This window comes from Pontibacter amylolyticus, assembly GCF_014638845.1.
Lineage (GTDB): Bacteria > Bacteroidota > Bacteroidia > Cytophagales > Hymenobacteraceae > Pontibacter > Pontibacter amylolyticus.
The window spans coordinates 391008-447406 of sequence record NZ_BMFP01000001.1 but is presented as its reverse complement, the minus strand read 5'-3'; the positions used below and the strand labels follow the sequence as shown (position 1 = coordinate 447406).

Genomic DNA, 56399 nt, shown 5'->3' with positions numbered 1-56399 from the left:
CGGAAGCGGATATTGTGAGCCTGCATATACCTTATATACCTGAAAACCGGGCCTTTGCGGATGACGCCTTTTTTCAAGGCTTTCGCAAGCAGATCTGGTTTATGAACACCTCCCGCGGTGAAGTGGTGGACCAGTCGGCACTTATTCAGCACCTGCAGACCGGCAAGCTGAAAGGGGCTGCCCTGGATGTGCTCGGAAACGAGAAACTCAGCAGCCTGACCGAAGAGCAAAGCCGTCACTTCGACTACCTCAAATCTGCAGGAAATGTCGTACTCACGCCCCATATTGCGGGGTGGACCCACGAGTCCTATGTCAAGATAAACGAGGTGCTGGTAGAGAAAATACAGGCCTTGCAGGAGGCAGGCCGGCTATCGTCAGAATAGCTGCCCCGGCCCTGGCCTACATCGGTGCGTTTACGTATATAAGTGATACAGGCGCCTGAAACACGTGTTTTTAGTGCCGATAAATAAGTATCGCCGAAAAATTTTGTATTAAAATAAATTTGTATATTTGCTCAGATCAGTGCCACCGGGGGAAGCCCGTGCGCATGTGGCTTACCCAGAACCACCGCTTGTTTTGATGCAGGCTGGCTGAAAAAGAGAAAATAAATCAATTACATATTAGGCAAAAAGAACGGTTATGTTTGACATAGCCGTTCTTTTTGTTTTTGTGTTTTAAAACATGAAGACAGTATTATGAGCAACATTTCTTATTACACCGCTGAAGGTTTACAAAAGCTAAAGGAAGAGTTACACGAGCTGAAGACAAAGGGTCGCTCGGAAGTAGCGCGTCAGCTGGCAGAAGCACGCGATAAGGGCGACCTGAGCGAGAACGCTGAGTACGACGCCGCCAAGGACGCACAGGGTCACCTGGAGCTGAAAATTGCTAAGCTGGAAGAAGTAGTTGGCAACGCCCGTCTGATAGACGAGTCGAACCTGGACATGAGCAAGGCGCTGATCCTCTCGAAGGTGAAGATCAAGAACCTGAAAAACAATATGGTCATGGACTATACCCTGGTGGCGGAGGAGGAAGCTGACCTGGCCTCCGGCAAAATCTCCGTAAAGTCCCCGATCGGGAAGGGCCTGTTGGGCAAGTCAGTTGGTGAAAAGGCTGAGATAACCGTACCAGCCGGAAAGATCGAGTTCGAAATTCTGGAAATCAGTCGCTAAGCATATGGAGCCATCTATCTTCACTAAAATTGTAAAAGGCGAGATCCCCGCTTACAAAATAGCCGAGGATGATCGCTACCTGGCTTTTCTGGACGTGTTCCCGACCACCAAAGGCCATACCTTGGTTATACCCAAGCAGCAGATCGACTACCTGTTCGACCTGGACGATGCGCTATACCTGGGCCTAATGGCCTTTGCCAAAAAAGTGGCGGCAGCTGTAGAAAAGGCTGTCCCCTGCAAGCGCATTGGGGTAGCGGTGGTAGGCCTGGAAGTGCCCCATGCGCACGTACACCTGATCCCGCTCAACAAAATGGCCGATATGAACTTTGCCAATAAGCAGAAGTTCAGCAAAGAGGAATTTGAGGAAGTGGCGGAGAAGATCCGCAAGGCACATGAAGCTTCATAAGGTATAGCTATACCTGAGGCTCAATTAAAAGGGGCGCATCTCAATGATGCGCCCCTTTCTGTTTTTAGTTCTTTTGTAAGATCGAAGGCTTAAATTCCAGTTGCGTGGTGTCTTTTGGCTGCACTTGCTGCGGTGGCTGATTCTGTTGTTGCTTCAGCTCCCTGGCCTTTTCCCGGGCCTCTCTTTTGAAAAACCCTCTCAGCAGGAAGTTATTTTGCAAAGCCTCCATGTTCTGGTCCAGCTTTTTAGTGCCGGTCTCCAGGTTCTGCATGGTGCTCTGCAACTGACGGGCAAATTTCTGGTCATTGAGGAGCACACCCACCGCACTGTTGCTGTTGTTGAGCTGGCTGGTGGCCGTACGCAGGTTCTCTGTTATTTCAGAAGTCGAAGCCGTGGCCTCTTCCAGTTGTGTCATCGAGTTTTTCAGCTGCTGGAATACTTCTTTGTCAGTTACCAGTTGGTTTGCCAGGCCGTCCGGTGAGTTGAGTTTTTTAGTGAAGGCGGACAGGGAGCGCGAGGCGTTAACGGTGCTTTCGGACGTGCGCTGCAGGTTGGCTACCACACCACGGAAGTTCTGGGCCATGGTCGTGTCGGTCAGCAGGGCGCCTACGGTTCCCTCGCCTTTCACCAGGCGGGAGGTCAGCTGCTTAAAATCGCCGGTGATTGCGACCAGGTTCTCGTTGTTCTGCTGCAGTTTCTCCATCAGGTCATCGGTGTTGAGCGGGCTTATGGCTGTTATCCGGTCGCCGTCCTCAATAGGAGCGGCTGCCTGGGTGCCGCCGTCAATTACGATGTTTTTGTTGCCGATGAAGCTCTCGGAACTGATGCGGGCCGAAGCGTTTTTGCGGATGAACTGCTGTACCTTCTCCTCAATGTTCATGACCACCTCTACCTGTGAGTCGCCATACAGGTTGATGGACTTGATCGTGCCGATCTTCACGCCCGAAAACCAAACATTGTTACCGGTTCGCAATCCGGCTACGTCATCAAAAATGGCGGTAAGCGTCACCGTGTTGATCAGGCGCTTTTGCTGACCGGCCAGCATAAAAATACCAGCCACCAGTATCACGATCGCCAGGAAAGTGAAGATACCAACTATAACAGTGCGTTTATTATCTGCAGAACTCATCTAGTCTATAAAGTTGTAGTTATAAAAAGATTGTACGCGCTCGTCATTACTTTCGAACACTTCATCAAAGGTGCCTTCGCGCTGGAACTGTCCGTCGAGCAGCATCACTATTCTGTCTCCTACGGCGCGGGCGCAGGTTAGGTCGTGGGTAATGATGATTGAGGAGGTGTTGAATTTCTCCTGTACTTCGTTGATCAGGCTGTTGATCTCGATACACGTAATGGGGTCGAGACCGGCGGTGGGCTCGTCATAGAGCATGATATCCGGTTTCAGGATCAGGGTGCGGGCAATGCCGATTCGTTTGCGCTGGCCACCAGACAGTTCGGAAGGCATCTGGTTGATGGCCTGCAAAAGCCCCACGGCCTCCAGCACATACTGGATCGTGTCTTCCCGTTCAGCTACGGTCATGTGCTTTGCGTGCCGCTCCAGCGGAAACTCGAGGTTCTCGCGCACGGTCATACTGTCGTACAAGGCGCTGTTCTGAAACGAGAAACCGATCTTAAGCCGAAGCGCATCCATTTCCCGTGGCTTGAGACCGCTTACTTCCTTGCCCAGTACGTTGACCGTCCCTTCGTCTGCCTGCAGCAAACCGGATATGATTTTGATCAACACGGACTTGCCCGTACCGGAGCGGCCGAGCACCACCAGGTTTTCTCCTTTATAGAGATCAAGGTCCACACCTCTGAGCACCTCAAAATCGTCGAATGCTTTTTTGAGGCCCCGGATAGTAATCACTTTCTCGCTCCTATCGATGTTAGGGTTTATTCGTTTTGCCTCCATTAAAAAGCTCTGATTGTGTTGATAACCTGCATGATGAGCAGCTCTTCAATAAAGATAAGGAACATAGCCGTTACCACCGACGAGTTGGCCGCCTTGCCCACACCCTCTGTGCCTTTAGAAGAATTATAGCCTTTGTAGCACCCCACCATGCCAATCGTGAAGCCAAAGATCACAGACTTGACCGACGAGGCGATGATGTCCAGGAACGTGATGGCATCAAAAACCTGGTAGAAGAAGACGCTCAGGGAGGTGAGTTCGTTCTGGTGCACGTTCAGGTAGCCTCCCAGCAGCGACACAAGCGTAGTAAACATCGTCAAGGCCGGGATCATCAGGGTAGAGGCCAGCACCCGGGTGACCACCAGAAATTTAAACGGGTTGGTGGCCGACACCTCCATGGCGTCGATCTGCTCCGTCACGCGCATGGAGCCCAGCTCGGCACCGATGGCAGAGCCAACCCGGCCTGCTGCAATAAGCGCCGTCACCAACGGACCAATGGCCCGGATGATGGCCACGGAAATAAGGGCGGGCAGGAGCGAGGTGGCACCAAAATCGGCCAGGGAGGGGCGCGACTGGTTGGTAAACACGATGCCGATGATGAAGCCCGTGAGCGAGATCAGCGGCAGAGAGCGCACACCGATTTCATAGCACTGCTTGATGATCTCCCTGAACTCGTAAGGCGGAAACCACACCTCCTTGAAAAACCGCGCATTGAAACGGTACACTTTCGCTAACTCAACAAAAATTCTGTCGAGCCGGCGTGTCGTCACATACCTGCGCCGGGCTGGAGCAGCTTCCGGTTTATTTTTGTTTAAATCCATTTATGCTGTTTAGGATTCACCTATACAATGCCTTTGACAAAGCAGCGGCAAAAATAACTCAAATTTAAGAATAAGCCTGACGCTAAATTTAACCGCACCAGCAAAAACATGTTTAAACTTTGTCTTTTGGCAAAACCTATACCTTGCTACAGGCTGATTCTAGTCGGGTTTCGGAAGGAAATCAGGCAAACTTATAAGCCTTACGAAAGATAGATGCGATTTTTTACAAAACTGCGAAATATTTTCAAAAGCTTATACTTATAGGAGGTTGTTGAATTGTTAATTGCTTGTTGTTGATTGTTAGGTGCACGATTGATCGGGCCTTTACTTTGGTGAGGGTTAAATTGTTAAATTGTTGAATTGTTAAATGGTTGGGTGCACGATTGATCGGGCCTTGCCCTCAGAGGGGATTTTCCTGCTCGATTTGGTCAGACGTGTTGGTGCGGGGCTTGGACAGGTATACCGGTGACGAACCGGACAGGTATAGAGGTACACAATTAGGGTAGGTATACGGGTGCATGATGGTCGGTACACGATCCGGACAGGTCGCGACCTGCCCCTACTAGCTCATTCAACAATTTAACAATGCAGCCATTTAACAATTCAACTATTCAACCCCTAAAGCTTTCTCTCGGGATTATCGGTCAGGAAGGCTTTCCAGGAGTTGGCGCCTTTCTTGGCGTTGTTGCCTTTCTGGTAGTGGTGGCAGAGGGCCACAGACAGGGCGTCGGTGGCGTCGAACATTTTGGGGTCGGGCTGTATTTTGAGGATCTGCACCAGCATGCTGGCCACCTGCTCTTTGGAGGCGTTGCCGTTTCCGGTTACGGACTGCTTTACTTTTTTAGGGGCGTACTCCACGTAAGGGATGTCGCGGGAAAGGGCGGCGGCGATGGCAACTCCCTGTGCGCGACCCAGTTTGAGCATGCTCTGCACGTTCACGCCAAAGAAAGGCGACTCGATGGCCAGCTCGTCGGGCAGGTATTCGTCGATGAGCTGTATCATGCGGTCAAAAATTTTCTTTAACTTGATGGCGTGGTTGCTGTAGCTTTTGAGGTGAATAACGCCATACTGCACTACCTTTACCTTCGATCCGGTTACTTCAATCAGGCCATAGCCCATGACTTGCGTGCCGGGGTCGATGCCAAGAATTAATTTGTTGGGTGGGAGCGCAGGAGAGTAAACCATAAGAGCCGCAATTTAAGACAATATCTTGGACATTACCCGCAACAGAAGGTTCCTTTTAGTTTCCGGCAAAGTTGTCGTGGTACTGCTCACCTTCTATTTTCTGTACCTGGCCATTTTTACGGCCCCTGACACGCTGCTCTCCTGGCAAGCTATCCTGCAATCGGCCCGCCAAAGCAATTATACTTTTCTACTGCTCCTGAGTGCGCTGCTTATACCTGTTAACTGGGGACTGGAAGCCTGGAAATGGAAAATCCTGGGGCAGAAGCTGGAGCCCCTCTCATACCTGCGGGCATTCCGTGCCGTTATGGTCGGGCTCACGCTCGGCTTCATCACTCCCAATCGTTTGGGCGACTACGCTGGCCGGGTGCTCGAGCTCAAAAGCAAAGAACGCCTGGAAGGTATAGGAGCGGTCTTCATCGGCAGGTTTTGTCAGCTGGTGGCCACGGTGCTGGTCGGTACGCTGGGGCTGGTCTACTTTGCGCTTTTGCTTTACTGGCGGGAGTATCCGGGAGTCTGCCTGAGCATTTTCTTTCTGCTGCTCGTGCTCAATGCGGCCATGTTGCTGCTGCTTTTCAATGCCCGCGCCATGGTGGCCCTGGTGGCGGCAGTGGGACCGCTGCGGAAGCTGGCAAAATACCTGGCCGTGATGGGACGCTATACCTACGGGGAGATGAACCGGGTACTGTTGCTCTCGCTCTTGCGCTACTTTGTGTTTCTGCTGCAGTTCGTGCTGCTGCTCGTTTTGTTTGAGGTCCGGCTTAGTCCGGTAGAATACATCAGCGGCGTGTCGACTGCGTTCTTTCTGAAATCGGTGGTGCCCTCGGTGTCACTGCTGTCTGATCTGGGCATGCGGGAGCTGTCGGCCATGTACGTGTTTGGGTTGCTCGGGCAGGAGCGACTCCAGGTGCTGAGTGCCAGCCTGAGTCTGTGGCTGCTCAACATCGTGGTGCCAAGCGCGGTCGGTTTGTTCTTCGTGCTGCGCCTGAAGCTGGGCAGGAAAGGAGGGAGCGCCTGATGTTCACGGTGCTGCTTCTGCTGTCGCTGCTGGCTTATGGCTGGGTCATCCTGCGCTGTCTGTCCGCCTGGAAGCGTCTCCCTATACCTGCTATACCTGCCGGGTTTATACCGACCATCAACATAACCGTCATCATTCCAGTCCGGAACGAGGCAGGGCATATTCTTACTTTGCTGCAGGATCTGGAAAGACAAAACTATCCGGCTGAGCTCTTTGAGGTGCTGGTAGTAGACGACCACTCTGACGACGGCACCGATCAGCTCATACTGGATTTTATACCTGATACCAAACTCCACCTACAACTGATCCGGTTAGCTGATCACACTACAGCAACTGGCAAGAAAACAGCCATCAAACAAGGTATAGTCCTGGCCGGTGGCGAGCTGCTGGTCTTTACCGACGGCGACTGCCGGGTGCAACCGGACTGGCTCCTTTACTTCGCCTATACCTACCAGTCGCAGCAGGCTGTCTTTATTTCGGGTCCTGTCTGTTTCCACCATACCCATACCTTGCTGGAGCGCATGCAGCTGGTTGAGTTTGCTTCGCTGATCGGAGTTGGGGGGGCCTCCATCGGGTTGCAGCAACCCAATATGTGCAATGGTGCCAACCTAGCCTATACCCGTGCCGTGTTTGAGGAGGTGGGCGGCTTTGCCGGAAACGAAGGCATCGCAAGTGGCGACGACGAATTTCTGCTGCACAAGGTAAATAAGGTATACCCGGAGCGGATCGCTTTTCTGAAACATCCGGGCGCCATGGTGTACACGGAGGCACGCAAAACTGTCAGCAGTTTTATCGCGCAGCGGGTGCGTTGGGCCAGCAAGTGGCGGAGTTACCAAAGCCTGTCGGTCAAGCTGGTAGCCCTGAGCGTGTTTGCCGTCAACCTGCTGCTTTTTCTGGCTTTACCTGCCATGCTGCTGCACTGGGTTTCGCCTGGGGTTTTTCTGGCGGCTTACGCGGCTAAGTTCCTGATCGATTTCCTGTTCTTAAACCCCGTGCTGACCTTCATGCGGAGGCGAAATTATCTGATTTATATGTTGCCTTTGCAGCTAGTTTACATTCCTTACGTACTATATACCGCTATCATTGGCTTCTCGGGTCGCTATACCTGGAAAGGCCGAACTATCCGAACTCATGACTGAGAATGAATTTGCCATCATGGACGAACTTTATTTTGTGACGTCCTACACTGACCTCAAAAGCACCAGCGCCCTGACTGACGAGGAACTTTGTACCGCCCTGCGTGACCTGATCGCCAAAGGCTATATCCGGATCTTATACCCGGACCCGGATACGGAACACGAGTTCGATGAGGCTGTCTTTGGGAACCAATGCCAGCACTACTTTTTCCTGGCCACCAAAGCCGGCCTCGTGGTGCATAATTCCATCTGATACACGTATTTCCCGAAACAAGTCTGAACAAATGCCCGGGCTACGTAGTTGCAGGTTAACGCATGGGACGAATACGGATTATTTGAAAGGATTTGGAGGGTTTGGCAGAGAATGCGGTTGATTTTTTGTAAATTTACGCGGTCTATACCTGCGTGTCAGGTATAACTGGTGGGAAGGTCCCCATGAGCGGATTTTTCGCTAACCTAACCTATGAAACTGAATGCCTGATATAGTTGCTCCGAACATACAGCAAGAGTTAAACCTCAAAAAGCTGGAATTATCGGCCCTGTTGGAAATCACGCAGGCGATTAACGACAACCTGCCGGAAGAGGCGCTCTACAAAATATACCGCTTCACGCTGCTCGCCCAGTTGCAGATCAACCGGCTTGCCCTGTTTGTGCACGACGAGAAGTGGGACTGCAAAGTAAGCTACGGCACTGACCTGGAAGCTGCCAAGCAGCACCTCCCCGAAGCCATTCTCGAACTCAAGGAAATTACCCGCATGTCGAAGCTGAGCGTGGACAAGAAGTGGCGTAATTTCGAGATCGTGATCCCGATCCTGCACAATGGCAAAGTGCTCGCATTCGTGATGATCGGCAAAAATCTGCCTTACTACAGCAATCTGGAGGCGCTCAACTTTGTGCAGACGGTGAGTAATATCATGCTCGTAGCCATCGAAAACCATCGCATGGCCCGTCAGCGTTTGGCGCAGGAGTCGATCCGCAAAGAGATCGAAATTGCCCGCGAAGTGCAATCCATGCTGTTCCCGAAAAGCCTGCCCAATGACAAGGACGTGGCCATCCACGCCAGCTACATCCCGCACTCGTCCATCGGCGGCGACTATTACGATTTTATCGAGATCGACAAAGATCAGTTCCTTTTCTGCGTGGCCGACGTGTCGGGCAAGGGGGTGCCGGCTTCGCTGCTGATGTCAAATTTCCAGGCCGGCCTGCGCACCATCCTGCGCCAGACGGCCGACTTAAACACGGTGGTGTCGGAACTCAACCACCTGATCTACCGCAACGCGATCGCCGAAAAATTCATCACCACTTTTGTCGCGATTTTCAACCGCAGCACGCGGGAGCTCAGTTACGTGAACGCCGGCCACAACGCCCCGATCCTGCTCTACGAAAACGATACCCACGACCTGCTCAACGATGGCTGCACTATGCTGGGCGTATTCGATGTACTGCCATTTATGAACGTAGGCAAGATTCATGTGCCACACGATGCCATCATACTCTGCTATACCGACGGCCTGACCGAGGTATTTGACGAAGACGAATCGGAGTTCGGCATAGAAGGCACGATCAAATTTCTGCAGAAGAACCGTTTCCTGAGCTCGAAGATGCTGCACCTGCAACTGCTCAACGCCATCAACCTCTACAACGAAGAGTCCACCTTCAACGACGATATTACGCTGCTCTCGTGCAGGTTTAAGTAGGATTGATGGTTAAATTGCTATATTGTTAAATTGTTTTTTCGGATGGAGGAGGGCGCTTTTAGAATAAGATCAGTGTGGCCTGAACGCCAGATTAATCTTAGGATGAATGGTTTTTTAAAATGCCGGTTAACCATTTAACGATTCAACCATCAACAATTTAAAAATTTAACAATTAAAATTGCTCCGCCTCTACAAGACGCCCGCCTTGCTTCGCAGACTTTTGCCTGGCTATACCTGGCTGAGGGAGGAGCAGGGCAAGGTGCTATACCTGACCTTCGATGACGGACCCATACCGGAGGTGACGCCCTGGGTGCTGGAGCAACTGGCTAAGTATCAAGCTAAAGCAACTTTCTTTGCAGTGGGCGATAACCTGGTGAAGCATCCAGGTATAGCTAAGCAGATTTTAGGGGAGGGGCACCGGCTGGCGAACCATACGCACAACCACCTGCGGGGCTGGGAAACCCCTCTGGAGTATTACCTTGAAAACGTGCAGCAGTGTCAGCGGGAGCTCGAGCGGCTTAACCCTGATGCAACACAGCCGAAGCTTTTCCGGCCTCCCTACGGCCGTATTACCATGAAACAGGCGGCGGCCCTGCGCCCAGACTATGAACTGGTGATGTGGGATGTGCTCACCAACGATTACGACCGTTCGCTCAGTCCCGAAAAGTGCCTGCGGGAAGCCGTCCGTTGTACCCAAAGCGGCAGCATCATCGTATTCCACGACAGCCTGAAGGCCCAGCGAAACATGCAATATGCCCTGCCCCGTTTTTTAGACCATTTTACCGCACAGGGCTATACCTTCCAGACCCTATGATGGTATCTGTCGCCTACTTCATCCTGTATTTTATAGTATTTGCAACGCTTCTGTTGCTGCTGCTCTTCAACTGCCGACGCTATACGGCAAAAGTTACCAACCTACCTAATGTCAGCATTCTGATCGCGGCCCGTAATGAGGAGCATAACATATTGGCCTGTCTGCAGGCCATTGCCGCGCTCGATTACCCCACCGAGAAGATAGAGGTGCTGATTGGAGACGATGATTCCACCGACCGCACCCGCGCCCTGGTTGAGGCATTCATCCAGGACAAGCCCGGCTATACCTGTCTGTCCATTACCGGTACGCTGGGCCAGGCGAAGGGCAAGGCCAATGTGCTGGCACAGCTGGCCCGCAAAGCAACTTCCGGCATTTTCCTCTTCACCGATGCCGACATAACAGTGCCGCCTACCTGGATCAAGGCTATGCTGGCTGGTTTGGATGAAAAGGTGGGCGTTGTGACGGGGCTGACGACGGTAACGGGCCATCGCCTCTTCGACAAGATGCAGCGCATGGACTGGCTGTTTTCGATCGGCCTGATGCAGGTGTTCAGCGACCTGAACATGCCGGTGACAACGATGGGCAATAACATGCTGCTCACCCGCAAGGCCTACGAAGAGGTGGGAGGTTTCGAGAGCATTCCGTTTTCGATCACAGAAGACATTGCCATCTTCAACCAGATACTGAAGCGGGGCTATGGCTTCCGCAACCTGTACGGCCCCAAGGTGCTCGCCTGGTCCGCGCCAGCCCCTGGCTATGGCGCACTGCTGGAACAACGCAAGCGCTGGATGCGGGGCTCGGTCTTCATGCCAAAGTATATGTTCGCGCTGTTTGTGCTGCACTCGGCCTACTATCCGGTGCTGATCCCCTTCTTTTTCAAGGCCTCACTAGGTATAGCGCTTAGCATTGCGGTCGTCAAGTTGCTGCTCCAAAGCGTGTTCATGCACATCTGCCTGAAACGCCTCCACCGCAGCGCCCCTTGGTGGCATTATATCTTCTTCGAGCTATACCTGCTGGTAACCACTTTCGTCCTGATCCTCTACTTTTTCCTGCCGACCAAAGTGAGATGGAAGGGGAGGAGGTTTTAGAGTAACGTATCACGACACACGTATCACGACTCCTTCAGTGAGTTTTTGGACAAAGGACTGTTTGACAAAGGACAAAAGATTTTTGGGAAAGAGGTTATACCTGTGCTGAAAGTCTTTAATCAAAATGTCTTTTGTCAATCCCCGCAAAGTCGTGCTACGTGATACGTGTGTCGTGATACGTAGAAAAGACTCTTGCAGCCTTTGCAATAAGTTCGGACCTTTGCACCGAGATTTTTTGATCCAATTCAACGCACATGACTTTAATTGATTCGCACGCACATATCTATTCAGAGAAGTTTCAGCAGGACCGTGATGAAGCGGTGGCAAGAGCGCTCGAAGCGGGCGTAGAGAAGATCTACATGCCCAACATCGACCATACCTCCATCGATGTGATGCTGGAAACGGAAGAGAAGCATCCTGGACAGTGCATCGCGATGATGGGCCTGCACCCGACTTCAGTGAACAAGGATTTTGAGCAGGAGCTATACCTGGTGGAGGAATGGCTGGGCAAGCGACAGTTTGCAGCGGTGGGCGAGTGCGGCATCGACCTGTACTGGGACAAGACCTTTCTGACACAGCAGCAGGAGGCCCTGAAAGTGCAGGTAGAACTGGCCAAAAAGCACCAGCTTCCCATCGTGCTCCATACCCGCGATTCTTTTGATGAAACGTATGAGATCATTGCGGCGGCGCAGGATGGCAGTCTGAAAGGTATATTCCATTGCTTTTCGGGCACGGTGGAGCAGGCTGTCAAGGTGAAGGAACTTGGTTTTCTGATGGGAATAGGCGGCGTGGCCACTTTCAAGAACGGCGGTCTGGACATGGTGCTGCCGCATGTTAGTCTGGATGATCTGGCACTGGAAACAGACTGTCCCTACCTGGCACCCGTGCCGCACCGGGGCAAACGCAACGAGCCCGCATACCTCCCCTTGGTGGCGCGCCGCGTGGCCGAACTGATGCAAAAACCGGTGGAAGAAGTAGCCGCCGCCACAACCCGAAATGCCCTTAACCTCTTCAAACGCTAAGCGATGAACGTAGTCAAAACCAACATCGACACTGCCGCACCTGCGCACTCCGACGCCTCCATTCTGATTATTTACACCGGGGGTACGGTGGGTATGGTATATGATGAAAAGCATAGCCTGGTGCCTTTCAACTTCAGCCAGATACTGGAGAAAGTGCCCGAACTGAGCAACTTTAAGTATTTGCTGACCGTGCTGAGCATTGAGCCGGCCATCGATTCCTCTAACGTGTCGCCCGGCGACTGGCTGATGCTGGCTAACCTGATCCGTGAAAACTACGCCGACTACGATGGCTTTGTCGTGCTGCACGGCACCGATACCATGGCCTACAGCGCTTCTGCTCTCAGCTACCTGCTCGAGAACCTGGATAAGCCCGTGATATTTACCGGTGCCCAGGTGCCGATCGGCCGTACCCGCACCGATGCCCGCGCCAACCTGATCTCGGCTTTGCAAATTGCAGCTACCAAGATCAATGGGAAGAGTGTGGTGCCAGAAGTTTGTGTTTACTTTCACAACCTCCTGATCAGGGGCAACCGGGCCAAGAAGGTAGAGAGCCGCCATTTCAACGCCTTTAAGTCAGAGAACTATCCGCTGCTGGCCAAAGCGGGCATCAGCATAGATTTTTATGAAAACGCGATCTTGCCGCATCCGGAAAAACCACTGCACGTGCACCAGCAGTTGGATGACAATGTGGCCATCCTGAAGCTCTTTCCGGGTATAGCGCCGCAGGTGATGCGCAGCGTGCTGGAAACGCCGGGACTACGCGGGATTGTGCTTGAAACTTTCGGCGCAGGCAATGCCCCCACAGCAGGTTGGTTGCTCGAGATGCTGCAGGATGCCCTGTCGAGAGGGATTTATATTCTGAACGTGTCGCAGTGCGACGAGGGAAGAGTGGACCAGGGGCGTTACGAAACCAGCAAGTTTCTGCTCAACATGGGGATCATCGGAGGCGACGACATCACGACAGAGGCGGCCATTACGAAACTGATGTTTGTGCTGGGGCTAGGCCTGCCGGTGACGCAAACCCGTGAGCTGCTTGCCAGTAACCTGCGCGGAGAGATCACCATCTAGCCGGCGCAATATATTTATAAGGTATAGCGGTGTAAAAATTTGCGATAGTGTAAGTTATTGGCGTATATTTGCACCCATAATAGAGAGCTGTCCGAGTGGTCGAAGGAGCACGCCTGGAAAGTGTGTATACCCCAAAAGGGTATCAAGGGTTCGAATCCCTTGCTCTCTGCTGCATAACCCGAAAGAGCCTGTAAGTGAATAACTTGCAGGCTCTTTTGTTTTGGTGCGTTTCAGGTTTTTTCTTTCTTGCTAGGTATAGCGGGTAGTTAAGTAGCAGCTCCTACTCCTGCGACAGACAGCTGTACCTGATCCTTCATCACACTTGTAATTGTCATTTCGTTTTATCTCTTATAGAAAAAAGGTATATTAGTATTGCGCTATGGAAGTGGCGGGGTCGAATGTGATCATATATTAAAAGACAACTTCTGAGCTCACATATAGTGCAGATAGTGGGAGTGGGTACTCCTACTAGCAGGTAGTTGGGCAAAACTTGAATGAATAAAGAAGAAATCATATCCCCAGAAATCCTTAGCCAAATCGACTGGAATAAATCAATTGCTCAGATAATTGCAGAGCAATGTGAAACTACCCCCAACTCTGATTATTTTCTTGCATCAGCGATATACCTTCGTCTGATTCCCAGTTTTGGCTATGTAAAAATTTCTTATGACTTTAATGAATTGGAAAACATACCAGACTTTTCTCACAAACTTTTGGTAGAACAAGTAAATTTCGAAAAAATTGAAAGTTCGTTGAAGCTTAGAATAGACAATTTCAGGATTGAGAGAATTGAGTTATTGGGTAATCGATTGAAATATTCAACTGAAGAATCTGATTCATTCGAGGTAATCCAAAATCTAAATGAAATGTTTTTATCAGGTTCTAATTTTAGCTTATTGATTGTTCCTGAATTCAGCACTGCACAAGTAAGATTTACTTTCGCTAAGGATGGAATTAATAAATATCTTGAAGAAAGTTGGAAAGAAAGCATTTCGGATAGAGCAGTTGCTTTGGAAAGAATAAGAAAAGCTCAGCCCAACAAAAGCTAAAAATCATTAAAACGTTTTTTAGCCCAACCGTTAGGTGCAAGCTATAAAATATGAAAATAGAAGATTACGGTGAGCTCAATGCTTTGCACAGGCTTCTCGGGAAGATTAAGTTTCAGGAAGATTTAGATTTCTACGAATTTCGTGAGTTTGTAGGAAGTCCCTTTATTGCTGAAATCTATAAAAAAGTCCACAAAGAATTCTGGGAGGAATCAATTAATAAAGGTTATATCAAAGCAGGACAGGAGCCTGAATTTAAATTTAAAAGCGCGGCAGGTTTGTCTTTAAGGAAAAGAATAGACGATTTATCAGAGAAAGAAATTGAAACTCTGGTAAAAAATCAGGATGTCGACCAATATTTAGAAATCCTAATCGCGCCATTAAAATCATCTGAAGACGAATTTAAGATGCTTAAAGATTACTTCAACGAAAAAGTAAAGAAAGCCAGCACCTAACAAAGAGTAAAAGCCAGCCTCGGCCGACGGCCTCGCCGCAGTTTACATAAATACGTTGTAAGTAATCCAAAACTAAATGAAAAACCTATGCATCACCTTTTTACTTCTTACTGGGCTATTTATAGGTGTCTCCTACAAAATTAAGGATGACTACTTTATCTTACCTTACCCAAATGCCATTGAGTATGTGTTGGTTTTACTGATACTGCTATTCACAGCAGTAGTAGTAATTTGGAAAAAGCATCGACTAAAGAAATTGTTTCTGGGCCTGGCATCAGCAGCCACTTTGTTAATTGTAGTCAATAGCATGAACTACTTCCTGGAGTGGCATCCCCTCAATCTTTCAATGCCCTTTACAACTTCACAATCTTTTGAAGTCAGCCACGAGCCTTACAAATGGCAAACTGCCACTCCAGCAAGTGCAGGATACAATCAGGAAGACTTAGAGCAATATCTTAGAGAAATTGAAGGCTGGGATAGGCTAAGGGGGCTTGTAGTAATCAAAGATGGCAAGTTAGTGGTAGAGAAATATCAGAAAGGTGCTACCAGGTATAGCGCATTCAACGTGCATTCTGTTACTAAAAGCATCATGTCAGCCCTGACTGGCTTATCAATTCAGAGGGGTTATCTCCAATCCGAAAACGATTATGTAATGCCGTTCTTTCCTGAGTACCAGAAGAGTGAACAGAATCTGCATAAGGAAAAATTAACAGTAGCCCATTTATTGTCCATGCGGGGTGGATTTACAGGTTGGGATGGGCCACATAGTGTTGAGCAAGTGATACTAAAGGAGGAGGTTTCTGAGAATAAACTGGGGCAGGAGTTTAAATACTTCACAGGGTCTCAGATGGTTCTTTCCGCTATGATCACGAAGGCGTCTAAAACAACTACAAAAGAGTTTGCCCAGGAGAATCTGTTCAAACCACTCGGTATCCAATGCGGCTTTTGGCGGAAAGTGGATGGCTACTATGCTGGCGGAGACGAGACTTATTTCACGGCAAGAGACCTCGCTAGGTTCGGAGAGTTATACCTTAATAAAGGGAAAGTTAATGGGGTGCAGCTTTTGGATTCTTCCTGGGTGGATAAGAGCTTCACCAACTATACCAATGAGAGTAAATCATTTAGAACCTTAGACTGCTATGAGGAAGTGGGGTATGGTTACTCGTGGTGGCTTCTAGACTATAACGGTAACCTTAAATACACAGCCAGAGGTAAAGGGGGGCAACACATCTTGATTCTGCCAGAAGAAAATGTTGTAGCTGTTATTTTGCAGGAATGGAATATGCAGAAAGACGTAGTAAAGGAAAATGCATATTTATGTAAGTTGCTCTCTCTTTTGACTAAAGAAAATAAAACGACTGCTTACAACACGGCACATGAGTAAAGCCGCGCCAACGCCTTGTTCTCCTCGCGCACAAAACTATAACCAATCTTAATCATGGTGATACTTCTCGCCCCTCAGGATCGTAAATCCACGGTATAGCTGCTCCACGAAAAACAGGCGAACCATCTGGTGCGAGAACGTCATTTTGGAAAGCGAGATTTTATCGTTTGCCCGCTCGTAGATGGCGGGTGAGAAGCCGTAAGCTCCCCCGATAATGAAGACCAGGTTGGTGGTAACGGAGTTGAGTTTCTTTTGCAGGTAGTGGGCATACTCCGTAGAGGTAAAGGTTTTGCCCTGCTCGTCGAGCAGCACCACGTGGTCGCCATCCTGTATCTTTTGAAGCAGCAGTTTGCCTTCTGCCTCTTTCAGGTTTTCAGCCGTGAATTTGCCGCCCTGCTTCACGTCAGGTATGATCGTAAACTCGAAGGGATGGTAGTGCTTCAGCCGTTTCATATACTTTTGTATACCTTCCTCCAGAAATGCCTCGTCTGTTTTGCCGATCGCAATGAGTTTGATTTTCATGTAGCGCTTTTTCCGCGAATTTCGGTCTTATTACGCTGCGATGCAACCAGTCCTGCCTTGACTCAGGTATAGTAATGCTTTGAGCAGAAAAGGTTTGATCCCCATTTTATCCTACTGCACGCAACTCCCGCTCCAAGGTACATCTGAAAATTTAGCAGGGTGGCATTGTTTAGCCTTATTCTAAATTACTGAATAACAGGGGTTGTATGCAACCTGCAGCGGGTAAAGGCAGGTAAAAAGGAAGAGTAATAACAATGTGAGACTTAAATTATATAGATATGGAAGCGATATGCAACAACTGCAACCACTGGGAACAAGACCAAAACAAAGTGCAACTGCAAAGCAATGAATTTGGTTTGTGTGACGAGCTAACCGGCCAGCACGCCTTGGAGCCGGCTTATGTACTGCCGTTGGTCCACGAAGGACCGGAAGACAAAAAGCCTAGGAGATTTGAGATGATCACAGGCGCACAGTTTGGTTGTAACCACTTCAGTGAGCGCAAAGGTTGGGTATAAGCCCATCGGATAGGTTGAAAAACAAATGCCCTGCAGGAGACTGCAGGGCAAATGCCTAATCTAAACACAAACAACCAACACTAGTATTATCAATTCAATATTATTCTATTCTAAACTAAACTATTCTAAACTATTCTATCTATTCTATTCCCAAGGTGTAGCGTCCTTGGTGGCTGATATTAGTAGCGTAGGTAGGGCACGTTACTCATTCCGGAGGAGAGCGAGTCAAGTATACCTACAAAATACTCGCCTATAAACAGACCGGTTCCTTTCTTCACCGCATCCGTCCCTAAAGTCGAATTGATCACCTCCCCATCAATCGTTGAGTACTCAAGCGAGTCTTCGCCTTGGGTAACGGGCTTTACTGATTTTAAGTAGTTGCGGCTGCCAACGTGCTGTGTTGGATTGGCCGCTGTGTTTTCGTAGGTTTTCATATGTCAGGCTGTGGTTTGGTTTAGATTGATACAATGTTACAGCTAAGCCATCTCCTAACACAGGAAAGATATTTGCAGGAAGTAACTTGTATTATATAGTGCCTGTATATGAAATAATTATATTGTTCAGGCGATTGGTTGACTTTGATCGCTTATAAAGCTCCTTGGGTGGTGGGTTTTTGACGAAAGATGCTAAAAGGTAACAAGGAGCAATCACTTTTTATTTTGAAGAGTGCGCAGTACATAGTAGCTGAATGTTTGTAAGGCCAGCACGGTCAGCGAGAGTACGGCACCAGGTATAGCGACGAGCCACCAAGCGGCTGTATTGGTGCGAATACCTGCTATCATCCTTCCCCAGCTAACCAGGTCGGTGCTCACGCCAATGTTCAGGAAAGAAAGCGTGGACTCCAGCATCAGCAAACCGGCCAGGCCAAAAGAAAAAGCAACCAGCACCGGTCTCAGCAGGTGCGGTAGTGCATGGCGAACCAAGAGGCGCTTTTGTGTATACCCCAGGCTGGTCGCAGCCTCGAAAAAGGGTAGCTCCCTGATGCGCAGCATCTCCGCCCTGGCCAGGCGCGCCGTTCCCGTCCAGAAGGTAAGCACCAGCAAAACAGACAAAGCCAGCAACGTAGGTGGTACGATGGCCGCCAACACCAATATCAGCACAAGCCTCGGAATACTGGTCTGCACTTCAATCAGCCTTAGCAGCAGTTCGTCAGTCGGGAAAGGAGACTTTTTCTTAAGGTATGGAAGTCGTTTGAAAAGCGGTGTCAGGGCGAGTACCAGTAGCAAACTGAATAAGACAGCAGCTATACCTGTCAGGAGGAAATCAGCGTAGTCAGCGCCCTGACTGAAGAGTAAAGTCGGAAGGTAGATACCGTAATAAGCGAAAGTTAACAATCCGATGAGCAAAGCCGCCAGCAGTGCCCGGCTCAGGTATAGGCGGCGGTTGCCATAAAGCCCTGCCATGGCGCCGAGCGTCAGGCCGATCAGGCTGGCGAGTGCCATAACAGGCAAACTGATGGTAAAGGCTGTACGGGCGCCATACAGTATATTGGACAGCACATCGCGTCCCAAACCATCCGTTCCAAGCCAGTGCCGGGACTTGTCCGTCTCAGTTTCCCACCCAAAAGGCGCCTGGTAGATCTGTTCCAGGTCCAGTTCGTTTGGGCCATAGGCAAGCGGCAGCCAGGGCAGCGCCAGCGCAACTGCAGCCAGCAACACAAGGTATAGCAAGGCCAGTCGAAAAGCCGGAGCCGTTTGCCACAATGCATGCGCTATGTGCCAAAGGTTCTTCATGCTGCGTGCGAGCGTATGCGTGGATCGGCTAGGGCGTACAGCAAGTCAGCGATCAGGTGCGACAGCAATCTGAATACGGCCACTATCACCACGATGCCCATTATGACGGGGTAGTCACGCGCCAGCACCGCGTCAATGAGCAAGCGGCCCACGCCAGGTATAGCAAAAATAGTTTCGATGATGACGGCCCCTGCTACCATGGCAGGCAGAAAATCTGACAACAGGGTGATAACGGGAAGCAGGGCGTTGCGCAGCATGTGCCGGCGAATGACGCGATGCTCTGAAAGGCCTTTTGCACGGGCCGTACGGATGTAGTCCTGACCCGCCACCGCCGCCAGTGCCTGGTAGAACTGATTGGTGAGGTAAGGTAAATTGGCCAGCACCAGGCAGATCATCGGGAGCGCCATAAACTGCAGCCATTGACTGAGCTGCGCTACCCAACTCTGATCGAAGGAGCTGTAATAACCCATGCCGTATACCGGGAAGAGCTGCAAAAAAGCCGGATTTGCCAACAACACTAGCAATAGCATAGCCAGTACAAACAGCGGAACACTGTCGAGCAGGAATAGCGCGGGAAGAAACGTGCTGCGCCAGATACGGCCTGAGCGGCGCACCATCAGGATGGCCAGTTCCATGGCCAGCAAAGTGGCAAACAGCATACTCACCAGCAGCAGCCACCAGGTGTTTCCGATCGCTTCTCCCAGCACTGTGGCCACCGGGCGCCCATCCCGTAACGAAGTGCCCAGACTACCCTGGAGCAAGCCGGATAGCCAATGGTGGTATTGATTTTGAGCGCCATGCCACTGCACCGATGGCAAAAGATAGGTATAGCCCCGAGAACCTGCCAATAGACGTTCACTGCTTTCTAGCATCTGGCGCTGCGAGTGCCTGGACGAGGGCAGTTGCGAAGCTATAGCTGTCGTAGCCTGCTGAAGTCCGGCAGCGTCCTCATGACTATAGATCCTAAAGAGATGCTCCTGCACCTGTTGGCGCTCCGACTCAGAGAGGCTTGCTTCTAACGTCTTCAGGCTTCGGAAAAACAGGGCAGCTGCTTCCGGATCGCCATACTGCCAGGAAAGTTTTTGGAGGAAGGCACGGTCACGCTCCGGGAAGACCCGGTGCAGGGTGTCGGGAAAGGCGGCGGATGTAATACTGAAATAAAAGAGCGGCAGGTCCTGCCCGGTGGTCTTTAAAAACTGCCGGTAGCTGTGGTCGCGCGAGGCGGCATCGCTGCGACTGTAGTAGCCGGCTTCCTGCTGTGCCAGGTGGGCGCTCCCAAATGCGCCGGGCATTAGCTTGCTCAGCAAAAAAATGGCAGATGCAATAAACCAAAGTGTAGGGATAGCCAGGAGTAGCCGCCTGAATACAAAATTGGCCATGGCACGGTTAAGGCTTTAGCATAAACGAACTCAGGTCGTAGTAAGGGCGCACGCCCGACACCTTGGTATTTGTGAACCTGCTGTGTATGGCAATTCGCTCTTTTCTGAAATAGAGCGGCAGAAAGGCGGCTTCCTCCTGTATGATCTCCTGTAACCGGTGCAGAAGCCGGGCCTTGTTCGCTTCGCTTTCGGCTTCGTTGATCTGGTTCAGGAGTTGGTCGCTTTCAGGGGTACCAAAGCCGGTGGTGTTAAGCCCGCCCGGTCCGGCAAAGCTTGTGTGAAACAACGGCTTGAAATTGAAAACAAACGGATTGCCCGATATGCCTCTGAAGTGCATGTCGTAGTCCCGTTGGTCTATCCTTTGGCTATAAACGTTTCCCTCTAGCGGCAGCAAGGTAACAGGTATACCGGCTTTGCCAGCGTGTTGCTGGAAGATCAGGGCCATTTGCTCATACGCCGTATTGCCTGCCCTGTAGAGCAATTCAATACGCAGGTCCTCGCGCTGGCCATTGATGTTCCGGTACCAGCCGTTCCGCTCCTGTATCCAGCCGGCGGCTTTCAGCAGGGTAGTGGCCTGTACGGGGTCGTAAGGGCGGGGCTGCAGTTGCGGGTGGTACAGGTCTTTCCGGTCAGGAGGTATGGGGCCTACTGTCGGTGTTGCGAACGATTGCTGGCTCACCCGGATCATACCCGGCACGTCGAGCAGGTGGGAGATGGCCTGGCGGGTGCGCTTGTCGCGGAAAGCCGGTTTGCGCGAATTGATGGCAGCGTAAATCAGATCATAGCCCTGTGGCGTATGGAGGTCGTAGTTTTTCAGGAAGTTTTCATCCCGCTGGAGCTGATCGAATTCATTAACCGGAATGTTGTCCAGCACATCAAGCTGTGCGTTTTTAAGGGCCAGGAGTGCAGTGGTATTGTCAGGTATAATCTGAAAATTGATCTGCTCTGGGTTGGCAGTGAGGTAACTGTCAGCGCTTCCCGCGTTTTTTCCCCACCAGTTCTCCTTTTGTTTCAGCACGATGTACTGCCCTGTAGCCCACTCGGCTAGTTGGTAGCCGGCGCTTCCCTGCGAGATATCCTTGCTTTCAGGGGAACCCAGCCTGTTGCAGCGTTCCGCCACAGCTCTTATACGTTCTGTGTTATATTGAGTGCTGTCAGCCGAGGATAAGGCGGACAAAGGGATAGCATTGAATGCCTGTTGCGGATCCAGGAGGTAGGAGGGCAGGATAAAGAAGTCGCCGGTTAGCAGTTGCATTTCAGGCGTATAGCCCTGGCAAACCAGTGTAAATCTGCCGGGGTCAGATGGATCGAGTTGTATATCCTGTATAAACTCCAACTGTGAGCGGAGGTTCTCATTTCGGATGAAAGGAGACTTGAGCACCTTCAGGGTGAAGGCCACGTCTTGTGCAGTAACGGGGCTCCCATTGGGCCACTCGGCTTGAGGGCGAAGCTGGTAATGGAAAAAAGTAAGCGAGTCCTTGCGCTCCACTTCCGGAAAAGCGGAGGCAAGGCCTGGCTTCAATGTGTTATCTTCAAGATCTACAGTCAGCAGGCTTTGGTAAAGCAGATTAATTACCTGCAAAGCTTCCAGCGAGGTATAGCCAATGGGACTAAGGCTCCCTGGGTCTATAGCCATACGCAGGCGTACCTCATCAGGCTGCCGAACCGGCTGACCGCAAAAATTTAGTAGTAGTGCAAGTAAGAAAAATAGAAATGCTTGAGTTCTCCGCATTATGTATCGTGCCCTTTGACCAAAATAAGGCAATGGCAATATAGAGAAAATGAGGCAGATCTCAAGAACAACCCAAAGGTCTATTTCTCAATATTAACCCATGTGCCTGAACCACCCATGGAGTTCATGGTCTCAGGGGTAGTGGTAGTGGTAGTCGTTGTTGTTGTAGTAGTAGTGCTCTTATCCTGCTCTTTAATAGTTTCAGTAGGAGTGCCAAGCAGAACATTCAGAACGATAGTGATGATGATAGTTGCCATGATTTCTAGGGTTAAATCGGTTTATAGTGTAACAAAGATTCACACAGAAAAAGTGGAAAGAAAAGAAAGTATTTATATAAAGGTAACTATCAATATGGCAATATATAATATAAATAAATCAATAAATAATATAAATCAATGGCTTTTAAGATTAATATTCATATATTACTATCTAATAAATTTCCAAAAGGTAACATTAGTATGTTACTTTAGGACTGAAATTGTGAGAAAATGGCAGTATTTAGTGCTTCTTTAACGTGTTTCAGGGGTAATAGATTTCTAATATATAGAATTTTAGTTGATCTTTTGCATGAAGGAAATTAAAAAATTGATAGAGATTGTTCTTTCCTGTAGTCAGGCAGAAACTGGGCTGCTTGATGTGCCCAAGCAAAGTATAAAGGAAAAGAAGTTTATACAGGGAATAGAGCTTGGGCACTACACATCTGATGAGCAGGCGGCAAAAGATCTTTATAACACTAACCCCAACGATGTAAGGTATAAGATGCTAAAGCATCGGGTTAAAAAGAAGCTTTTTAACGAGCTAAATTACGTAAACCCGCAAAAAGTCACAGCCAACCACGTACGCCAAAAGGAGATTCAGTGTAATAGTCTCATCTACCAGGCAAATATTGTGCGTGCACGCTATGAGTTTGACCTGGTGATCAATCTGGCAACTAAAGCATTGATGATAGCGCAAGAGTTTGACTTTACTGATTTGAAAGTTTCTGCCTTGGAGTTACTGAGCCTGAGTTACTCTGAGCAGGGTTTTATAAAGAAGTTTACTGCAGCCCAGGAAGAACTTAAAGCCGCGATGAGGCATTTTGTTATGGAGCGGGAAGCAGTGTCTATGTTTCAGCATGCAACTGTTCAGCTGCGTAAGTCAACTAAGACCAGAAAGGAGTTTCTACCTCAACTACCTGGAATTATTGAGAAACTGGAAAAACTATGGAAGGGTTCCGGCACGTTTAGCTCCTATTACGCCTACTACAGAACCTATATCTGGTACCATGAACTTGAGGGCAATTTCAAAGAAATCATTGCAATAACGGTAGATGCTCTTAGGCTGGTTGATCATAACAAAATCAATGTGCAACGTTTCGATCTGACCTATAACAATTTCATCATGGTGTACGCTCACTTAAGGGCGAAGGACTATACAGACGGATTGGCATATGCAGAAAAGAATTTACTTCTCTATAATCCGACTTCAGTAAACTGGTTCTCCTATATGGAGAACTACTTTCTGCTGGCTGTACACGCACAGCATTATGAGCTTGGAGATATATTGCAGCGGAAGATATTCGATAATTCATCGTTCCACATCATCCCCACAATTGCCAAAGAACGCTGGATACTGTACCGTTCGTATTTCAGGCTGGTATACTCGCAGGCAACTGTCCCGGAAGGGGAAGCCAACAACCCATACCTGCTTTCGCTGCCTGAGTACAGCAAGGACAAACTGGGTTTCAACGTAGCCATTCTCACGCTGCAGTTTATTTATTTGCTTGAGAAGGGCGAAACCGAGGCGCTGCTATACCGCATCGAAAGCATTAAGAAATATGTCTCTACGCACTTGAAAGATGCCTTTAGTTTGCGAAGTAAGCTCTTTTTAAAACTGCTGGTGCTCACCGTAACGGAAGACTACGATGCGGAGGCTTGCCGGACGAAAGGCGAATCACTTTATAAGAAGTTATTGGACACGCCCGCTCCCGGAGATGCCTATGCTGAAATCGAGATCGTGCCGTACGAGCATTTGTGGGATCTGATTCTGCAGATTCTGGCAAAAGAAGAAGCAAGTACGAAGGCACGCACACGCTGAGTAAATATTTTGCTATATTTCAGCTATGCAAAAAAATAACCCTACCATTACCAGAGCCTGGTGCGTGTATGATTGGGCCAACTCGGTGTACTCGCTCGTCATTATCTCCACGATCTTTCCAATCTATTACAGCGCGGTTTCCAAGCACCCCGTAACAGGCACTACCCTGGTCGACTTCTTCGGGTTGGAGCTTCAAAGCTCTGTGCTTTTCTCTTATGCGGTATCGGGCTCTTTTTTGCTGATCGTGCTCATGAACCCCTTTTTGACGGCCATAGCCGACTACAGCGGGCGCAAGAAGCTCTTTATGCAGCTGTTCTGTTACGTGGGTTCTATCTCTTGTGCCAGTCTGTTCTTCTTTACAAGGGAGACGTTTTCGATCTCGGTTGTTTTGTTCATGCTGGCGTCCATTGGCTTTACCGGTAGCATTGTGTTCTACAACTCATACCTGCCCGAAATCGCCACCGAAGATCAGTATGACCGCCTGAGTGCCCGCGGATTTGCGATGGGCTATGTAGGCAGCGTGCTGTTGCTTCTCTTCAATCTGGCCATGATCCTGAAGCCCGAATGGTTTGGCATTGCCGCAGACAACACCAGCTTGGCACCCCGCGTCGCTTTCCTGACTACCGGACTTTGGTGGTTTGGCTTTGCGCAGTATACCTTCTACCACTTGCCAGCCAATGTCTATCAGAAAAATCCGCAGGGCAGTTGGGTACTGAATGGGGTGAAGGAGCTCAAAAAAGTGCTGAACCAGGTGAAAGAACTGCGCCTGCTGAAGCGCTACCTGTTGGCTTATTTCTTCTTTAACATGGGGGTGCAGACCGTGATGTATGTGGCCACTATTTTCGGGATAGAGGAACTGAAGCTGCCAAGCGACAACCTGATCATCACTATCCTGATCATTCAGTTGGTAGCCATTGCGGGTGCCTACGGCTTTGCTGCTCTTTCAGCTAGGTATGGCAACATCAGGGCTTTGATCATCGCCGTGATCATCTGGATCTGCATCTGCATCGCGGCTTATTTCATAACCACTGCCTATGAGTTTTATGTACTGGCAGCTGTGGTGGGTTCGGTCATGGGAGGTATACAGTCACTTTCCCGCTCTACTTACTCCAAATTGATTCCGGCCACTACCAAAGACCATGCATCCTATTTCAGTTTTTACGACATCACGGAAAAGGTCTCTATCATGCTCGGTACGCTGGCCTATGGCGCCATTGCTCAGGTAACCGGTTCTATGCGCTACAGCATACTCGCGCTGATCGTTTTCTTCGCCCTCGGCCTGATCTTCCTGTCGCTGATCAAAGGCAAGAAATCGCTGGAACCGCAGAGTGAAGCCGAGGCAGTAGCAAGCTAGGTATAGCGAAGGTATACAAAACAGAAACGGCAGCCCAATATGGCTGCCGTTTCTGTTTGTCTGAATCAGGATTTACAGGATTTTAAGATTTTCAGGATTTCCGCATAGAGAATTTAAATCGAATCCTTTTATTATAAATTCCGAATCCTGTTAATCCTTTAATCCTGTAAATCCTGATTCAGACTATTGATTCAGACTATTCTGTTGCATGATTAGGACAGGTCGCGACCTGTCCCTACGAGAGGTCAGTATTTATACCTGTTCCTGAAGCCGTTTGCCACCTTAGCACGAAGTTAAAATATAACGTCGTCACATTTCACTTTTTAACTCCCAAACTCCTCAACTCAATTTACTTCTTATATACCTGCACGCCATTCACATAAGTGCGGAGTACCTGCAGGCCGCGCATCTGGTCGTTCGGTACTTTCATCAGGTCGCGGTCTACGAGGATGAAATCGGCGAACTTGCCGGGCTCAAGGCTGCCTTTCTCGTTTTCTTCAAAAGCGGCTTTCGCTGCCCAGATCGTCATGCCGCGCAGGGCTTCTTCACGGCTCAGGGCATTCTCCATCTGGAAGCCACCTTCCGGCCAGTTCTCACCATCCTGACGGGCCACTGCTGCATGGAAGCCAAAGACCGGGTTAATGTCCTCTACTGGGAAATCACTGCCAAGCGGGATGTAGCCGTTCTGGTCGAGCAGTTGCTTGAAAGGGTAGGCGTGCGCGATACGTTCTTTGCCCAGGCGATCACCCGCCCAATACATATCAGACGTAGCATGCGTGGGCTGCACGGATGGCAGCACGCTATACCTGCCAAATTTGTCCATATCAGCAGGGTTGATGATCTGGGCGTGCTCTATACGCCAGCGCTTGTCGTTTTTTTCTTTCAGCACCTCACCGTAGATGTCGAGCAGCAGCCGGTTGGCAGAGTCGCCGATGGCGTGCGTGTTCATCTGGAAACCATGCTGATTCATTAGCGCGGCCAAGTCACGGAACTCCTGCTCAGAGGCCAGCAGGAAACCAAAATGACCATGCTTATCACTATAAGGCTTCAGGAGGCTAGCACCACGGGAGCCCAATGCACCATCAGAGTATACCTTAAAGGAGCGCACATTCAGACGATCGGTCTTATAAGGCCCGTTCGCAAAATAGTGGTCCTGGTTAACTTTGCCCGGGCTCATCATGGCGTACACACGCATCCGCAGCTCACCACTTTTGTGCATGGCATCCATTAAATCCACCGTGGACTTGTCCAGACCGGCGTCGGCTACGGATGTAAGGCCCACGGCAAAGCAGTTTTTCTCAGCGTTGATCAGTGCCTGGCGCTGTTCCTGCTCATCGGGCTCCGGTATTTTGGAGCTCACCAGTTCAATAGCATTGTCGACCAGGATGCCCGTCATTTTGCCGCCTTCCACTTCCACCAGACCGCCCACCATTTTGGTTTGCGGCGTAATGCCGGCCAGGTCCAGAGCTTTCTGGTTCACGAGCGCAGCATGACCGTCTATGCGGGTGAGGATGATGGGCGTGTTCGGGAAGAGCTGGTCCAGGGTGTCTTTGGTCGGGAATTCCTTCACCCCCCAGTCGTTCTGGTCCCAGCCGCGGCCTGTGATCCAGTCCGCCTCCGGGTAGGCCTTTTGCTGCTCCACTACTTTCTGCACTACTTCCTTAAATGAGGTGGTACCCACCAGATCAGCCGACTGCAGCGCCAGCCCATAGCGGTAAAAGTGGGCGTGTCCGTCATTCAGACCAGGATAGATGGTCTTCCCTTCGGCGTCAAGTTCTTCGGTGGCGCTATACCTGGCCCGGATGTCGGCTGTCGTACCTACGGCCACGATCTTGCCGTCTTTCACAGCAAAGGCCTCGGCCTGGTCGAAGTTCTCGTTCACGGTGTACACGTTGCCGTTGTACACGATCAGGTCAACCGACTCGCTGCCGGTAGTACTGGTGTTGCAGCTGCTCAGGAGAGTGAGGCCCAGCAGGGTGCCGGCTGCAAAGGAGCGTAGTGTTTTTTTCATGTATCTGTTTATTCAAAACGCATGTGTTTCACCGATTCGCCAGAGTTGATCAGTTCGATCAGGGAGTCGATGCCGATGCTCAGGTGCTTTTCTACATAATTGGTCGTCACGAGCTTGTCGCTTTCCGAGGTCTTCACACCTTCCGGAATCATCGGGTTGTCCGACACGAGCAGCAGCGCGCCGTGGGGAATTTCGTTGATAAAGCCGACAGTAAAGATCGTAGCCGTTTCCATGTCAATGCCCATGGCGCGGATCTGCCGCAGGTACTCTTTGAAGTCTTCGTCGTGCTCCCAAACGCGGCGGTTAGTAGTGTATACCGTGCCGGTCCAGTAGTCCATCTCGTGCTTTTTGATCATGGACGAAACGGCACGCTGTAGACGGAACGAAGGCAAAGCCGGGATTTCTGGTGGCAGATAGTCATCGGATGTACCCTCGCCGCGGATGGCCGCGATAGGCAGGATCAGGTCACCGATGGCTGTTTTTCTTTTCAACCCGCCGCACTTGCCCAGGAACAGGGCCGCTTTTGGCTTGATGGAGGATAGGAGGTCCATCACCGTAGCTGCCATGGCGCTTCCCATGCCAAAGTTGATGATGGTGATGTTATTGGCCGTAGCCGTCTGCATGGGTTTGTCCAGGCCCTTTATCTCCACGCCGAACCGGTCGGCGAACATACGCACGTAGTTGATGAAGTTGGTGAGCAGAATATACTCGCCAAATTCATTTAAAGGCACACCGGTATACCTTGGCAACCAGTCGCTTACGATCTCTTCTTTACTCTTCATGTTTTAAATATAAGTAATATAGGTATAAAAAAGCTGCCTTGGCAAGGGAGTTTGCTGGGGCGGAGGCTTTAAAATTGGTAAATTGCCTTATGGAAATGCTCAACTTACCGACGTTTGACTACAAAATTAAGCATTCTGGCGCTAATATCATGATTTTTGACGCTTTACGGCGCAAATATGTATTGCTGACACCGGAGGAGTGGGTGCGACAGCATTTTGTGCATTTCCTGATTGGCACGCACCGTTATCCGAAAAGCCTCATCAGTATAGAACGCGGCACTACCTACAACAAGTTACAGAAGCGCACCGATATGTGCGTTTACGACCAGTCGGGCAAGCCCTACCTGCTGGTGGAGTGCAAAGCCGCGCACGTCCCCATCACGCAGGAGGTGGTGAAGCAAGTGTCGGTCTACAACCAGGTGCTGCAGGCCAGGTATGTGGTCATCACCAACGGCATGGACCACTACTGCTGGGAAGTCGATTTCGAGACCCGCCAGTTTACGCCCTTGCAGGGTATACCAACTTTCGGAGCGGAGGTATAGCGTTTACTTTTTGCGGGCTATACCTGCTGTTGAGTCTAATTCCTTGCGCGACCAGAAATAAAGGTCGTTAGCGAGCATCTTGTTTTTGAAGTACTGGACATAAGCTTTCAACTGCTGCCCCTGCGTAGCATCCTCTACTGGGGCAGGGGCCAGTTCCGGGAAGGTATGGAAGCGTACTTCATCAGTTGCCGTCAGTTCAGCCACGCCATCCTGCTGCACCATAAAATACGAAACACCGTTGTAAAGCAGCGCATGCCCGGTAGCAGCACTATCCAGCACCGACTGGCCAAAGAGCATCAGTTTATCGGTAGGCAGTTGCAGGTAATCCACCATCGTAGGCAGAATATCGGCATGCTGCGTGACCTTATGTACATCCACCTGCAGCTTTTTGGCCGGATGAAAGAGCAGGAGCGGTACCCGGTGATAGCCCAGTTCGTTCTGATATTCCGGCCGGATGCTTTTCTGGGTGTGGTCGGCCACCAGTATGAACAGCGTGTTTTCGTACCAGGGTTGCTTAGAGGCTGCCTTAAAAAACTCCCGCAGGGCGTAATCGGCATAGCCCACCGACTCGTGTATCTCCAGCTCGCCCTTGGGGAATCTGCCTTTGTACTGGGCAGGCACGGTATAGGGCTGGTGGGAGCTGAGCGTGAAGACCGTACTGAAGAAGGGCTGCTGAAATCTGCTCATTTCCTGTACCGTGTACTGCAGGTAGGGCTCGTCAAAGATGCCCCAGTTGCCGTCAAAATGCGCTGCCCGGAGTTCCGAAGGATATTCATCCAAGCCGTAGTAGTGCTGTATACCTGCCATCTGGGTATACTGGTTAAAGCCCATCGTGCCATTAGTCGCACCGTGGAAGAAGGCCGTAGTATAGCCGGCGTTTCGCAGCAAATGCCCGGCACTGTAAATCGTGTTGGACTGGTAGGGCGAAGTGATGTAAGGATCGGGCAGGAGCGAAGGCAGGCCGGACAGGATGGAAGGCAGCGCTTCGATGGATTTACGTCCATTGGCAAAGCTGTTTCGGAACAGCAGTCCCTGGGTAGCCAGTGAATCCAGGAAGGGGGTATAGCCTTCGCCGTTGTTCAGAGCTCCAACGTATTCCGAGGCGAAACTTTCCAGGATGATTAGCACCACATTTTCCCGAAGCGGCTCTCCGGCAGGTAAAGCATACCTGCCCGGCTTTACCGGCAGATTGGCCAGGAGCTCTTCGTCGGAACCATAAAAGTGCTTCTCTTCTATAGTAGCCTTACCGATGCTCTTGATAAAGGTAAAAGGTGTGTTGAGCGACAAATGCCCAAGCGAAGCATGTTCGTGCACAAAAGCATGGGCCGGACGCAAGGGTTTTAGTTGAATGCCTCCCCGGATACCCAGTACCACAAAGCCTGCCACCAGCAGCAGGCGCACGTAGCGCTGCCACAGCACGGGTCGCCGCTCAGGTATAGCAGCAGCGGTAGGGTATAGTTTGACTATGGCGAAGACCAATCCTGCAAAGACAAGGCCCATGTACCAGTAGTAGCCGGCCAACTGCCCGAGTTGCCCCAGCACATCGCCGGTTATGGTGAGCACCTCGTTGCCCGACCGTCGGCCGATAAACTTAAAGAACTCTACATCAACCAGCGCCAGCGCGATAAAAGGGGCGTTAGTGAGCACAAATAGCCACTGTAGCGTTCGCTGAAAGGTGGGATGCTGCAAATTGCCATGCGGCAGCAATGACAGGAGTATAAAGAGCGAGTTGATGATAACGAGCGCCGCCACGTCGAAACGGAGGCCATGCACGAAAGCCAGCGCCACCTCCCCGGCAGGGGCTTCGGCAAAGTGGCCGAAGTTGAAGACAAAGAAAATGGCGCGCAGCAAGGTATAGAGCAGAAACACGAGCCCTAAGCGGCGCAGCAGCAGTTGAAATGAACTGTCAAACATCAGTCAGAATAGAGAGTCTTGGCATATGGGCTACCGTTGAAGTTGAGGCAGGCCGGCATTAAAACACAAAGATATCGAAAATGGTGCGCTTTTGGTAAACTCCCTAAAACATGAGCGCCTTCCCGATGAGATCAGGAAGGCGCTCGTTTATAAATCAGGCTATACCTTAATTATAGAACAGAGTTAACTTCGGTATACTCCAGGTTGAAGGCTTCTGCCACACCTTTGTATACTACTTTGCCCTGTACTACGTTCAGGCCTTTCTTCAACTCTTCACTGTCGGAGCAAGCTTTCTTCCAGCCTTTGTTAGCAAGTTGGATCGCGTAAGGCAGGGTAGCGTTGGTAAGCGCCAGTGTGGAAGTGTAAGGTACGGCACCCGGCATGTTGGCTACGCAGTAATGCACCACATCGTCAATGATGAAAGTCGGATTTTCGTGCGTAGTCGGCTTGCAGGTTTCGATACAACCGCCCTGGTCAACAGCAACGTCTACCACCACAGTACCCGGACGCATTTCCTTCAGCATTTCGCGTGTGATCAGGCGAGGGGCCTTAGCACCCGGGATCAGCACGGCACCGATAATCAGGTCGTGTGTAGGAAGCAGTTCGCGGATGTTGTATTCGTTCGACATGAAGGTGTTCACGTTCGCTGGCATGATATCGTCCAGGTAGCGCAGACGGGCCAGGTTCGTGTCCAGGATCGTTACATCAGCACCCATACCTGCCGCCATCTTGGCTGCGTTGGTACCTACGATGCCACCACCCAGGATCATCACTTTGGCTGGACGAACACCCGGTACGCCACCCAGCAAAATACCGCGGCCTTTCAGTGGTTTCTCCAGGTACTTGGCTCCCTGCTGAATGGACATACGGCCCGCCACCTCTGACATTGGTACCAGCAATGGAAGGCTTCTGTCAGCGCGCTCCACCGTTTCGTACGACAAGCAAACTGCCTTGCGCTCGATCATGGCGTTGGTAAGCGGCTCATGCGAGGCGAAGTGGAAATAAGTGAACAGCAACTGATCTTCCTTGATCAGGTTGTACTCTGACTCAATCGGCTCTTTCACCTTGATGATCATTTCCGCGATGCCGTATACCTCCTCAATGCTTGGCAGGATCGTAGCGCCAGCCTGGGCATACATATCGTCCGGGAAACCGCTGCCTTCGCCGGCGGTAGCCTGTACATACACGGTGTGGCCGTTGCGCACCAGTTCCACCACGCCGGCAGGAGTTACGCCTACGCGGTTTTCGTTATTCTTGATTTCCTTTGGAACACCAATAATCATGTCTTTATTTCTTATAGTATTAGTTATTGGAAAAGCTGCGCAAATATACCATATCTATCTTGAAATAAAAGGCTAAACACAAAAGCAGTTTTAACAATGTTGGTGCCGATGCAGTGGGCTGATTTAAAGTGCCTTGGAAAAGAGAAGGGGGTAGGTGCGGGTCATTGACAGCGGCTTGTTGAGGATTGCGCCTGGTTGGCGGCGTTCGGGTGGCTGGAAATTGTATCGTGCTACGCTGCCAGCATTTTTGGAAAGGTATAAAATGAAAAAAGGCAGTGATAGAATCACTGCCATTAGTACAAAATAAAACTATGAAAAAAACTATCTGAAAGGTACCGGCTGATTGCCCTCCCTTAACATATTCTTTTGAGCCAGACTTTCTACTACATTCGCCTTCAGCGTCAGCTTCAGGTCTGGCATTACGATATCATTTGAAACGATGGTTACCACCTCATTTTGCTCCTTTAACATTGTAGGAATATAGGTTAGTTCCAAAGTTGCCTGCTGTCCTGGTTTTATTGCTGGTTGCGAAACTTTATAGGTTACGCAGTTGCAATTTGCCTTCACGCCCTGCACCACCAGGTCCTGCCGACCTGTGTTTTTGATTGTGAACTTAGCCACGGCTTTTTGTCCTTTTTCAAGTTTTCCGAAGCTGTGTGAAGTAGTTCCAACAGCCAAACGCGGCGAATTTGCTTTTTGTTCCGGCGTGTGGCTAGTTTTTAAATCTTTTGGGCCAACCTCTCCCTTAATGAAGATAACGGCCTGTGGCGTAGCAGCGTTGGAGATCACAGAAATAGACTTGTGGAAGGGACCCGGACGGCCGTTGCTGTTGTACATGGCCTTGATCACACCCGTTTTGCCCGGCATGATGGGGTCTTTTGTCCACTCTGGCGTTGTGCAGCCGCAGGAAGGCTGTACCTGGGCTATAACCACAGGCTTGTCGCCTACGTTCTTCACTACAAACTCGTAAGAAGCGATCACGCCCTCGGCAAATGTGCCAAAGTCATGGGTCTCTTTCTCAAACTTGAGTTCGCCCTGTGCCTGGGCTGAAAAACCAGCCAACAGCAGGCTAAGCACGGTAAGAAGGTAAAATTTTCTGTTCATAATGCGAATTAAAGAAATTTTGCGACTTGTAAAAAGGAGTTTAAGCAAACAAACAAAGATATAAAATCTTTTGACAAAAAGACAAGCCAACGAGCAGGAGGTTGCCGGCCTGCACTAGCCTCAAATTTGATTTTAGGCTAATATTCTGTACTTTTGATGATAAATTCCACAATTAGCTTTTACAGACGAGACATGCAAACTGCTGAAGCATCTATAACTCAACGACTAAGCACTCAGGAAATATTAAACGACTACCGCCTTGCCTGGGAGAGCCGCCACGCGAGCCTTGCCGGCCGCAAAGAGGTTTTCATGGGCAAAGCCAAGTTCGGTATTTTCGGCGATGGCAAGGAAGTAGCCCAGCTGGCCATGGCCAAGTTCTTCCAGAACGGCGATTTTCGCTCCGGCTATTACCGCGACCAGACTTTCATGTTCGCCATCGGTGAACTGACGCTCCAGCAATATTTCGCACAATTATATGCGCATACCGATGTAGAGGCCGAGCCCTCCACAGCCGGCCGCGCCATGAACGGCCACTTCGGCACCCGCCTGCTCGACGAAGAGGGGAACTGGAAGAACCTGATGGAGCAGAAAAACTCTAGCTCCGATATTTCGCCTACCGCCTCCCAAATGCCCCGCCTGGTAGGCTTGGCCTATGCATCCAAACTATACCGTCAGAATCCTGATCTGCAGGGCATGCAGCAGTTTTCTGTGAACGGCAACGAGGTGGCCTTCGGTACCATTGGCAACGCCTCGACTTCGGAGGGTATGTTCTTCGAGGCCATCAACGCAGCCGGCGTACTGCAGGTGCCGATGCTGGTATCGGTGTGGGACGATGGCTATGGTATTTCGGTGCCGGCGGAGTACCAGACCACCAAAGGCAGTATTTCAGAGATTCTGGCCGGTTTCCAGCGCAACAGCCGCGAGGAGCAGGGCTACGAGATATTTAAAGTAAAGGGCTGGGATTATCTGGCGCTTTGCGAAACTTACGAGGCAGCCGTGAAGGTATGCCGCGAGGAACATGTACCGGTGCTGGTGCACGTCGAGGAGATGACCCAGCCGCAAGGCCACTCCACTTCCGGCTCGCACGAAAGGTATAAGTCCAAGGACCGCCTGGCCTGGGAAGCGGAGTACGACTGCCTGGTGAAGATGCGCGAATGGATGCTGAGCGTTGGCGTAGCCACGGCCGAGCAGCTGGACCAGATCGAGGCAGAAGCCAGAGAGGCTGTTCGACAGGCCCGCGGTGCTGCCTGGAACGCTTTTGCAGACGGCATCAAAGCTGACCACGAAGAGGCTTTGCAACTGATGGACAACCTGGCAGCTTCCAGCGAGCATATCACCGAAATTGCCACCATCACGGAGGAGCTCCGCAAAACCGGAACGCCGATCCGCAGCGATGCAGTGAGAGCCGTGCGCAAGGTGTTGCGCTATGTGCGCGACGAAAACAACCAGGCCAAGCGCGAATTAGTTGGCTGGCTGGAGCAGACCTTGGGCGAGAACACCGACCGCTTCAACTCATATTTATACAGCCAGTCTGAAGAGGCTGCTTTGCTGGTGGAGGAAGTGAAGCCTGAGTTTGCGGAAGACGCCCCGCTCGTGGACGGTCGCGAAGTGCTGCAGGCCTGCTTTGATGCCATGCTGTCCCGTGACCCGCGTGTGTTTGCCATCGGCGAAGACGTGGGCCGCATCGGAGACGTGAACCAAGCCTTTGCCGGCTTGCAGGAGAAGCACGGCGAGCTGCGCGTCACCGACACAGGTATACGCGAGTGCACCATCATCGGGCAAGGTATAGGCGCGGCCCTGCGTGGTCTTCGCCCGATCACCGAGATCCAGTACCTCGACTACTTATTATATGCAATCCAGATTCTGTCGGATGACGTGGCCTGCCTGCAGTACCGCACCAAAGGTGGCCAGAAGGCTCCTCTGATCGTGCGTACCCGCGGTCACCGTCTGGAGGGTATCTGGCACTCCGGTTCCCCGATCGGTATGATCCTGAATAGCATTAGAGGGATGCATGTGCTGGTACCGCGCGATATGACGCAGGCCGCAGGTTTCTACAACACCCTGCTCAAGTCTGACGAGCCGGCGCTGGTCATTGAGTGCCTCAACGGCTACCGCCTGAAGGAGCGCATACCTAGCAACATCGGAGAATTGACCGTGGCGCTGGGTAAGCCGGAGGTGTTGAAAGAAGGTTCGGATATCACCATTGTAACGTACGGCTCTATGTGCCGTATCGTGATGGAGGCCGCCCGCCAGCTGGAGGATTTTGGTATTTCAGCCGAGGTGATTGACGTGCAGTCGTTGTTGCCGTTTGACCTGGAGCACACGATCACCGACTCGATCCGCAAGACCAACCGCGTACTGTTCGCTGATGAGGACGTTCCGGGAGGCGCCACTGCCTACATGATGCAGCAGGTGGTGGACGAGCAGGGTGCCTGGCGCTACCTAGACTCCAAGCCGCAGTGCCTTTCTGCCCACGCACACCGTCCTCCGTACTCATCGGACGGCGATTACTTCTCTAAGCCAAACACAGAGGATGTCTTCGAGGCGGTATATGAGATCATGCACGAGGCAGACCCGAAAGCCTATCCGATCATTTATTAAGTCGGACTAATTTCAGGCAAAGAGCATAATAAGGCGAGTTGCTATACCGTGAAGGTATAGTAACTCGCCTTTATACTTTGGTAAGAGTTTGTCTATACCTCATTTTGGTAGCATTAGTGAGAATGATAACCAACGCAGAAATAATCAACCAGCCATATGCTGGTGAGTTTGAAGAAAGAGTTTACGATAACGATAATTCTTGGAACTCACAGAGTTGGACGTGGATAAAGTTCACCGAGAATAGCCAATATGAGTGGGTTGGCCAGTTCAGAGGGGCACCTATAGGGGTAGGTATTTCCACAATTCATAGTCAAATGCTGATAGTAACATCTGATTATCTATTCCTACTAAATCAGGGAAGTGGTCAGTTGCTCGAGTTTAAGGAAAACAATGGCTATAATGCTCTGACTGTATCGCCTAAAGGAGACTTTATTATTGGTAACTATTTTAACATAGACAAAATAGGTAAATCGCTACAAAATATTCGAACCATTGAGGGCCCGATTGGAATGGATAGGATAGAATTTAAGAAGTGGGAAGGTAATAAGCTAAACTTTAGCTGTGATGAATTTGCCAATTGGGATAGGCATTTAGATATGGAGTTGGATACGGGTGAATGGAAAATAAAAATAAAACCGCTGCCTAACAATAAGTAACGCGGCCTTGCCTCTTGGCGCTCGTCGAGTTTCGCTTAGTGCGGCCTAGGGGATTTGGTAAACACTAATCAGTCACCTGCCACCAGTTTTTCAATTCGTATGGAGGCGACTCAGGTATAGCACCCATCATGGCAAATCAGTAATCTGGCTTAACCCTTCGGTTTGGATCACTTCGTCCTGTTACTACATAAAAAAGAAAGGCCCCGTACCAAATGCTACAGAGCCTTTCACTTTTTCTATACCTTTTATAAGGATCAGCCTCCGGTTGGCTGAAACAAGGTTATTTCGTCTGTGGTCACGGTGTTACTGCGGTTGGGCACAGGAGTAGTGCGGTCGTAAATGAAGATATCGAACTTAATGACGGTGCCGGGTCGCAGTAAAGGAAACTCCGATGCGTTGATCTCGTTGATGCTGTACTTTATCTCGCCTTCCAGGGTTTCCGGGCGCTCATCTGCCGAAAGCCGCTGAAACCTTCCTGAGAACTGAAAACCCGGTACAGGGAAAGGGTAAGGCTCAAAACGGAAATTGCCCGGATTGTTCGGGTCTTCCGCCTTGATGTACATCACCGTGTGAAAATTCTGCTCGAACTCAGAGCCCTCATTAAAAGGAGGCTGAAAGTCCTGCGATTCCCGGTTGCTTGAAAGGCCAAGGTTGCCGTCTCCGTCTTTAAAACCGATGACCAATACGATCGAATCGCGTAAAGAGGTGATATCCGGTCGCTGAGGGAAAGGGGTGTCCACAAAATGGTACTGCTCCACGCGCCTGAACTCAATCTCAGGCACTACGTCGTAGACAGGTTCTTTGCGACAGGAGCTAAGGGCTAGCAGCAACAGCAGGCTGGCCGCACCATACTTTAGCATGTATCTCATGTAGGATCTCAGAAATTGAAGCTAAATTTACTAAATCAAACGAACAGATACAGGAATTGTTATAAATAATTTGGATGGATTTCAAAGCCCGACACCTGCAGCTTTTACTGGCCAACCAGCCTTTTGATTTTGAAGAAACTGCCCTAGCGCTATTCCAATACCAGGCAGCGCATAACCCCGTGTACCGCGACTATCTGCAGCACCTGGGCCGCAACCCGCAGCAGCTTAGCCGTGTAGAGGACATCCCTTTTCTACCCATCGAGTTCTTCAAGACGCATGAAGTGAAAACAGGTTCGTTTGAGCCGGAGGTGACTTTCTATAGCAGCGGCACCACCCAAATGACCCGCAGCCACCACCAGGTAGCCAGCCTGGACCTATACCTGAGCACCACAAAGCGCATTTTCGAATCATTTTACGGTCCCCTGACCGACTATGTGGTGCTCGCGCTGCTGCCCTCATACCTGGAGCAGGGCGGTTCGTCGCTGGTAGCCATGGTCGATTTTTTTATAAAGCAATCGGGGCAGCAGGAGGAGGGTTTTTACCTGCGCAACCACGACCAGCTGCTGCAGGCTGTAAAAGCGGTGCAGCAGAAAGGAAAGAAAGTGCTGCTGATCGGGGTGTCCTACGCCTTGCTCGACTGGGCCGATGAACTGAAGGGGCAGGAGGACTTCAGCGGCGTGACCATTATGGAGTCGGGCGGCATGAAGGGGCGACGCCGGGAGATGATTCGGGAGGAGTTACACGCCTACCTGAGAAAGGGTTTTGGCGTGGGAGAGATCCACTCGGAGTATGGCATGACGGAGCTGCTGTCGCAGGCTTACTCGCTAGGCGATGGCTTTTTCCATCCGGGCTATACCTTGCGCGTGCTGCTGCGCGACCTCAACGATCCTTTCGACATTCGACCGGGTATACGCTCTGGTGGCATCAACGTCATCGACCTGGCCAATGTAGATTCCTGTGCTTTTATCGAGACGAAAGACATCGGTCGTCTGAAACCAGATGGCACCTTCGAAGTGCTGGGCCGGTTCGATAATTCGGACATCCGGGGCTGTAATCTGCTGGTAGTCTGACATCCAAAATAACAATCTGACGTTTAAGCTGCCCATGGGTTACATATTCTTTATTACGCTGGTGGCAGGTATGCTGCTGCTCTTTTACAGGTGGGCCACCCGCCGGGAACGCTACCGCAAGGAAATTCTGAAAAAAGGCTTCCCGGTTGAGTGGCGGAAGATCCTGCAGGACAGGGTGGGCTTTTACCATACCCTGAAGACCGACGAAGAAAAGGAGCGTTTTGAACGGAAGCTCCTGCTTTTTGTGTCCGAAAAGCGCATCACAGGTATAGACACCGAGGTAGACGACACGACCAAAGTGCTGATCGGCTCGAGCGCCATCATCCCGATCTTTGGTTTCAAGGACTGGGAATACCATAACCTGGGCGAGGTGCTGGTTTTTCCGGGCAGCATCCACAGGTATAAGAACGAGGACAACGAAGCGGTTGCCGAGGTGCTGGGGCGGGTAAATCCTTTTCAGAATGATCATTACGTGACTTTGTCCAAACCGGCGCTGGAGCAGGGGTTCAATGACATGGCCGATCGCAAGAACGTAGGTATACACGAGTTTGCCCACATGCTCGACCAGGCCGACGGAGAGATAGACGGTGTACCGGAAGCGTACCTGCCCGATGATCTGGTGCGGCCCTGGAAAGAACTCATGTACCGCAAGATCAGCCAGATCGAAAAAGGGAAGTCGGACATAAACGAGTACGGCGCGACCAGCGAGGCAGAGTTCTTTGCGGTGGTAACGGAGTATTTTTTCGAAAAGCCCAACCAACTGGCCGAAAAGCATCCGCGGCTGTACGAAATGCTGACCAAGGTCTTTCAGCAGAATCCCAAAAGGAGGTTCCGCATCAACTTCCGGGAGCTGCTCAACCCCTATGGCAAAAGATTAGGGCGTAATGAGCCCTGCCCTTGCGGTAGCGGAAATAAGTATAAACAATGCTGTATGCTGAAACAGGGCAAAGCAGCTGCCTAAGGTATAAAACAGGTTACAACAAAAGCGCCCCAGCCAATCGGCAGGGGCGTTTTGCATTAGTGAGAACAGTTTAATAATAGAGAACGGGAATAATATAATTAAGCCCCAGCCGGTCGGGCGTAGGCCTTGGCATCTTCCAGTGTTATTTCCTGGCCGCTCATGATCACCAGGCGCTCCACCACATTGCGCAGTTCGCGCACATTGCCACGCCAGTCGAGTTGCTTTAAGTACTCCAGCGCATCGGGGGTAATAGTCTTTGGTTTGTTGCCGTAGTCGTTGGCGATGTCCTGCAGGAACTTCTGCACCAGATCAGGTATGTCCTCGCGGCGCTCGTTCAGCGGCGGCACATGCACCAGAATCACGCCCAGGCGGTGGTATAGGTCTTCCCGGAAGGTTTTGGCTTCGATCTCCTCCAGCAGGTTTTTGTTAGTAGCGGCCAGCACGCGCACATCCACCTGTATGTCCTTGTCGCCGCCCACACGGGTGATCTTGTGCTCCTGCAGCGCACGCAGCACCTTGGCCTGTGCCGAGAGACTCATGTCGCCTACCTCGTCCAGGAAGAGCGTGCCGCCATTGGCCTGCTCAAACTTACCGATGCGCTGCTTTACGGCTGAGGTAAAAGAGCCCTTTTCATGGCCGAACAATTCACTTTCGATCAGCTCGCTAGGTATAGCGGCGCAGTTTACCTCAATCAGGGGGCCGTTGGCGCGGTTGCTGTGCTCGTGTATGGCACGTGCCACCAGTTCCTTGCCAGAGCCGTTGGGACCTGTTATCAGTACGCGGGCGTCGGTCGGGGCTACCTTTTCGATGGCCTGCTTTACGCGGCCAAGTGCTTCCGAGGTGCCCACCATTTCGTAGGTCTTCGATATTTTCTTTTTCAGGATCTTGGTTTCCGTCACCAGATTCGACTTGTCCAGCGCGTTGCGCACCGACACCAGCAGGCGGTTCAGATCCGGTGGCTTCTGCAGAAAGTCGTAGGCGCCTTTTTTGGTGGCCTCCACCGCCGTGTCGATGGTGCCGTGTGCCGATATCATGATAAAGGGCGTGTCAGGAGCCATTTCCATGGCTTTTTCCAGTACTTCGATGCCGTCCATACCGGGCATTTTGATGTCGCAGAGCACCACATCGTACTTCGTTCTTCCAATGTGCTGCAATCCTTTCTGCCCATCCTCGGCTTCGTCTACGGTGTAGTTCTCAAACTCCAGGATCTCTTTCAGGGTGCTGCGAATGGCCCGTTCGTCATCTATAATCAGGATTTTGGGCATATGTCTATCGTTCGTTTTATGCTGTAAGTGGTAAGTATAGAAAATAAACAGCCGCTAATCAAGCGGCTGCAGCATTTGTACGATAAATCCAAAAAATTAGCTGTGTGGTCAGGTATAAGCTTGCCTTAGGAGTTGGTAAAGTTGATCACGCTATACAGTTCCGGCTCCAGGAAAGGGCCGCCCGGGTAACCGGCCGTGTAATCGAAGTTGATCCAAAGCTCGCCGTTGGTCTCGTGGAAATGGATCTTACCGCCCGTCACCTCGTCGGGGAAAAGCGAGCGGACAGCGTAGCTTACCTTGTCCAGATCCTCCACCGTGCCCATTTTTACCTCGGTATACATGTGGTTGGGTGAGATCACGATGCGGGCCTCGCCTCCGATGGCCATGATAGAAGAGGCCATCAGGATGGCATAGTCGTCGCAGTCGCCGGCCAGTAGCTGGATGCTCTCGGTAGGCGGGGAGTAGTAGTCGAGACCGAGTGGGTCGTTAACGTAGCGCCAGCTGTTTCGCACATGCTTGAAGAGCGAGAAGTAGCGCACCATTTTGCCATACTTGCGGTAGTACTCATCATGAAAAAAGCGGGTGGAGTTCTCCACGGCAAAGGACCTTACAGCCGGGTGAGTGGGTTGCATGGCACTTTTGACACGGCGCTCCTGAAAATAAGTGCCTTTTACGGGTTTGAAGTAAGACACCTTGCTGGAATTGCTGGTCATGTTCACCAGCATGGCGTTGTAGTCGGCGTAGAGGTTTTCTACAGTATAGTCGTCGAAGGTGCTGTTGAAGAACATAGCGCCCATGATGCCCACAAACGCCAGCAGGATAAGTTTTTTGTTGATACTGGTCACAATCACCGAGATGATCGCCGCCATGATCACGCACAGCAGGAAGTTCAGCTCATAGTCGATGAAGCTGATGGGTGGAAGGTAGAAACTGATCAGGACCGCCATCGGGAACACGATGATGATCTGAATGAACCGAACTAAGAACGTAGTCAGATTAGAGAGCTTGAACAATTGCGTCATGATTCCCTGCTTTTGTGGTTTCTGGCGCCTATAGCCCTTCTGGCTTTATAAGTGCATTGTCTTTTTGATCTTATACCTGTAACGCAAAATCCGGGCCTTTTTACTCACTCATAATCCCGAAAATTTTAAATTTCTTAATTGCGTAGCGGTATGGGCTTAATATCGGCATAATTCTTCGCATTTTGAAGCAGTGGGAGGCGCGATTGCCAAATTTTTCTTCGGATAGAGGTCGCTCAAACAAAAGCCGCAAACGACGTCAGTCGTTTGCGGCTATACCTGTCGGCTATACCTGTCGGCTATACCTGTCGGCTATACCTGTCGGCTATACCTGTCTTCTTGCAAAAGTTGTAGGTAACCGTTATTTGTTTCGCGTATCCCATTCATTTTTGGTAAAGCCTTTAGAGCCAAATAAACTACCAGTCCCAAAATCACTATCCCCAATGTCTATTAATTCTCCTCGAAAGCCACTATCAAGAACAAATTTGATCCTTAAACCGAAGACTGTTTTAAGTTCTAAAGCGTTATCAAGGGAGTTAAAGGCAATCTCATTTATAAAGTGATTGTTCTTAAATCTATCGTCTATTCCCTCTAGTTGAATGTCTTTTACGCCATGTAATTTGAGTAAAGATGTTTTGCCATCAAAGGTGGTGCTAGACCAGAATAAGAATTTCTTCCTTTTTACATTCTCAAAACTTCTTCTTTCCAGTTTAAGCTCAATCGGGCTTTCTATACTTAACTTTTCAAGGTCTTCAAACTCAACACTAGCGTCAAAGATTAGGTGGTTTAAGCTTTCTAAGTCTTGTAAGTCAATTTGGTAAACCATTTCTATACTTTTGTTTCCACCTCTTCTCAGCTATACCTTACTGATACTGGATATACAGCGGTTTCGGGTCTAGCTTGAGAATCTCCTCTGGCGTCATCAGGCGGGAGTTGTTGCGGGTGTCGTTCTTGTAAAACACCTTGAAACCCGTAAACTGCACCGGTTCTTTAACGATAAAGCGGCGATAGGTGTCTTTTTTAAGGGCGGGCGGACCCCAGCCATCCATGTGCATGACCACCTGTACTTCGGGTCTTAATTCAATGTCTTGCGAGTTCTGGATCATGCGCTGCGTGAAGCGGTGCACGATCAGCAGTTTAGGCGGTAAATTGTACTCCTTGGTAATGTCAGCCAGCAAGCCGGTGGCGTAGTTGATGTCTTCCGCGTCAAAGCTACCGATCTTCTTGCCGGGCACTTCGCCGTCCTTCATGGCAAACTCGGCGTCTATGCCCAGGTGCACGTTCGGAAGCTTCAGAAATTGGGTCAGGCGGGGCAGTTCCTCAGGCAGCGTGCTGCGGCCTACCTGCACATCCAGAAACACAATGGCATCCCGCTTCTTGGCCATCTCCAGCACATCCTCGATCATTTTGTCGGTCATGCGCAGGCGGTATTTGTCGCCACGTCCCGGGTGGCCTTGCGCGGTCACTACAATGGCGTGCAGCGCGGGCTGCACCGGCGTCAGCGAGTCGGCTTTGGTCCAGTTGGCGACTTCCTCATCCAGGCGGCTGAGCATTTCCTCCACCGGGTACTCGCCCAGTATACCCATGCGCTTCGACAGCGGATTGCCATAATAGGCGAGAATGCGCTTGTGTGGCAGGATGGCGCCCGGCAGTGGTGCAGGGCCCGGGTATACGGTAGGTGCTTCAGTAGCAGGAGCAGCGGTGGCAGGAATAACGGTTGGTGTTTGTGCAGCCGACGTGTCCGAAGAGGCCGTGCTGGTGCTGTCGGTTGGCTGTGCCGGCAGTTCGTATTTTTCTGTCGTGGCTGGCAGCGTGGCAGAATGGACTTCCTTATCCTGAGTGCAGGAGGCGGAGCCCAGTAACAGAGTGGCCGCAAGCACGGCAGCGGCAGGTTTCAGGTGTTTTTTTAAGGAGTAGGGAGGTAAGTGATTCAGCATGAAGCGTTTGATTGCTTCATGTGTACGGGGCAAAAAGAGGTTCATGTCTCAGGTATACGTAATCGGTGTAAATATCTATTAAAGTATAGATATTTCGTGAGGATACAGCGCCTGGGCCTCCTTTTTTAGTAAAAAACTTATTCGTGGGTATAGTGCCGCTTCAGCCACTGGCTCAGACCCTGCAGTCCCGGAAAGAGCACCCGCTCGGTTATGTTGGCCTGGTCCAGCTTGTCCCGGATCTCCCACTTGAGCCCGGCCGGTATGATGACTTTGAAATACAATTCCGGGTGCTGCTCAAGCCACTGGCTCATATTGGCCCTCGCATTCGACATCAGCGAGAACAAGGCGTACTGGTGCACAATGCGCTCGTCCAGCGACGGCGGCTCCAGAAACACCACAAACTCCTCGGGTTGCAGCAAGGCGAGCTCTTTGAGCGATGAGCAAACAGGCTGCAGGATCTCGGGCGTAAACACGTTGGAGCCTTCCTCCTTGATAGCGGTCTGGAGTTTGAGCGGCAGAAAATCGTTGGCCTTAACATAATCCACGCACCAGATGGCGCCGTCTTCGTGGTAGCTGTCCAGGTTTTGGGTGACAAAGTGCAGCGCTACGTAGGGCGAGTAGGTCCAGTCGAGCAGGCGGGTCGGGAGGCCGTGGTGTTGCGCCACGGCCAGCCAGTTCCAGACCGAGTCGCCGGGCGCGGCGTTGCTGTGGGCGTACTTCCGGAAGTTCCGCAGAATGTGGGGCTCCAGTTCGTAGTAGCGGCTCCCGAGTCGGGTGAGGCTGGTACTCAGGTCATAGCCTTTGCTCCAGCTGCCACGGTATACGTAGGAGGAGCGAAAGCGCTTGATGTGCTCGTTCCAGCTATGGTCGAACAAAGCAGATTGTACCTCAGCCCAGCTGTTTACTATAATTTCGTTTCCGTGTTCCATGCAATCGTTTTGCTGTCTTGAAATAGCAGGCGGTGGGGTGTCGTAAGCGTATACCTGACGGACGGTTTAAATGTTTACCTATCAATAATAGGGAGGTCGCTCCACAATTACAAGCACACCTGTTTATACTTTTGCAGCAAGTTTACTGTCTGTCCTATTTGGCGGAATGCCGGTAATGTTATCTTCAACTTTTAAAAGAGGTCCATCTGTATACCTGCTCTGGTACAGAAGTGCTTGTAGTTGTAGGGCTTCATGCTGCGGCCAGCCATGTAGCGGTTGCGGCTCATCCGAAAAAGCTTGCTGATGGCCTCCGCGAATTTGCCCTCCCCACTCATCCGTGTACCGAAGCGGCTGTCATTCAACTGACCGCCATGGCAATCAGCGATCTGGTTCAGCACTTTCTCGGCGCGGTCAGGAAAGGCCTCCCGGATCCAGTCTTCGAAGATGGGGCCGATGCTGCCGTTGAGCCGCACGATGGTATAGGCCGCGCTGCTGGCGCCCGCCTCGGCAGCGCTTTTGATGATGGCGGGTATCTCAGAGTCGTTCAGGCCAGGTATAATAGGCGCCACCATCACGTTGACAGGTATACCGACCTCTGTTAGTTGCTTCACCACCTGCAGCCGCCGGGCTCCAGTGGCGGTGCGCGGCTCCAGTTTCTGGCGTAGCTTCTCGTCAAGGGTCGTAATGCTGATGTTGACATGCACCAGGTCGAGCTTGTTCAGTTTTTGCAGCAGATCGAGGTCACGCAGGATCAGGGCGTTTTTGGTGATGATGCTGACCGGGTGGCGGTATTCCAGCAGCACCTCCAGCATGCGGCGGGTGAGTTGTTTCTTTGCCTCAATGGGCTGGTAGCAGTCGGTGTTGCCGGCCAGCATGATGGGCATCACCTGCCACTTTTGGTTCTCCAGTTGGCGGGCCAGCACCTCCGGGGCGTTTTCCTTGACGATGATCTTGCGCTCAAAATCCAGGCCGGCGCCGTAGCCCCAGTACTGGTGCGTGTTGCGGGCGTAGCAGTATACGCAGCCGTGCTCACAGCCCTGGTAAGGGTTCATGGAGTAGGCGAGGCCCAGATCCGGACTATCGATCTTGTTCACAATTTTCTTGGGGTGCTCGGCAAAGAATTCGGTTTTGCTGTTGGAGAGCATGGCTTCGTCCAATCCCTCGATGTGCGCAGCCACGTACTCCTGCTTCAGGTAGGGGTTAGCCGGGTTGTACTGTGCGCCGCGGCCTTTTAAAAACTCTTCTGCTTTCATAGGATTTCAGGTATAGTTTAGTCCACATTTATGCACAGCAGCTTTTCCAACTGCGTGGTATAACAGGGCGACTTCTTCTCGCACTTTAGCTGCCAGGGACGGGTGGTACCCTGGGCGGCACAGGTCACCGTGTCACGGCCCCAGGCGCTGTTGAGCTTGTCCAGCGTCTGCATCAGGCGCTGGTGCTTGTCGCGGTCCACGGTGTCGAGCAGGCTGGTCTGCACCTGGTTCTGAGGCCGCAGTTCCGATACGATCACGCCGCTCTTCTTGTAGCGGTAGCCTTCGCGGTAGAGCGCCTGCAGGGCCAGGTTGGCGTAGTGCAGCAACTCCAGCGTGCTGTTGGTGGCCGTAGGCAGCGCGATCGTCTTGCTGTTGAAGTACTGGGCATCGCTCTCCCGGAAACGGTTGGTCTCCAGAAACACGGTAACAGCGCCCGCACAGCTTTTCTGACGCCGCAGCTTGGCCGCACAGCGCGAAGCGTAATTGGCTGTGGCCTCCTGCAACTGCGACAGCGTCGTGACGGGCGCGCCAAAGGACCGGGAGGTACAGATGTGCTGTTTGTTGGGCGCCACCATCTCCAGGTCCTGGCAGGGCTCCCCGCGCAGCTCCCGCACCGTGCGCAGGCCCACCACGGTCAGGTGCTGTTTCACGAAGGCGTCGGAGGCGTTGCGCAGGTCCAGGGCGGTGTGAATGCCAAAGCCGGCCAGCTTGCGGGCATAGCGCCGGCCAATGCCCCATACATCACCTACCTCGGTGCGCCGCAGCGCCTCCTGTATATGCCGCTCGTCGGTCAGCACCAGCACCCCGTCCGCCTTCTTCGATTTCTTGGAGAGCCGGTTCGCCAGCTTGGCCAGCGTCTTGGTCGGAGCCACACCTACCGACACCGGTATACCTGTCCAGGTCCTGACGGTGTTCCGCAACTCCCCGGCATACTGGTTCAGGTCACGGCCGTAGAAGTTGCCCAGGTCCAGGAAAGCCTCGTCGATGGAGTATACCTCCAGGTTGGGTGTAAATTGTGCCAGCGTCTGCATGACCCGTGCTGACATGTCACCATACAAGGTATAGTTGCTGCTGAAAACGTGTACGTTGTGTTGTTCTATTACATCCTTTGCTTTAAAGGCTGGTTCGCCCATCTGTATACCCAGTGCCTTGGCTTCGTTGGACCGCGCGATGATGCAGCCGTCGTTGTTGGAGAGCACCACAATGGGCTTACCCTCCAGCTTTGGGTCAAATACCCGCTCGCAGGAGGCATAGAAGTTGTTGCAGTCTACGAGGGCGAAAAGGCTAGTCATGGCCGCCATTCACCTTATGAAGCGACCATACCACCACGCCCCAGGGTTTAAAATCCATCTCCTCGGTAATCTCTATAGGTGGGAACAGTTCGTTGGCCGGCTGCAGGTATTGCTGCTTGCCTTTCTGCAGGAGCCGCTTTACCGTGAATTCGCCATCCACCACGCCAATGATGATGTGCCCATGGCTGGGCTTCAGCGAGCGGTCTACTACGAGTATGTCGCCGTCGTGCAGGCGGGCGTCGCGCATCGACTCGCCCCGTACCCGCAGCAGGTAAGTGGCAGTCGGGTTTCGGATCAAGACCTGCTGGAGGTTGATCTTGTCTTCTAAATAATCCTCTGCCGGCGAGGGGAACCCCGCCGCTACGTAGCTCTGGCTGATCGGGAGCTCGAGCAGGTCGGGTAAGTCCAGCGGTACGATCTCCAGGTGGTCGGGCAGGGTGTTCAAGGTATAGGCTTTTTCCATAGTGCTGTCTCATTCAATCTCTCTTGTAGAATATCGCTCAAATATATATAGTATTTGCTAATATTGTTGTCATTTGTACTAATATTTTTAGCATTTGGTTGTGCTCCGGGCTAAATGTCCGGGGCAGTTACCAGTAAGGCATCAGAGGGCAATTGGTATTTAGGCAGGTAAGCGGCGCGATGTTGGCTGATAGAGGGTATCCTGTGTTGTATGATTCAGGTAAAGTGTTGCGTGCTGCAAAGAACATGGAGCCAGAGTATAGCCCTTTTTCTATTTTCTGCGTTTAGGGGCTGCATACATTTCAATCAATTCACCTTATATGTTGACAACCCTTTTAGAGAAAACGAGGAAAGCAGCCCTGCTTTTCGCATTGGTGCCCGCCTTGGTACTGACTGCCTGTGACAAGGACAAAGATGATGATGCCAACCCCGGCCATGTGCTCAACCGGAAAGCGGTAGGAGAGAGCGCCCGCGACCTGCTCTCTGCTGAAAAATACGGCAAGATCGTGGTGGAACTGCAGTATGCGCAGGGCTTTGAGCCTACGGCGGCCGCTGTCAGCAATCTGCGCAGCTGGATGGAAAAGTACCTGAACAAGCCCGGCGGCATCATTCTAAAGCAGGCCGCCATCCCGGCGCCCGGCAAAAGCGCCTACACGGCACAGGACCTGGCGGGCATCGAGGAAAAGTACCGCACGGAGTACACCCGGCCTGACACGATCGCGGTCTATTTCTTCTTTGCCGACAGCAGGTATGCAGAAGACACCGAAAATAGCAAGGTGCTGGGGGTGGCTTACCGCAATACGTCCATGGCCTTGTTCGAGCATACCATCCGCAGTATGTCAGGAGGCATCGGGCAGCCAGACAGAACAAAGCTGGAGAGCGTGGTGCTGCAGCATGAGCTGGGGCATATCCTGGGGCTGGTAAATGCCGGCACGCCCATGCAACAGCAACACCAGGACGCGCCGCACGGCCGCCACTGCGACAACAGCAAATGCCTGATGCACTATACTGTGGAGACAGGCAGTGTGGTGCAGAATCTGTTGGGCGGCTATACCCCGGTGTTGGATCAGAACTGTATCAACGATCTGAAAGCCAATGGTGGAAAGTGATTTTAATGAAGCATAACTTCAAGCACGGCTCCTGACTTATACACAGGAGCCGTACTTGTTTTCTGGCCGCAGCATCCTGTCCGCTATACCTTGTTCAACTGCCGGACGGACCAATATTTTTAGAAGCAGACCCTGGCGGAAAATGCGCGACAAAGCTTTACTTTTGGAAAAACTTATACCTGTATGATACAGCGCAGCACGCGGCTCGATGCGGTTCACTACGAACTGTGCGGCCCCATATACGAGAAGGCGAAAGAACTGGAGTTGGCGGGGCACCGGATCACGAAGCTGAACATCGGCAATCCGGCTCCCTTTGGCTTTGACGCCCCCGAGGCGGTCACCCGAAGCATCGTAGACAACCTGCGCCATGCCCAGGGCTATTCCGATCACAAGGGCATTCTACCCGCCCGCGAAGCGATCCGGGACTACTACACGGCCAAAGGTATAGCCGGCATCCATACCGATGATATTTCACTCGGCAACGGCGTGAGCGAGTTGATCCTGCAGGCGGTGCAGGCTCTGCTTAATGAAGGCGACGAGGTGCTGGTGCCATCGCCGGACTACCCGCTGTGGACGGCAGCCGTGCGCTTTTCGGGCGGCAAAGCCGTGCACTACCTCTGCGACGAAGCCTCCGACTGGAACCCCGACCTGGCCGACATCAAAAGCAAAATCACGAGCCGCACGAAGGCCATTGTCATCATCAATCCCAACAACCCGACCGGTGCGGTATATGCCCCGGAGCTGCTGCGGGAATTGGTAGAACTGGCTGCCGCGCACAACCTGGTGCTTTTCTCGGACGAGATCTACGACAAGATACTCTACGATGAAGTAGAATACCGCTCTACGGCCACCTTTTCGGACGAGGTGCTGACGGTCACTTTCAGCGGGCTTTCCAAGAACTACCTGGCGGCTGGTTTCCGGGCGGGCTGGATGCTGGTGAGCGGCAACAAAGCCAAAGCCGGGAGCTACATCGATGGGCTGAACACGATGGCCAGTCTGCGGGTATGCAGTAACGTGCCGGCGCAGTATGGCATACAGGCGGCCCTGGAGGGGTACCAGGAGATGCAGGACCTGGTGCTGCCAACCGGCAGACTGCGGCAGCAACGCGACATCTGCTACGAGAAGCTGATCGCTATACCTGGCATCACCTGCGTGAAGCCAAAAGGCGCCTTTTACCTGTTCCCCAAGATCGATGTGAGAAAATACCGCATAGCCGACGACCAGGCTTTTGTGCTGGACTTTCTGCGGGAGCAGCATGTGTTGCTGGTGCAGGGGAGCGGTTTTAACTGGCAGCAGCCCGACCATTTCCGCATCGTATACCTGCCCGAGCTACAGGAGCTAAGCCAGACCATGGACAAACTGGCGCTGTTTCTGCAGCACTACAAGGGGACAGGTATAGCCACTCCGCGACAGCTGACGGAGTCGCTATAGGTAAAGCCAATTGGTATAAATCAGAAAAGGCTCCTTTAGCGGGAGCCTTTTCTGATTTATGGGGGTACCTGTCAGGGATAGCGCTCACGCTGCAGGTATAGCAAGGTATAGCACGGCGGGAGCTTGTCAGGTATAGCTTATTCTGCCAGGCAGGCTTCCTGCTGGTAGGCTTTCAAATCCGCGAGCAGCGGGATCAGGCGGTCGATGGTCACGTGATCCATCACCACCACTTTATACCAATTGGCATCCTGGTGATTGTCCGGTACGAGGCCATACTTGCTGGCGATGCCCCTGTTCAGGTGCTCGCTGCGGATCGTGATGATGTTGGAGTGCGGGTCGCGGTAGTAGGCTATACCTGCCTTGTCGAGCTCAGCGGCCAGCCAGGCGGCGCGGTTGAGCAGGGTGGTGGTCTTCTCCTCCCAACCGTAGCGGCCGTAAGTCATCAGGATCATCCAGACGGCAATGGCGTTGGCGCCGGAGCGACTGCCGATCAGCGTAAAATCCTCTCCCTCCACGTAGCTGGCCTCCTTGGTATTGGCGTGCTGCATAAAGCCTTTCCGGATCAGGAAGATGCCGGTGCCGTAGGGTGCCTGCACCATCTTGTGCGCATCCAATGTCACGGAGGTGATGTATTTGTTCTGGAAGTTGAGCGTGTTGCCCGGGTTGGTGAACGGGTAGATGAAACCCCCGAAAGCCGCGTCCACATGGATCATAAACTGGCAATTGCTGGCTTCAAGTGCCGCTGCATATATATCGGTGTTATCCACTGATCCAAACATAGTTGTCATCATGTTGGCAACCACTATAAAGTGGCTTTTGCCCTTCGCTTTCTGGGCGGCAATCACCTCTTGCAGGTGGGCCTCGTCGATGGCGCGGGTATCGTCGTCTACCTGCACTGTGGCGATGTCGAGGTCGAAGACGTTGGCGGCCTTGCTCATGGAGTAGTGGCTGTCGCGGGAGCACAGGATGCAGATGCTCTCGTTACGCACACCGTCGCGGTTGCGGAAGTAGTTGCGGTAGATCCAGATGGCCTGCAGGTTGGCCTCGGTACCCCCGGCCGCTACATAGCCATCGCAGCTGTCGGGCTCGGCTTTCAGGATCTGCTCGGCGCACAAGCCGATTAGTTCGCGCTCGATCTGGTGCGTGCCCCTGAAAAAGGATTCGGAAGCGCCCAGGGTATGGCAGCCAATGTGGTTGGGGTTATGGATCAGCGCTGTCAGGAAGGGGGCGTCTTTGAGAAAAGGCGCATCCTGGTAAAATACTTTATTGTCGAGATGGGAGCCAGGTATACCCAGTATGTTCTCGTCATAGAAATTTACGTTCTCGGCCAGGGCATTGAAAACAATCGTTTTGATGGTATCCTTGCTGAGTTTATTCCACTGTTGCATACTCGTAAACGGGGTTTAATGGTAAATAGCGGGCTTTGCCGGCACGATGCCGCCCAATGGCAGAGGCAGGCAAATATACGACTTTGAACAGACATGCTCCCTGCCGGGCAGTACCGGCTCTTCCCTTCCGGATTGCGATTTACGAGTGTCTGCTCCTGAAAACAATGATATAAATCATGCCCGTATAATAAAATCACGGAAAAAACTGGGAACTGAAGTGCCTGTTGTTTTACTTTGTAGTATTAAAGTAAAGCTATTGCAATAGGGTTATGAACCTATACCTTCAACAGACTGTGCTATAGTCGTAGTTAAGACGATGTATCATGACGCCTGGCGGCAGCAAAACCGTATGCGCCCAAGCCGGTTGATAACTATAGAGTAGTGGCCGCAGCAGGAACATACACCTGAAAATAAAGGAAACGGCTGGGAGCTAAAAATTGAAATACGGAGGGAGGAAGTTTTGAAAACATCCGAACTTTGCCGGGCAGGTTGCTCGATAGATTACCCAATGATTCAAAAAACATTAAAACCCATGAGAACGCAAAACAGAGAAACACAGGCAGAGCTAACCCCACAGCGCGCAAAAGAGATTTTGCTGGAAGGCAACAAACGCTTTGTGAGCAACCTGAAAGTAAACCGCAACCTGCTGCAGCAGGTCAACGAAACGTCAGCGGACCAGTTTCCGTTTGCCATCGTGTTGAGCTGCATCGATTCCCGTACATCGGCTGAGCTGATCTTCGACCAGGGACTGGGCGATATCTTCAGCACCCGCGTGGCCGGCAACGTGGTGAACGAGGACATACTGGGGAGCATGGAGTTCGCCTGCAAAGTGGCCGGTTCCAAACTGATCGTGGTGCTGGGCCACAGTAGGTGTGGTGCCATTAAGGGAGCCTGCGACCACGTGGAGATGGGCAACCTGAGCACACTGCTGCACAAAATAGCGCCAGCCGTAGACGCTGTGGCATATGAAGGTGAAAGAAGCTCCAAAAACAACGAGTTTGTTGAGAAAGTGGCCGAAACCAATGTGGTGTGGGCGATAGGCGAGATAAAGAAAAACAGCCCGATCCTTCGCGAAATGATAGAAAAAGGCGAGATTGGCATCGTAGGGGGAATGTACAACGTGGAAACGGGTGTGGTGAACTTCTACAATGACGCTGAAAACATGACTGAAGTACTTCATGAAGAACTTGCTGGCAAATATTAAGATCAAAGTAGAGGAGAAGGTATACCTTAAAGACCCGGAGGGGTCGGAGAAAGGGCGTGACATCATCAAACACGGCATCCTCCTGATTGATGAACTGGGGCTGGAGGCTTTCACCTTCAAGAAACTGGCAGAGCGCATCAGCAGTACGGAGGCAACCATCTACAGGTACTTCGACGGTAAGCACATGCTGCTCTCATACCTGATCTCGTGGTACTGGAACTGGCTGGAGTACAGGCTGGTGTTCGCCATTAACAACATTGAGTCGCCGGAGGAGCGCCTGCGCATTGCGATCAGGATTCTGTCGGGGCGCATTGAGAACGACATGGTGTTTGAGCACGTCGACGAGGTAACGCTGCAGCGCATCGTGGTGGCGGAGTCGGCCAAAGCCTACCTGACCAAGGCGGTGGATGCCAACAACAAGGAAGGATTCTTTTTGAGCTACAAGCGCCTCTGCAAACGAATAGCCGACATCGTGCACGAGATCAACCCGGGTTACAAGTATCCGGCCTCTCTGGTCTCCACGATAGCGGAGAGCGCGCATTACCAGAAGTTCTTTGCGCTGCACCTGCCCTCGCTGACGAACATACACGAAGACGGCAGCGGCGAGCTGGAGGATTTCCTGACACACATGGTATTCAAAACGATCGAAAGATAAGCAACGGTAGTACGTTGCAGTGAAGGATGCTACCGGCAACAGGGCCGGTAGCATCCTTTTTTGCTTTGGGGTCTATAGTGAACAAAATCATAACCCCTGCGGCCTGTTTTGCATACACTAAAAGGTATAACAAACAGAGCCTATGAAAACCAAGAGCATTTTATTGAAAAGCCGTCCGCAGGGCATGCCTACGGAGGAAAATTTTGAGTTTAAAGAAGAGGAACTTCCCGATTTGCAGGAGGGGCTGCTGCTGCTTAAGTCGCTCTACATATCGGTTGACCCTTACATGCGCGGCCGCATGAGCGATGCCAAATCCTATGTGGCGCCCTATAGCCTGAACGAGCCCATAGCCGGGGGCGTAGTGGCGGAAGTGGTAGAAAGCCGCCACGACAGGTATAAGGCCGGGGACGTCGTGCTGGGCAATCTTCCCTGGCAAACCTACAGCATCTCCGATGGCAGAGGCCTCAGCCCGCTGGATCCGAACCTGGCACCGCTGAGTTACCACCTGGGTATACTGGGCATGCCGGGCATGACGGCCTATTGCGGACTGCTTTATATCGGAGAGCCAAAGGAAGGAGAGACCGTAGTGGTTTCTGGTGCGGCCGGCGCGGTGGGCACTGTGGTGGGACAGATTGCCAAGCTGAAAGGCTGCCGCGTGGTAGGTATAGCCGGCTCTGACGAGAAGACAGCGTATCTCAAAACCGAACTCGGCTTCGACGAGGCCATCAACTACAAGACCACTTCAAATATGCGGGAGGCGCTGGCAGCTGCCTGTCCCAACGGGGTGGACATTTACTTCGACAATGTGGGCGGGGAAATTTCGGATGCGGTGTATAGCCTGTTAAACAATTTTGCGCGTATCGCTGTTTGCGGACAGATTGCACTTTACAATGCCACCTCGGTGCCGACTGGTCCGCGGGTGGAGCCTATCCTGCTCAAAAAGAAAGCCTTGATGAAGGGCTTTATCGTGAGCGACTATGCCACCCGCTTCCCGGAAGCCGCCACTGAGCTGACAAACTGGGTAAAAGCTGGTAAATTGCAGTACGAAGAGCACATTGTAGAAGGCTTCGATCAACTGCCACAGGCCTTCTTCGGCTTGTTCAGAGGTGAGAACACAGGCAAGCAGCTTGTAAGAGTGGCGGATTATAAGACCAATTAATTAGCAAAATTACGTTTATGAACAATTTCACTTTTTATAACCCGGTCAAGATCCTGTTCGGTAAAGGGCAGATCGCTGCGCTTGCCACCGAAGTGCCGGCCAATGCGCGCGTACTGATGGCCTTTGGGGGCGGGAGCATCAAGAAAAACGGGGTATACGATCAGGTAATGGACGCCCTGAAGAACCATATAGTAGTGGAGTTTGGCGGCATAGAGCCTAATCCGCGCTACGAAACACTGATGCAAGCGGTAGAGCTGGCAAAAAGAGAGCAGGTCAATTACATTTTGGCAGTAGGCGGGGGCTCTGTCATCGACGGTGTTAAATTCATCGCGGCGGCTATACCTTTCGAAGGCGGTGATCCTTGGAAGATCTGTTCCGAGAAAGCGCCAGTCATCAAAGCCATTCCTTTCGGCGCGGTGCTGACCCTGCCTGCCACAGGTTCTGAGATGAACTCCGGTTCTGTGATCACGCGGGAAGAAACCAGACAGAAACTCTCGTTTGGCTCGCCGCTCACGTTCCCGAAGTTTTCCATCCTCGATCCGGAAACTACCTTTTCGCTGCCTTTGCGCCAGCTCAGCAATGGCGTGGTGGATGCCTTCACGCACGTGCTGGAGCAGTACCTGACCTATCCCGTGAATGCGCCGCTGCAGGATCGCCTGGCGGAGTCCATCCTGATCACGCTGAAAGAGGAGGGACCAAAGGCCTTGCAAAACCCAACAGACTACGATACGGCTGCCAATATCATGTGGTGCGCGACTATGGCGTTGAACGGAGTGATCCGGGTAGGCGTGCCAACCGACTGGGCCACCCACATGATCGGCCACGAGCTGACCGCCCTGCACGGCATCGACCATGCGCGTACGCTGGCCATTGTGCTGCCGTCGCTGCTGCGCTACAAGCGTGACACCAAGCGGGAAAAGCTGCTGCAGTACGGCGAGCGGGTATGGGGCATTACACAAGGCAATGACGAGGAGCGCCTCGAAGCCACCGTGCAGGCTACCGTCGATTTCTTCGAATCGCTGGATATCCGCACCAAACTGAAAGACTATGATGTAGATAAGTCGACCATCCAGGAGATTGTAAAGCGTTTTGAGGAGCGCGGCGTGAAGAACCTGGGCGAGCGGGCCGACATTCAGGTGGCGGATGTAGAGCAGATCCTCACCATGAGCCTATAGCAGGTATAGGTATAAAGTCAAAAAACAAAGAGCGCCACTGTTTTAGCAGCGGCGCTCTTTGTTTTTATAGCCAAGCGAGTGGGCTTAGGCGGCGAGTTGCGCCCTTGTTTCTTTTTCTGCCTCCTCAAAAGACCTGGCCTTTTCAAAAAGCGAATCGAGGCGCAGTAGGCGGAACAGGCGCTCGGTGGTAGCGTTCATGTCGCAGAGCACTACTTTCACATCGTGTTTCCGGATCTTGAGCAGCTCGCTTACAAAAGAACAGATGCTGCTATTGGTCAGGTGCAGGCGGTCTACGTGTGAGCAGTCGATCCAGAGTTCTTTCTTATGATCCGTTGGCGCTTCAGCAATTGTCTGGCGGATTTTATCAAGCGCCTGTTCTTTCACAAGGCCCTTTACAAAGAAGATATGACGATTATGGTGCGAGGTGTGGTTGGTAATTTCCATGGCGACGTCCCTTAAAAAGATTTAAAATAAAAAGGAGGGTGCTTTAGTAGCAAAGATGCCCTTTGTTAAATACTATAAAACTAAAAATATTATACCAGGTGAATATTGTATTTTAAAAGTACGGGGTAATTGGTATATAGTTATTTTTTTTCAGTAAATTTAGTTAAAGATTTATGTATTACGTTTTTGGTGAATAGAATCTTTATGAGGCCTATGATTGAATGTGGTATTTATAGGATTAATTTTATGTATCAGTTAACGTGTTTTCGTGGTTTAATGAAATAGCCGTGCCCTTACTTATCCAGATCAGTATGGAAGTGCTACCGTGAGTCAAAGGTGGGAGACCCTACGAAGTGCACCG

Annotated in this window: 55 protein-coding genes and 1 tRNA gene (2 of these 56 cut by a window edge); 31 read left to right on the top strand and 25 right to left on the bottom strand. The window is 51.5% G+C overall.

The features are described from left to right. The 3 genes from IEV97_RS01955 to IEV97_RS01945 form a co-directional block, all read left to right on the top strand. Window positions 1–383, top strand: the final stretch of a protein-coding gene (locus IEV97_RS01955) for an NAD(P)-dependent oxidoreductase (protein WP_188499820.1). The gene continues 577 nt to the left of window position 1, outside the view; 383 of the gene's 960 nt are visible here — the last part of the coding sequence; the start codon falls outside the window, past its left edge; the stop codon is at window positions 381–383. A 312-nt stretch (window positions 384–695) separates the two neighbouring features. Next, on the top strand, window positions 696–1169 hold the full coding sequence (greA, locus tag IEV97_RS01950) for a transcription elongation factor GreA (protein ID WP_188499819.1): 474 nt from the start codon (window positions 696–698) through the stop codon (window positions 1167–1169). A 4-nt stretch (window positions 1170–1173) separates the two neighbouring features. Then, window positions 1174–1575 (top strand): HIT family protein, encoded by a 402-nt coding sequence (locus tag IEV97_RS01945; RefSeq protein WP_188499818.1) that lies wholly within the window; start codon window positions 1174–1176, stop codon window positions 1573–1575. A 64-nt stretch (window positions 1576–1639) separates the two neighbouring features. On the opposite strand, the gene IEV97_RS01940 is transcribed toward IEV97_RS01945, so the two are convergent. The 4 genes from IEV97_RS01940 to ruvC form a co-directional block, all read right to left on the bottom strand. Beyond that, window positions 1640–2704 carry an MlaD family protein gene (locus IEV97_RS01940; RefSeq protein ID WP_188499817.1) on the bottom strand — a complete coding sequence of 355 codons (1065 nt, stop codon included), beginning with the start codon at window positions 2702–2704 and terminating at the stop codon, window positions 1640–1642. Next, window positions 2705–3484, bottom strand: coding sequence for an ABC transporter ATP-binding protein (locus IEV97_RS01935; RefSeq protein WP_188499816.1), 780 nt, complete (start codon window positions 3482–3484; stop codon window positions 2705–2707). It abuts the gene before it with no gap. Beyond that, window positions 3484–4302, bottom strand: coding sequence for an MlaE family ABC transporter permease (locus tag IEV97_RS01930; protein ID WP_188499815.1), 819 nt, complete (start codon window positions 4300–4302; stop codon window positions 3484–3486). Before IEV97_RS01930 ends, IEV97_RS01935 begins: the two co-directional genes overlap by 1 nt. A gap of 618 nt (window positions 4303–4920) precedes the next feature. After that, window positions 4921–5487 carry a crossover junction endodeoxyribonuclease RuvC gene (ruvC, locus tag IEV97_RS01925; protein WP_188499814.1) on the bottom strand — a complete coding sequence of 189 codons (567 nt, stop codon included), beginning with the start codon at window positions 5485–5487 and terminating at the stop codon, window positions 4921–4923. A gap of 25 nt (window positions 5488–5512) precedes the next feature. Between ruvC and IEV97_RS01920 the strand changes: the two genes are divergently transcribed. The 12 genes from IEV97_RS01920 (at window position 5513) to IEV97_RS01865 (ending at window position 16212) form a co-directional block, all read left to right on the top strand. Continuing rightward, on the top strand, window positions 5513–6502 hold the full coding sequence (locus IEV97_RS01920; RefSeq protein WP_188499813.1) for a lysylphosphatidylglycerol synthase domain-containing protein: 990 nt from the start codon (window positions 5513–5515) through the stop codon (window positions 6500–6502). Further along, the gene (locus IEV97_RS01915) at window positions 6415–7641 is read left to right on the top strand and encodes a glycosyltransferase family 2 protein (RefSeq protein WP_229733743.1); all 1227 of its coding nucleotides are present in this window, start codon (window positions 6415–6417) and stop codon (window positions 7639–7641) included. Before IEV97_RS01920 ends, IEV97_RS01915 begins: the two co-directional genes overlap by 88 nt. Beyond that, window positions 7634–7891 carry an anaphase-promoting complex subunit 10 family protein gene (locus IEV97_RS01910; protein WP_188499812.1) on the top strand — a complete coding sequence of 86 codons (258 nt, stop codon included), beginning with the start codon at window positions 7634–7636 and terminating at the stop codon, window positions 7889–7891. The genes IEV97_RS01915 and IEV97_RS01910 overlap by 8 nt, the downstream gene beginning before the upstream one ends. Window positions 7892–8111: 220 nt before the next feature. After that, window positions 8112–9335, top strand: a complete 1224-nt coding sequence (locus IEV97_RS01905; protein WP_188499811.1) for a PP2C family protein-serine/threonine phosphatase — start codon at window positions 8112–8114, stop codon at window positions 9333–9335. 178 nt (window positions 9336–9513) lie between these two features. Then, window positions 9514–10149, top strand: coding sequence for a polysaccharide deacetylase family protein (locus IEV97_RS01900; protein ID WP_188499810.1), 636 nt, complete (start codon window positions 9514–9516; stop codon window positions 10147–10149). Continuing rightward, window positions 10146–11237: a glycosyltransferase gene (locus IEV97_RS01895; RefSeq protein ID WP_188499809.1), complete on the top strand. Its 1092-nt coding sequence runs from the start codon at window positions 10146–10148 to the stop codon at window positions 11235–11237. Before IEV97_RS01900 ends, IEV97_RS01895 begins: the two co-directional genes overlap by 4 nt. Window positions 11238–11491: 254 nt before the next feature. Then, entirely contained in the window at window positions 11492–12259 is a 768-nt protein-coding gene (locus IEV97_RS01890) for a TatD family hydrolase (RefSeq protein ID WP_188499808.1), read from the top strand. A gap of 3 nt (window positions 12260–12262) precedes the next feature. After that, complete coding sequence (locus IEV97_RS01885) at window positions 12263–13327, top strand: asparaginase (protein WP_188499807.1); 1065 nt, start codon at window positions 12263–12265, stop codon at window positions 13325–13327. An 81-nt stretch (window positions 13328–13408) separates the two neighbouring features. Beyond that, window positions 13409–13496 (top strand) — tRNA-Ser (locus IEV97_RS01880). 325 nt (window positions 13497–13821) lie between these two features. Further along, complete coding sequence (locus IEV97_RS01875) at window positions 13822–14376, top strand: hypothetical protein (protein WP_188499806.1); 555 nt, start codon at window positions 13822–13824, stop codon at window positions 14374–14376. Window positions 14377–14426: 50 nt separating this feature from the next. Then, window positions 14427–14828, top strand: coding sequence for a hypothetical protein (locus tag IEV97_RS01870; protein WP_188499805.1), 402 nt, complete (start codon window positions 14427–14429; stop codon window positions 14826–14828). A gap of 76 nt (window positions 14829–14904) precedes the next feature. Next, window positions 14905–16212: a serine hydrolase domain-containing protein gene (locus tag IEV97_RS01865; RefSeq protein WP_188499804.1), complete on the top strand. Its 1308-nt coding sequence runs from the start codon at window positions 14905–14907 to the stop codon at window positions 16210–16212. 48 nt (window positions 16213–16260) lie between these two features. On the opposite strand, the gene rlmH is transcribed toward IEV97_RS01865, so the two are convergent. Beyond that, window positions 16261–16734: a 23S rRNA (pseudouridine(1915)-N(3))-methyltransferase RlmH gene (gene rlmH, locus IEV97_RS01860; protein WP_188499803.1), complete on the bottom strand. Its 474-nt coding sequence runs from the start codon at window positions 16732–16734 to the stop codon at window positions 16261–16263. 278 nt (window positions 16735–17012) lie between these two features. Here rlmH and IEV97_RS01855 point away from each other — a divergent pair, with 278 nt between their 5' ends. After that, a complete protein-coding gene (locus IEV97_RS01855) occupies window positions 17013–17249 on the top strand; it encodes a hypothetical protein (protein WP_188499802.1) in 237 nt (78 codons plus the stop codon). A 179-nt stretch (window positions 17250–17428) separates the two neighbouring features. Here the strand turns inward: IEV97_RS01855 and IEV97_RS01850 are convergent, their stop codons facing one another. The 4 genes from IEV97_RS01850 to IEV97_RS01835 all read right to left on the bottom strand — a co-directional run bounded on the left by IEV97_RS01850 (window position 17429) and on the right by IEV97_RS01835 (window position 21997). After that, a complete protein-coding gene (locus tag IEV97_RS01850) occupies window positions 17429–17683 on the bottom strand; it encodes a hypothetical protein (RefSeq protein ID WP_188499801.1) in 255 nt (84 codons plus the stop codon). Window positions 17684–17896: 213 nt separating this feature from the next. Beyond that, window positions 17897–18982 carry an ABC transporter permease gene (locus tag IEV97_RS01845; protein ID WP_188499800.1) on the bottom strand — a complete coding sequence of 362 codons (1086 nt, stop codon included), beginning with the start codon at window positions 18980–18982 and terminating at the stop codon, window positions 17897–17899. Next, a complete protein-coding gene (locus IEV97_RS01840) occupies window positions 18979–20361 on the bottom strand; it encodes an ABC transporter permease (RefSeq protein ID WP_188499799.1) in 1383 nt (460 codons plus the stop codon). The genes IEV97_RS01845 and IEV97_RS01840 overlap by 4 nt, the downstream gene beginning before the upstream one ends. A 7-nt stretch (window positions 20362–20368) precedes the next feature. Further along, window positions 20369–21997 carry an ABC transporter substrate-binding protein gene (locus IEV97_RS01835; RefSeq protein ID WP_188499798.1) on the bottom strand — a complete coding sequence of 543 codons (1629 nt, stop codon included), beginning with the start codon at window positions 21995–21997 and terminating at the stop codon, window positions 20369–20371. 111 nt (window positions 21998–22108) lie between these two features. Here IEV97_RS01835 and IEV97_RS01830 point away from each other — a divergent pair, with 111 nt between their 5' ends. The 3 genes from IEV97_RS01830 to IEV97_RS01820 are packed head-to-tail and all read left to right on the top strand — an operon-like array spanning window position 22109 to window position 25523. Further along, window positions 22109–22606, top strand: a complete 498-nt coding sequence (locus IEV97_RS01830) for a hypothetical protein (RefSeq protein ID WP_188499797.1) — start codon at window positions 22109–22111, stop codon at window positions 22604–22606. Window positions 22607–22660: 54 nt separating this feature from the next. After that, window positions 22661–24169, top strand: a complete 1509-nt coding sequence (locus tag IEV97_RS01825) for a hypothetical protein (RefSeq protein WP_188499796.1) — start codon at window positions 22661–22663, stop codon at window positions 24167–24169. 25 nt (window positions 24170–24194) lie between these two features. Beyond that, entirely contained in the window at window positions 24195–25523 is a 1329-nt protein-coding gene (locus tag IEV97_RS01820) for an MFS transporter (protein ID WP_188499795.1), read from the top strand. A gap of 349 nt (window positions 25524–25872) precedes the next feature. Here the strand turns inward: IEV97_RS01820 and IEV97_RS01815 are convergent, their stop codons facing one another. Together IEV97_RS01815 and IEV97_RS01810 are read right to left on the bottom strand one after the other, a co-directional pair. Continuing rightward, complete coding sequence (locus IEV97_RS01815; RefSeq protein WP_188499794.1) at window positions 25873–27534, bottom strand: amidohydrolase; 1662 nt, start codon at window positions 27532–27534, stop codon at window positions 25873–25875. A gap of 8 nt (window positions 27535–27542) precedes the next feature. Then, on the bottom strand, window positions 27543–28316 hold the full coding sequence (locus IEV97_RS01810) for an AMP nucleosidase (protein ID WP_188499793.1): 774 nt from the start codon (window positions 28314–28316) through the stop codon (window positions 27543–27545). A gap of 89 nt (window positions 28317–28405) precedes the next feature. On the opposite strand from IEV97_RS01810, the gene IEV97_RS01805 reads away from it, so the two are divergent. Then, complete coding sequence (locus tag IEV97_RS01805; protein WP_188499792.1) at window positions 28406–28858, top strand: type I restriction enzyme HsdR N-terminal domain-containing protein; 453 nt, start codon at window positions 28406–28408, stop codon at window positions 28856–28858. Between the two features lie 3 nt (window positions 28859–28861). Here IEV97_RS01805 and IEV97_RS01800 read toward each other — a convergent pair whose 3' ends face one another. The 3 genes from IEV97_RS01800 to IEV97_RS01790 all read right to left on the bottom strand — a co-directional run bounded on the left by IEV97_RS01800 (window position 28862) and on the right by IEV97_RS01790 (window position 33159). Next, window positions 28862–30772, bottom strand: a complete 1911-nt coding sequence (locus tag IEV97_RS01800; RefSeq protein WP_188499791.1) for an LTA synthase family protein — start codon at window positions 30770–30772, stop codon at window positions 28862–28864. A 170-nt stretch (window positions 30773–30942) separates the two neighbouring features. Continuing rightward, entirely contained in the window at window positions 30943–32055 is a 1113-nt protein-coding gene (gene ald, locus IEV97_RS01795; protein WP_188499790.1) for an alanine dehydrogenase, read from the bottom strand. A 321-nt stretch (window positions 32056–32376) separates the two neighbouring features. Next, a complete protein-coding gene (locus tag IEV97_RS01790; protein WP_188499789.1) occupies window positions 32377–33159 on the bottom strand; it encodes a DUF1573 domain-containing protein in 783 nt (260 codons plus the stop codon). A gap of 192 nt (window positions 33160–33351) precedes the next feature. On the opposite strand from IEV97_RS01790, the gene IEV97_RS01785 reads away from it, so the two are divergent. After that, the gene (locus IEV97_RS01785; protein ID WP_188499788.1) at window positions 33352–35760 is read left to right on the top strand and encodes an alpha-ketoacid dehydrogenase subunit alpha/beta; all 2409 of its coding nucleotides are present in this window, start codon (window positions 33352–33354) and stop codon (window positions 35758–35760) included. 122 nt (window positions 35761–35882) lie between these two features. Next, complete coding sequence (locus IEV97_RS01780; RefSeq protein ID WP_188499787.1) at window positions 35883–36416, top strand: hypothetical protein; 534 nt, start codon at window positions 35883–35885, stop codon at window positions 36414–36416. 254 nt (window positions 36417–36670) lie between these two features. Here the strand turns inward: IEV97_RS01780 and IEV97_RS01775 are convergent, their stop codons facing one another. Continuing rightward, entirely contained in the window at window positions 36671–37285 is a 615-nt protein-coding gene (locus IEV97_RS01775) for a hypothetical protein (protein ID WP_188499786.1), read from the bottom strand. A gap of 74 nt (window positions 37286–37359) precedes the next feature. Between IEV97_RS01775 and IEV97_RS01770 the strand changes: the two genes are divergently transcribed. Beyond that, window positions 37360–38355, top strand: a complete 996-nt coding sequence (locus IEV97_RS01770; protein WP_188499785.1) for an acyl-CoA synthetase family protein — start codon at window positions 37360–37362, stop codon at window positions 38353–38355. Between the two features lie 34 nt (window positions 38356–38389). Beyond that, complete coding sequence (locus IEV97_RS01765; RefSeq protein ID WP_188499784.1) at window positions 38390–39316, top strand: zinc-dependent peptidase; 927 nt, start codon at window positions 38390–38392, stop codon at window positions 39314–39316. Window positions 39317–39414: 98 nt separating this feature from the next. Here the strand turns inward: IEV97_RS01765 and IEV97_RS01760 are convergent, their stop codons facing one another. The 8 genes from IEV97_RS01760 to IEV97_RS01725 form a co-directional block, all read right to left on the bottom strand. After that, the gene (locus IEV97_RS01760) at window positions 39415–40581 is read right to left on the bottom strand and encodes a sigma-54-dependent transcriptional regulator (RefSeq protein ID WP_188499783.1); all 1167 of its coding nucleotides are present in this window, start codon (window positions 40579–40581) and stop codon (window positions 39415–39417) included. 125 nt (window positions 40582–40706) lie between these two features. Further along, window positions 40707–41603 (bottom strand): transglutaminase domain-containing protein, encoded by an 897-nt coding sequence (locus IEV97_RS01755; RefSeq protein WP_188499782.1) that lies wholly within the window; start codon window positions 41601–41603, stop codon window positions 40707–40709. A 358-nt stretch (window positions 41604–41961) separates the two neighbouring features. Further along, window positions 41962–42426 (bottom strand): hypothetical protein, encoded by a 465-nt coding sequence (locus IEV97_RS01750; RefSeq protein WP_188499781.1) that lies wholly within the window; start codon window positions 42424–42426, stop codon window positions 41962–41964. Between the two features lie 37 nt (window positions 42427–42463). Next, window positions 42464–43537, bottom strand: a complete 1074-nt coding sequence (locus IEV97_RS01745) for a hypothetical protein (protein ID WP_229733742.1) — start codon at window positions 43535–43537, stop codon at window positions 42464–42466. 137 nt (window positions 43538–43674) lie between these two features. Further along, window positions 43675–44466: an FRG domain-containing protein gene (locus IEV97_RS01740; RefSeq protein ID WP_188499779.1), complete on the bottom strand. Its 792-nt coding sequence runs from the start codon at window positions 44464–44466 to the stop codon at window positions 43675–43677. A gap of 191 nt (window positions 44467–44657) precedes the next feature. Next, window positions 44658–45719: a PA0069 family radical SAM protein gene (locus tag IEV97_RS01735; protein ID WP_188499778.1), complete on the bottom strand. Its 1062-nt coding sequence runs from the start codon at window positions 45717–45719 to the stop codon at window positions 44658–44660. Window positions 45720–45736: 17 nt separating this feature from the next. Next, the gene (locus tag IEV97_RS01730; RefSeq protein WP_188499777.1) at window positions 45737–47011 is read right to left on the bottom strand and encodes a Y-family DNA polymerase; all 1275 of its coding nucleotides are present in this window, start codon (window positions 47009–47011) and stop codon (window positions 45737–45739) included. Beyond that, the gene (locus IEV97_RS01725) at window positions 47004–47474 is read right to left on the bottom strand and encodes a LexA family protein (protein WP_188499776.1); all 471 of its coding nucleotides are present in this window, start codon (window positions 47472–47474) and stop codon (window positions 47004–47006) included. The genes IEV97_RS01730 and IEV97_RS01725 overlap by 8 nt, the downstream gene beginning before the upstream one ends. A 319-nt stretch (window positions 47475–47793) precedes the next feature. Here IEV97_RS01725 and IEV97_RS01720 point away from each other — a divergent pair, with 319 nt between their 5' ends. Both IEV97_RS01720 and IEV97_RS01715 read left to right on the top strand, forming a co-directional pair. Further along, entirely contained in the window at window positions 47794–48582 is a 789-nt protein-coding gene (locus IEV97_RS01720; protein WP_188499775.1) for a zinc metalloprotease, read from the top strand. A gap of 183 nt (window positions 48583–48765) precedes the next feature. Further along, window positions 48766–50013 carry a pyridoxal phosphate-dependent aminotransferase gene (locus tag IEV97_RS01715; RefSeq protein ID WP_188499774.1) on the top strand — a complete coding sequence of 416 codons (1248 nt, stop codon included), beginning with the start codon at window positions 48766–48768 and terminating at the stop codon, window positions 50011–50013. A 137-nt stretch (window positions 50014–50150) separates the two neighbouring features. Here IEV97_RS01715 and IEV97_RS01710 read toward each other — a convergent pair whose 3' ends face one another. Further along, window positions 50151–51401, bottom strand: a complete 1251-nt coding sequence (locus IEV97_RS01710) for a pyridoxal phosphate-dependent decarboxylase family protein (protein ID WP_188499773.1) — start codon at window positions 51399–51401, stop codon at window positions 50151–50153. Window positions 51402–51933: 532 nt separating this feature from the next. On the opposite strand from IEV97_RS01710, the gene IEV97_RS01705 reads away from it, so the two are divergent. From IEV97_RS01705 to IEV97_RS01690, 4 genes are all read left to right on the top strand, one after another. Then, complete coding sequence (locus IEV97_RS01705; RefSeq protein WP_188499772.1) at window positions 51934–52605, top strand: carbonic anhydrase family protein; 672 nt, start codon at window positions 51934–51936, stop codon at window positions 52603–52605. Beyond that, window positions 52580–53260, top strand: coding sequence for a TetR/AcrR family transcriptional regulator (locus IEV97_RS01700; protein WP_188499771.1), 681 nt, complete (start codon window positions 52580–52582; stop codon window positions 53258–53260). The genes IEV97_RS01705 and IEV97_RS01700 overlap by 26 nt, the downstream gene beginning before the upstream one ends. Before the next feature lie 142 nt (window positions 53261–53402). Then, a complete protein-coding gene (gene curA, locus IEV97_RS01695) occupies window positions 53403–54419 on the top strand; it encodes an NADPH-dependent curcumin/dihydrocurcumin reductase (protein WP_188499770.1) in 1017 nt (338 codons plus the stop codon). A 17-nt stretch (window positions 54420–54436) separates the two neighbouring features. After that, window positions 54437–55594: an iron-containing alcohol dehydrogenase gene (locus IEV97_RS01690; RefSeq protein ID WP_188499769.1), complete on the top strand. Its 1158-nt coding sequence runs from the start codon at window positions 54437–54439 to the stop codon at window positions 55592–55594. An 84-nt stretch (window positions 55595–55678) separates the two neighbouring features. On the opposite strand, the gene IEV97_RS01685 is transcribed toward IEV97_RS01690, so the two are convergent. Further along, a complete protein-coding gene (locus IEV97_RS01685) occupies window positions 55679–56038 on the bottom strand; it encodes an STAS domain-containing protein (RefSeq protein ID WP_188499768.1) in 360 nt (119 codons plus the stop codon). A 353-nt stretch (window positions 56039–56391) separates the two neighbouring features. Here IEV97_RS01685 and IEV97_RS20200 point away from each other — a divergent pair, with 353 nt between their 5' ends. Continuing rightward, window positions 56392–56399: the start of an alpha-2-macroglobulin family protein gene (locus IEV97_RS20200; RefSeq protein WP_188499767.1), read on the top strand. The gene runs 184 nt beyond the window's last position; only the first 8 of its 192 coding nucleotides appear in the window; the start codon lies at window positions 56392–56394; its stop codon lies beyond the right edge, outside the window.

Excerpts from the sequence above, each read along its gene's own strand:
- greA (WP_188499819.1), top strand. The coding sequence starts at position 696 with ATGAGCAACATTTCTTATTACACCGCTGAAGGTTTACAAAAGCTAAAG.
- IEV97_RS01945 (WP_188499818.1), top strand. The coding sequence starts at position 1,174 with ATGGAGCCATCTATCTTCACTAAAATTGTAAAAGGCGAGATCCCCGCT.
- IEV97_RS01940 (WP_188499817.1), bottom strand. The coding sequence starts at position 2,704 with ATGAGTTCTGCAGATAATAAACGCACTGTTATAGTTGGTATCTTCACT.
- IEV97_RS01935 (WP_188499816.1), bottom strand. The coding sequence starts at position 3,484 with ATGGAGGCAAAACGAATAAACCCTAACATCGATAGGAGCGAGAAAGTG.
- IEV97_RS01930 (WP_188499815.1), bottom strand. The coding sequence starts at position 4,302 with ATGGATTTAAACAAAAATAAACCGGAAGCTGCTCCAGCCCGGCGCAGG.
- ruvC (WP_188499814.1), bottom strand. The coding sequence starts at position 5,487 with ATGGTTTACTCTCCTGCGCTCCCACCCAACAAATTAATTCTTGGCATC.
- IEV97_RS01910 (WP_188499812.1), top strand. The coding sequence starts at position 7,634 with ATGACTGAGAATGAATTTGCCATCATGGACGAACTTTATTTTGTGACG.
- IEV97_RS01905 (WP_188499811.1), top strand. The coding sequence starts at position 8,112 with ATGCCTGATATAGTTGCTCCGAACATACAGCAAGAGTTAAACCTCAAA.
- IEV97_RS01895 (WP_188499809.1), top strand. The coding sequence starts at position 10,146 with ATGATGGTATCTGTCGCCTACTTCATCCTGTATTTTATAGTATTTGCA.
- IEV97_RS01890 (WP_188499808.1), top strand. The coding sequence starts at position 11,492 with ATGACTTTAATTGATTCGCACGCACATATCTATTCAGAGAAGTTTCAG.
- IEV97_RS01885 (WP_188499807.1), top strand. The coding sequence starts at position 12,263 with ATGAACGTAGTCAAAACCAACATCGACACTGCCGCACCTGCGCACTCC.
- IEV97_RS01875 (WP_188499806.1), top strand. The coding sequence starts at position 13,822 with ATGAATAAAGAAGAAATCATATCCCCAGAAATCCTTAGCCAAATCGAC.
- IEV97_RS01870 (WP_188499805.1), top strand. The coding sequence starts at position 14,427 with ATGAAAATAGAAGATTACGGTGAGCTCAATGCTTTGCACAGGCTTCTC.
- IEV97_RS01865 (WP_188499804.1), top strand. The coding sequence starts at position 14,905 with ATGAAAAACCTATGCATCACCTTTTTACTTCTTACTGGGCTATTTATA.
- rlmH (WP_188499803.1), bottom strand. The coding sequence starts at position 16,734 with ATGAAAATCAAACTCATTGCGATCGGCAAAACAGACGAGGCATTTCTG.
- IEV97_RS01855 (WP_188499802.1), top strand. The coding sequence starts at position 17,013 with ATGGAAGCGATATGCAACAACTGCAACCACTGGGAACAAGACCAAAAC.
- IEV97_RS01850 (WP_188499801.1), bottom strand. The coding sequence starts at position 17,683 with ATGAAAACCTACGAAAACACAGCGGCCAATCCAACACAGCACGTTGGC.
- IEV97_RS01845 (WP_188499800.1), bottom strand. The coding sequence starts at position 18,982 with ATGAAGAACCTTTGGCACATAGCGCATGCATTGTGGCAAACGGCTCCG.
- IEV97_RS01840 (WP_188499799.1), bottom strand. The coding sequence starts at position 20,361 with ATGGCCAATTTTGTATTCAGGCGGCTACTCCTGGCTATCCCTACACTT.
- IEV97_RS01835 (WP_188499798.1), bottom strand. The coding sequence starts at position 21,997 with ATGGCTATAGACCCAGGGAGCCTTAGTCCCATTGGCTATACCTCGCTG.
- IEV97_RS01825 (WP_188499796.1), top strand. The coding sequence starts at position 22,661 with ATGAAGGAAATTAAAAAATTGATAGAGATTGTTCTTTCCTGTAGTCAG.
- IEV97_RS01820 (WP_188499795.1), top strand. The coding sequence starts at position 24,195 with ATGCAAAAAAATAACCCTACCATTACCAGAGCCTGGTGCGTGTATGAT.
- IEV97_RS01815 (WP_188499794.1), bottom strand. The coding sequence starts at position 27,534 with ATGAAAAAAACACTACGCTCCTTTGCAGCCGGCACCCTGCTGGGCCTC.
- IEV97_RS01810 (WP_188499793.1), bottom strand. The coding sequence starts at position 28,316 with ATGAAGAGTAAAGAAGAGATCGTAAGCGACTGGTTGCCAAGGTATACC.
- IEV97_RS01805 (WP_188499792.1), top strand. The coding sequence starts at position 28,406 with ATGGAAATGCTCAACTTACCGACGTTTGACTACAAAATTAAGCATTCT.
- IEV97_RS01800 (WP_188499791.1), bottom strand. The coding sequence starts at position 30,772 with ATGTTTGACAGTTCATTTCAACTGCTGCTGCGCCGCTTAGGGCTCGTG.
- ald (WP_188499790.1), bottom strand. The coding sequence starts at position 32,055 with ATGATTATTGGTGTTCCAAAGGAAATCAAGAATAACGAAAACCGCGTA.
- IEV97_RS01790 (WP_188499789.1), bottom strand. The coding sequence starts at position 33,159 with ATGAACAGAAAATTTTACCTTCTTACCGTGCTTAGCCTGCTGTTGGCT.
- IEV97_RS01785 (WP_188499788.1), top strand. The coding sequence starts at position 33,352 with ATGCAAACTGCTGAAGCATCTATAACTCAACGACTAAGCACTCAGGAA.
- IEV97_RS01780 (WP_188499787.1), top strand. The coding sequence starts at position 35,883 with ATGATAACCAACGCAGAAATAATCAACCAGCCATATGCTGGTGAGTTT.
- IEV97_RS01775 (WP_188499786.1), bottom strand. The coding sequence starts at position 37,285 with ATGAGATACATGCTAAAGTATGGTGCGGCCAGCCTGCTGTTGCTGCTA.
- IEV97_RS01770 (WP_188499785.1), top strand. The coding sequence starts at position 37,360 with ATGGATTTCAAAGCCCGACACCTGCAGCTTTTACTGGCCAACCAGCCT.
- IEV97_RS01765 (WP_188499784.1), top strand. The coding sequence starts at position 38,390 with ATGGGTTACATATTCTTTATTACGCTGGTGGCAGGTATGCTGCTGCTC.
- IEV97_RS01760 (WP_188499783.1), bottom strand. The coding sequence starts at position 40,581 with ATGCCCAAAATCCTGATTATAGATGACGAACGGGCCATTCGCAGCACC.
- IEV97_RS01755 (WP_188499782.1), bottom strand. The coding sequence starts at position 41,603 with ATGACGCAATTGTTCAAGCTCTCTAATCTGACTACGTTCTTAGTTCGG.
- IEV97_RS01750 (WP_188499781.1), bottom strand. The coding sequence starts at position 42,426 with ATGGTTTACCAAATTGACTTACAAGACTTAGAAAGCTTAAACCACCTA.
- IEV97_RS01745 (WP_229733742.1), bottom strand. The coding sequence starts at position 43,537 with ATGCTGAATCACTTACCTCCCTACTCCTTAAAAAAACACCTGAAACCT.
- IEV97_RS01740 (WP_188499779.1), bottom strand. The coding sequence starts at position 44,466 with ATGGAACACGGAAACGAAATTATAGTAAACAGCTGGGCTGAGGTACAA.
- IEV97_RS01735 (WP_188499778.1), bottom strand. The coding sequence starts at position 45,719 with ATGAAAGCAGAAGAGTTTTTAAAAGGCCGCGGCGCACAGTACAACCCG.
- IEV97_RS01730 (WP_188499777.1), bottom strand. The coding sequence starts at position 47,011 with ATGACTAGCCTTTTCGCCCTCGTAGACTGCAACAACTTCTATGCCTCC.
- IEV97_RS01725 (WP_188499776.1), bottom strand. The coding sequence starts at position 47,474 with ATGGAAAAAGCCTATACCTTGAACACCCTGCCCGACCACCTGGAGATC.
- IEV97_RS01720 (WP_188499775.1), top strand. The coding sequence starts at position 47,794 with ATGTTGACAACCCTTTTAGAGAAAACGAGGAAAGCAGCCCTGCTTTTC.
- IEV97_RS01715 (WP_188499774.1), top strand. The coding sequence starts at position 48,766 with ATGATACAGCGCAGCACGCGGCTCGATGCGGTTCACTACGAACTGTGC.
- IEV97_RS01710 (WP_188499773.1), bottom strand. The coding sequence starts at position 51,401 with ATGCAACAGTGGAATAAACTCAGCAAGGATACCATCAAAACGATTGTT.
- IEV97_RS01705 (WP_188499772.1), top strand. The coding sequence starts at position 51,934 with ATGAGAACGCAAAACAGAGAAACACAGGCAGAGCTAACCCCACAGCGC.
- IEV97_RS01700 (WP_188499771.1), top strand. The coding sequence starts at position 52,580 with ATGAAGAACTTGCTGGCAAATATTAAGATCAAAGTAGAGGAGAAGGTA.
- curA (WP_188499770.1), top strand. The coding sequence starts at position 53,403 with ATGAAAACCAAGAGCATTTTATTGAAAAGCCGTCCGCAGGGCATGCCT.
- IEV97_RS01690 (WP_188499769.1), top strand. The coding sequence starts at position 54,437 with ATGAACAATTTCACTTTTTATAACCCGGTCAAGATCCTGTTCGGTAAA.
- IEV97_RS01685 (WP_188499768.1), bottom strand. The coding sequence starts at position 56,038 with ATGGAAATTACCAACCACACCTCGCACCATAATCGTCATATCTTCTTT.